This is a genomic window from Silvibacterium bohemicum (assembly GCF_001006305.1).
GTDB lineage: Bacteria > Acidobacteriota > Terriglobia > Terriglobales > Acidobacteriaceae > Silvibacterium > Silvibacterium bohemicum.
The window spans coordinates 955,738-1,006,620 of sequence record NZ_LBHJ01000003.1 but is presented as its reverse complement, the minus strand read 5'-3'; the positions used below and the strand labels follow the sequence as shown (position 1 = coordinate 1,006,620).

Below are 50,883 nucleotides of genomic sequence, written 5' to 3'. Positions count from 1 at the left end.
AACGCGAGATGTGGGGCAGGACTCGCCGTCCAGGCAATTGCGCCTTCGGCGCTTATTTCGGTTGTATCCAAGACAGCAGTGGTCTCCCACATCTCAAACGCGAGATGTGGGGCATCCGGTCTTGATGCAGTGGTTTCTGCTAGCTCAATCGTTGGCGTAAATCTACGCCCGTCATCTGTGCCGGCCCGTCGAGCTTCAGCATATTTAGAATCATCGGCGAGATATCGCGCAGCGAGCCGTCCGGCCGCAGGGTGTATTGGTCTGCATCCTCGCTCACGTAGATGAACGGCACCGGATTCGTCGTGTGCGCGGTGTGCGGGCCGCCGGTCTTGGGGTCGACCATCATCTCGGCGTTGCCGTGATCGGCGGTGATCAGCATTGAGCCGCCGTACTGGCGAATCGCCTGATAGATGCCGCCCAGGCAGGCATCGACGGTTTCGACGCCCTTGATAGTCGGAGCCAGCTTGCCGGAGTGACCGACCATGTCGGCGTTGGCGAAGTTCACGACGAGCAGATCGAAGGCCGTGTCCTGAACGGCTTTGATGACCACCTCAGCGATGCCGGCCGCAGACATCTCGGGAGCGAGATCGTAGGTCGCGACCTTCTGCGACGGGATGAGCAGACGGTCTTCTCCCGCAAACGGAGTTTCGATGCCTCCGTTGAAGAAGTAGGTCACGTGCGCATACTTCTCGGTCTCGGCGATGCGCAGGTTACGCATGTTGGCATTGGCCAGCATGTTGGCGAGCAGATTCTCCATCGACTCGGGCAGGATAATCATGGGCAGCGTGAAGGTTTTGTCGTACTGCGTCATGCAGACGTAGTGCAGGTTTTTGGGGACTTCATTGCGTGGGATTACGAGGTCCAGATCGTCGGCGCCGGGGAGATCGCGTCCCTGCTGCTTGGTAAGGCCGCTGTTGCGGACCAGCACCCGCGTAATCTGCCGCGCGCGATCGGCGCGGTAATTGAACATGATGCAAACATCTTCGTCGCGGATGACTCCGTTCGGATGTCCATGCTCATCTGTAACTACGAAAGGCACAATAAATTCGTCGGTGACGTCGTTGTTGTAGGACTCTTTCACGCGAGCGATGGGATCGGCGTAGGCTCCGCCCTCTGCTTTGCCGGTGACCATGGCGTCGAAGGCAAGCTTCTCGCGCTCCCAGCGCCGGTCGCGGTCCATCGCGTAGTACCGGCCCGAGACGGAAGCGATCTTACCGATCTGATATTCGCGCATCTTCTGTTCCAGGCTGGCAAGATATGCCGCGCCTGAGGTGGGCAGCGTGTCGCGCCCATCCATGAAGGCATGTACGAAGACCTTTTCCACGCCCTGCAGCTTGGCGGCTGCGAGCAGCGCGTAGAGATGGTTCTGATGCGAGTGAACGCCGCCGTCGGAGAGCAGGCCGAAGAGATGCAGCTGGCGTCCGCCCTGGGCGGCGCGCTTTAACGCGTCGGCAATCACAGGCTGGGTGGCGAATTCGCCCGCGGCGATCAGCGCATCGATACGCGTGATATCCATGCGCACCACGCGGCCCGCGCCGATATTCAGATGGCCGACTTCGCTATTCCCCATCTGCCCGTCGGGCAGCCCGACAAAATGATCGGAGGCGTGGAGCAGCGTGTTGGGATACTCGGCGAGCAGCTTGTCGTACGTGGGCTTGCGGGCGAGAGCGATGGCATTGTTTTCGGTCTGCGGGCGATAGCCCCAACCATCGAGAATGGTGAGGACGATGGGGCGGGTACGAACTGACATGTCTACTCCAGCGGCTGTTGGTGATTTCGATGGAAGCTCGGCGTGCTGAGATTCTTCGCGGCGCTCAGAATTGTGGTTCAAAGAATCGAAACAAATGCTACCCATCCTCTCGCAAACTCACGAGAGGATGGGTAGCCGATCGGCTGCTTCGTTCTGCTACTGCTGAGGAGCAGGTGTCGTCGTTGCGGGGCTCGCCGGCTTCGCAGCGGGAGCGGAACTCGAACCGGGGGCAGCGCTGGCACCGGGCGCATTGAGCGACGGCGCCGGCTTGGGCGCGTGCTCCTGCTGATACTGCTTGGCCGCGGCTTCGATCTCCGGACGATGACGGCTGACCACGTCCTGCGCCGTCTTCCGCGCCATCGTCATGCCCGCCTGCTGCGACTGCTGCAGAACCTCCGGCAGGGTCTCCATCATGTTCTTGCCAGCGGGGGTCTTGTAGAAGGCGATGATGCTGTCGGCGTCTTCCGTCGAGATGTGTTGCTTGTAGATGGCAATGATCGAGGCGTTCAGATCGTCCTTTTCGAGCGACTGCTGGAGATCGTCGGTCACATCCTTGGGCGCAAAGGGCAGGCTGGAGTGGAAGTAGTTCGTCATGCCATGGACCATCTGCTCTTTCATCTTGTCCGCGCCGGTTACTTCGAGCATCTTCTGGGCCTGCGCGTCGGTGAGCGGGTGGGCGGGAGCCGTGGAAACAGGCGCCTTTGCGGCGGGGGCCGCGGTGGCGGCGGGAGTGGAGGGCTTAGCGGGGGCTGCCGATTGAGCGAAGGCCGATCCCGCCAGAAGAGTACAACTCAGGGACAGGATAGCCGTCCGCATGTTTGCTCCAGTCATGGGTTGAAGGGTTGAGAGGCGCGCAGGTTGTGGATTGGCCTGCGCGCCGGTAAGAGGACTACTCGCCAAAGTTGACCGCTTCCAGGCCGAGGAACTCAGCCGTCTGTCCCAGCTCTTCTTCAATGCGCAGAAGCTGGTTGTACTTGGCGATACGGTCGGTGCGCGAAGCGGAGCCGGTCTTGATCTGCCCTGCGCCCGTGGCCACTGCAAGGTCGGCGATGAAGGTGTCTTCCGTCTCGCCGCTGCGATGGGAGATGATCGAGGTGTAGCCGTAGCGGCGCGCCAGGTCGATAGCTTCGAGCGTCTCGCTCACCGTGCCGATCTGGTTCACCTTGATCAGGATGGAGTTGGCGATGCCCTCGTCGATGCCGCGCTGCAGGCGCTCGGTGTTGGTGACGAAGAGATCGTCGCCGACCAGCTGCACGCGCTGGCCGACCAGCTCGGTCAGATAGCGCCAGCCCTGCCAGTCGTCTTCGGCCAGACCGTCTTCGATCGATACGATGGGATATTGGCGCGTCCACTCCTGCCAGTAGCGGGCCATCTCTTCGCTCGTCTTCTGGCTCTTGTCGGACTTCTTGAAGATGTAAGTGCCGCTCTCCTTGTCGTAGAACTCGCTGGCTGCGGGATCGAGCGCGATGGCGATGTCTTCGCCCACCTTGTAGCCGGCCAGCTCGATGGCCTCGAGGATTAGTTCGATGGCTTCGACATTGGACTTGAGAGAAGGTGCGAATCCGCCTTCATCGCCAACTGCCGTGCTGTATCCACGCTTCTTGAGCACGCCCTTCAGGGTGTGAAAGACTTCCGTGCCCCAGCGCAGCGCGTCGGAGAAGCGCTCCGCGCCTACCGGCATCACCATGAACTCCTGAAAATCCACATTGTTGTCGGCATGTGCGCCGCCGTTGAGGATGTTCATCATCGGCGTGGGCAGCACCGAAGCATTCACGCCGCCAAGATAGCGATAGAGCGGGATGTTGAGAGCGTTGGCGGAGGCCCGCGCCACGGCCATGGAAACGGCCAGGATGGCGTTTGCGCCGAGCTTGCTCTTGTTCGGCGTACCGTCCAACGACAGCATGGTCGCGTCGACCAGGCGCTGATTGGCAGCGTCGATGCCGGTCAACTCCGGAGCCAGAATGCTTTCTACGTTCTCGACGGCCTGCAGGACGCCTTTGCCCAGGTAGTGCGACTTGTCGCCGTCGCGTAATTCAACTGCCTCGTGTTCGCCGGTAGAGGCACCGCTGGGCACCGCGGCGCGACCCATCGCGCCTCCTTCGAGCACCACATCGGCTTCTACGGTCGGGTTTCCGCGCGAATCTAGAATCTCGCGCGCATGGATGGCAGCAATCTCCGTCATGTCACTCCTTGATATCTGGTGTTGTAAGCGGTCTTTGAGTTTCGGGCGGCGATCGACGAGGATGGATTCACCGGACGCTCCGCTGATTGTGTCGATGAAGCTCGTCATACTGTGGTTACAGGCCTTCCGCTTTCTTTCCGTGGGGTCCTCGCAATTCTAACAAAGAGCGGCGCGGCATTTCTCCGGCTGCCGCATTCGCAGAAATGTAACGTAAGCCGGTAACGGCTATGGTTCGCAGGCGCTTTGCCTACTGGTTTACAAGCCAAGCCTCGGCTACGCTTGAACCATCACAGTTCAGAAGTGATTGTCATTCCATCTCTTCATGCGATTTTGACGCGGGTTGGCAACGCTTCGAAAGATTGCGGGTTTGCAGAAAGAGCGCGCGGTTTGCGCCATCTGCTTACCGGGACTGACGGGCCACTTGAAAGCTCAATCGATTTCGATGCAAATGAGGTAGCTATGAAGCAGTTTCTCCATGGATGGACACCGGGACTCATCGTCGCAGCGGCAGTCACCCTCACCGGTGCGGCTTATGGACAGCAGGCAACCCAGCCGGCTTCAGACCCCTATCAGGGCGTGTCACAGCCGCCGCCGGACGACTCCATCGTAGCCAATCCGGATGCAGCTCCGGCCCCACCGCCAACTGCTGTTGTTTCCAAACCCGCTTATAACCCGGACGACGACATTGTGGGCTCCTCGCCAGTAGCGAGCCCGGCACAGTATTCCGATCCGGCTCCAAACAGCGCGGTCCTGGAAACACGTCCCAGTGAGACCCGCCCCAATCCAGACGCGGGCATCGTCAGCGTAATTCCCTCTTCCGGCAATGAGCTGCCTGAAGGAACCAATGTTCGGGTACGGCTCACGGAGCGGCTTTCGACCGTGGATACGACTGCCGGCTCACCCTTTCGCGGCGAAGTGACGACCGCGGTCTTCAAGGATGGCCGGATCATCATTCCTCCGGGCTCGATTCTCAAGGGGCGCGTAATCAGCGTCCGCCAGGGGCATCACTTCACTGGCGCGGCGACTCTTCATCTTCGGCCGGACATGATCCTGCTGCCCGACGGCACGGCCTATCATCTTTATGCGCAGGTCATCCAGTCCAAGGCTCCGGGCACCCGCACTGACAGTGAAGGCGGCATCCAGCCCAGCTCGCAGTGGAAGAAGGACACAGCGGAGTACGGCGTGGGCATTGGAGCCGGAGCCATTGCAGGCGCGCACTTTGCCGGACCGCACGGCGCTCTCATCGGAGCGGGCATCGGCGCCACCGTTATCACGGCGCATCTGCTCATGCAGCATCCCGCAGCCGCGGTAGTGCCTTCCGGCTCGGTGGTCACCTTCAGCCTTAGCGAACCCATGGAGCTTACTCCCACACGTAACTAACCTGCTTCATTCGATACTGACCGGGGATGCCTATGGCATCCCCCTTTTTATTTGCTCGAGTGATTGGTTGGCTCTTGTAGACTTCCGTGCTGCGGGAGGTTTCCATGTCCACAGCCAAGGTTGTTCCTGAGGGATACCACAGCGTTCAGCCCTATCTCATCTTCAAGCGCACGGGTGAGGCCATCGACTTCTACACCAAAGCCTTCGGAGCAAAGGAACGCCTGCGCATGGCGGGCAAGGATGGCAGAATCGGCCATGCCGAGATTGAGATCGGCGACTCCTGCCTGATGATGGCGGATGAAAATGCGAGCTTCGAAGCTTTTAGCGTAGAGCATTTCGGCGGGTCGCCGGTCAGCCTGATGGTCTATGTCGCCGATTGCGATGCAATGTACAAGCAGGCTCTCGCGGCGGGAGCAACATCCACGCGAGAGCCCGCCGATCAGCCTTACGGCGACCGCATGGCGGGGGTGAAGGATCCCTTCGGCTACTTCTGGTATCTCGGCACCCGAATCAAAGGCATGACGAAGGAAGAGCTGGAGCAATTGATGTAAATCTGCATGTTGCAAGGGTTTGAGAAAATCTCGGGCCGGGATCGGGGTACGGCATCGCTGAGATTTTTAGCTTCGCTTGGAATGATTGGCTCTTTTATGGCAAGATGACGCGGCTCTTTACGGGCGTTCGCAGACTACCTATTTGGAGAGCGGCCGCATCTCACCCCTTGGAGAGTTGTTCAATCCCGGTGGTGAGTGCAGACGATGAATCAGGCTCTTTTCAATGCCCAACCAAAGCTGAACACGATCGATCCGTTGTCCGGTGCAAATGGAGAAATTGGCAGCATTCCATTACAGAGCAAGCCGTTTGTCGTGCCTTCGAATGCAGAAACAAAGGCGAGCGGAAGCAGCGTGATTACTCCCGTTGTGGTTCACGTCCCGCAGCTCGACCTGCTCAACGTGCTGCGTGGGACGCATGAAGTTGTGGAGCTTCCCCGCCCCAGGAAAGAATCCAGGCATAAGAATTCCTCTGATGAAAAGGGAGCCCGGCCTTCCGAAGGCGGCGGCACGCTACGTGTAATGCGAGCGCTCAGGGCCTGTGTCGAAGCGATCTCCATGCGCGTCGCATCGTAGTCTTCCCGACTAATTATTCAATTCCGGGGAACCTGTTCGAGCAGGCGCTTCCAGTTCTTGCGGTTGCGGCGATAGGTTTTCTTCAGATCTTCAAGAATGCGCTCGAAGTCTCCGTGGCCGTGCAGGCGATTCCATGCCGGATTTTTGGAAAACCACGGATAGTTTTCATTGCCGAGATAGATCGCCCGCCGCAGCCAGTGCAGCGCTTCGCTCTCGTCGCCATCAACGGCGAAATAGGTTGCCAGACGATAGGCCATTTCGCTGTCGGCTTCCGCGGCGGCCATTGAATCTTCTTCAATCATGGATGCGGCTCGATCGCGCTCACCGACCTGCGCATAGCACATGGCCAGCGTGGGATAGGCGATCCTCATGCTGTCGTCGTCGCGAATGACCTCTTCCAGAATGGCGATAGCCTGCCGCAGATCTCCCTGCCGCATGTGCTGATAAGCGACCGAGGTGCGCAGCAGCGGATGCCTGGGCTCCAGGGTGAGTCCTTTGTCCAATTCTTCTTGCGCCAGCTCGAGCTGGTTCTGATATTGATACACACGGGCGCGGTGGTTGTAGATCATCGGCGCATTGGAGGGGTTCAGGCTGAGCGAGCGGTTGAACTGCTCGAGCGCCTGCTCATACATGCCGTCGATGCGCAGCGTCATACCCGCTACCATGTGGACGTTCCAGTCATTGGCGGCGGTGTTGAGCAGGTTTTCGATGCCGTGGCGGGCGCTCTCCTTCTCTCCGCGCGAAAGCAGCATATAGACACGGTAGAGATTGGCCTCGACGGAGCCGGGATCGATCTCGAGCGCGCGATCGAAGGCGCGGCGCGCGGCCATTACATGCAGGCGGCCGCCGAAGCCGTGACGCACATATTGCAAATGGGTGATGCCCAGGCCGGTGAAGGCAGGAGCGAAGATTGTATCGCGCTCGGTTACGCTTTCGAAGAGCTCGCGGGCGCGATCCAGATCGGAGCGGCTGCCGGTGCGCTGCATGAACGACGAAAGCATGGCACGGGCCTGCAGATATTCCTCGGACAGATCTTCGGCCAGCGGCTGCGCATGCGGATTGGCGCGCTCCGGCTGCTGGCTGAGTTGGCCAATGCCCTGCAGCGAGGCGAAGACCTCATTGCAGATCTCGGTCTGCACCGCAATGAGATCGAAAGACGGCACGCTGATCGCACCGCCGGCGCGCACGCTCTCGCCGGGAACGTTGAGCAGCTGCCAGTTGAGATCGAAGCCTTTCTCCGAACGCAGAAAATTTCCCGCCAGCACCCACTCGACGAGCAACTTGTGCCCGATGGACATGGGGTCCATCTGGGCCAGCGGAAGGTGCATGAGCGAGCTCGACGGCCGCACCACCAGGGATGACATGCGCGCCAGGCGCGCGGCAATGGCGTCGGCCAGGGCAAAGCCGTAGAGCGGAGCGACCTCGGACGGTCCGAAGTTCTGGAACGGCAGCACGAGGATGGTGTTGCGTTTCTCCTGCGTGTCCCCCGATTCGCGAAAGCGCTCGGCGAGCATGGAGAGCAGGCCGGTGGCGCGCTTCTCGGCCTCGGCTGTTGACGGCGGAAGGTTGGCGGCAGCGTCCCCGGGAATGATTCCGGTCTCGATCTGCAGCGCCTTCATGATGGTCTTCAGTCCCTCGCGCACATCCGCGGCGCTCGAATAGCGCTCGGCGGGAATCTTCTGCAGGCAGCGGAAGATCAGCGAGCTCAGCTCGGCGGGAGCGTCGAGCGATGCGGGGTCATGGAACTGGATGGCGCGGATGCTCTGGAACTCGTCCATATCAGGCCGGGCGAAGGGATGCCGGCCGGCAGTCAGCTCATAGAGGATCACGCCCAGCGCCCAGAGATCGCTCTGCACGCTGCTGTGGCCAGTGACGAACTGCTCGGGAGCCATGTAGGCGATGGTCCCGCCGCGCGCGGTGTAGGTTGCGGCGGCAGAGCCGACCTTGCGCCGGGTCGGCTTGGCCGGATCGAACTCGGCTTCTTCCGGATTGAGGCGACGGGCCAGGCCGAAGTCGAGAATCTTGACCAGGCCGCCATCGGTAAGCATGACGTTCGCTGGCTTGAGATCGCGGTGGAAGATGCCCAGCGAGTGGGCCGCGCTAAGTCCGTCGGCGATCTGAATCCCTACCGAAAGAATGAGCTGCAGGCTGGCCGGGCCGCGCGCGATGAGCTTGTCGAGCGACTGGCCGGGCACATACTGCATGACGATGAAGGAGTCTTCGCCCTCTTCGCCGACTTCATAGATGGCGCAGACGTTGGGATGCTCGATGGCCGAGGCCATGCGCGCCTCACGCAACACCGTGCTGCGCATCTGCTCGAGCGTAAGCGCGCCGCGCTTCAGCACCTTGAGCACCACCGGCCGCATCAGCAACGTGTCGTTGGCCAGATAAACGATGCCGCTTCCGCCCGCGCCCAGACGGCGGATCAGCTCATAGTGCTCGATCATGCGATGTTTCATTCTGGATTTAGTTTAACGAAGAAGCGGCTCGCGTTACGCTAACCGGCAGATGCTGGATTTCCGCTGTGACACGGAGCTTTTTGACGTGCTCTCTTGTGAAACTGGCGGCGATTGCACACGCTTGAAATTAGCCGTGGCGCTCCGAGCGAACAACAGGTCCCTTCGGCGAGCTCAGGGCACGCTGTTCGACTCCCCTTCGGGGCGCTCCGGACGACGAATTGATTGAGGTTTCTGTTCGCCGATTAAGGTTTCGGGCTTGCGGTAGGCTTCAGGTTCGCGATGATCTGTTGGAAGAGCGGCACATTGCCGCGCGTTCCAGCGTAGTTGGCCAGCCATCCCTGCTGCAGCGAGATGCAGGCCAGCGCGGCACCTGCCGGCATATCGCGGGAGACCGATCGCGGCCTCGCCTCGAGGCAATCGATTCCGGAGGGAAGGTCTGCCGGCGCAGCGACGTTGAAGTCCGAGATGGGATGCGACTGGCGGAAGAGGCTCTTCCACTCCTCGGCCTGCTGCTGCGGGGTGCTGCGAGCATCGGGCAGGAGGAGGTTAACGTAGATCAGTTCCGGTCCGCGCGCCTCGAGATTCAGGGTTTTGGGCGGCTTCTGCAGGGTGACTCCCTGGGGATTCGCCTGAAAATCGTCGCCTGCCTGGTTCATGTCCGCCGTCCAGCCTAAGGGCACCTGCACCCGCAGGCCGCGATACTTAACGGCATTGCCATGGACCACGTGCCATCCCAACGCGGTCAGCGCCGGAGCGTAGTACACCGCAACGCCAACCAGCGGGATGCAGAGCAGGGCGAAGATCTTTCCCGGCAGAGGAACCGCTTTGCGGGTTCTTCGTCCGATCTCGCTGGGCGCTGCGACGTTGAGTGCCTGAACCTTGGACATGAAGATCAGATTCTTGCATGAATAGGGTAGTCACACCAATCAGAAACTTTGCGAAACAGCTACCACTTTCCGGGGTGGTACATTTCGCATCAAAACTTCCCATAGGAGAAACGATGACGACAGAAGCAAAGAGGTGCGGCCATCAATCGTGCCGCTGCCTGGTGGAGGAAGGCAGGATATTTTGCGGCCCGTGGTGCGAGGGCGCGAAGCGCAGCGTCGAAGAGATCGTCTGTGACTGCGGGCATCCTGCGTGTAAGGAGAGTATGTCGGCGCGGGAGTAAGGGACGGAAAATGGCGGAGTCCGAGGCTGAGGCCCAGCCATGGTGAGGGCACTGACAAACTGCAGGTCCTTCGACTCGCTTTGCTCGCTCAGGATGACGAATTCTGAGCGGGTGCTGAAAGACAGCAACGGAGTCTAGTTTCTAGCCCCTTCAGTGGCCGCCGTGGCCCATGGGGCGGCTGGTGCCCTCTGCCGGTTGGGTACGCGGGCGTTTGTCGGCGCGGCGTCCCAGTGTGAACATGGTGGTTCCGAAGACCAGCATCACCACTCCCCAGATGAGATTGATGTCCATGCCGGCGGAGCGCTCGTAGATCACGCTGCCGCGGGTGAAGAATCCGTAGAGGCTCATGATGACTCCCACGATGGTGAAGAGCAGGCCCATGGGGATGCGCAGATCGAGGTTCATCGGTGTCTCCTCCGGCTATTTGAAGATCAGGTTGAGTACGACGAGCATGGCGATCAGCCCTACGGCGATGTTCTTGGGACGCGCGTACCAGGCCATGTGATGCTCGACCGGCTTGGGAGTGAGCGAATAGACCAGCCCCACCAGCTCCGGCTCGGGTCGCGGCTTGGTCAGGAAGCTGATGATGACGGTGAGCACGAAGTTGGTGGAGAAGGCCCAGATCGCGGTCCAGAAGTTTTGCGCCATCTCGCTGGGATACATGTGAACGACGGTGATCCATCCGCCGTGGATGCCGGGATGAGCGTCGGCCGGCAGCGTGAGGCCGTGGTGAATGATCGCGGCGACCGTGCCGCTCACCAGCCCGGTGAAGGCGGCGTGGCCGGTGGTCCGCTTCCAGAACATGCCCAGCAGGAAGGTGGCAAACAGCGGGGCGTTCACGAAGGAGAAGACCAGCTGCAGGGTATCCATGATGTTGTTGAAGCCCACGGCGGCGTAGGCCGTGGCCATGGAGAGTAAGATACCCCCGACCGTCGCCCACCTCCCCATTTTGAGGTAGTGTGCGTCGCCTGCGTTCTTTTTGATGTAGGACTGATAAAGATCGTAGGTCCACACTGTGTTGAAGGCGGTCACGTTCCCTGCCATGCCGGACATGAAGCTGGCCAGCAGTGCGGTGAGTCCCAGGCCGAGAATGCCGGTGGGAAAGTAGTGCAGCAGCATGTTGGGGATGGCCAGATCGTAGTCGAGCAGCGCATTTCCCTTCCCGTCCGTCATGACCTTGCCGCTGACCGGATCGACCTTGGCGGGGATCAATCCCTTGCCCAGCTTGGTTGGGTCGCTCAGGTCATTGGCCGACTGCGGCCGTGCAGGCGCATTCAGCGTCGGAGCCTGATTCATGGCATGCTGCGTGAGGGCCGGCGTGGCGATGGCGATCAATCCCGGCAGGATGACCAGGAACGGAAAGAGCATCTTGGGGATGGCGGCGATCAGCGGCACGCGGCGCGCGGATTCTTCGGAGTCCGAGGCCATGGCCGTCTGGATGACCAGGAAATCCGTACACCAGTAGCCGAAGGAGAGCACGAAGCCCAGCCCCATCGATAGCCCGAACCACTCCACACCTAAAGGATTGGTATGGGCATTGGTCATGCCTCGCCAGGAATGCGTATAGGCCGCGGGCAGAGAGGCTTTCAGTCCGTTCCATCCGCCGACATTTTTGAGGCCAACCCATACCAGCGGCAGGAATCCCGCAACGATGAGAAAGAACTGCAGGACCTCGTTATAGATGGCGCTGGTAAGTCCGCCGAGAAAGATGTAGCCGAGCACGATGATCGCGGAGAGGATGATGGCGAAGTGGAAGATCCATCCCACCGGCAGGTTGAGCTTGAGAAAGAGCGAGTCGAAGACGTGCAGCGTCTGGATGAGGCGCGCCATGGCATACATCGAGATGCCCGAAGAGAAGACGGTCATCACGGCGAAGGAGCAGGCGTTGTAGGCGCGAGTCTTCTCGTCAAATCTGAGTCTCAGAAACTCCGGCACCGAGCGCGCCTTCGATCCGTAGTAGAACGGCATCATGAAGACGCCGACGAAGATCATCGCGGGGATGGCGCCGATCCAGTAGAAGTGGCTGGTGGCGATGCCATACTTGGCGCCCGAGGCGCCCATGCCGATGACTTCCTGCGCGCCGAGGTTAGCGGAGATGAAAGCCAGGCCGCAGATCCACGCGGGAAGCGAGCGCCCGGCCTGAAAGAAATCCTTGCTGGTCTTCATGTACCGCTTCAGTGCAAAGCCGATGCCTAGCACGAAGACGAAGTACAGAAGCATGATGAGCCAGTCGATGGTCGTCAAATCCACAATGCAGCCCCACAATCGCCGTTATCTCGCGTCAATGTACACGTTTTCATCGGGATGGGCAATGATCTGAAGAACGGCTGCAGTCAAATTGAATTGCGGTGAACTTCTGAATTTTTTTTTTTGGATTTCTGTGTCTCTCACTAGCCCCTGCAATCAAGCTCAGCTGAAAGCGTCCAATATCGTTCACTGAGACGATGGCAATCGGGACAGTCTTTCGATTTCATAGCGGTATGCTCTCATGCCTAATGCGCTCGGCAGGAGTTAGGCGACTATACACTTGCCGCACAATAGCGCTAAGCATAGGCTTTCGGCATGTGGGCAAGTTTCCTCAGGTTATTGCGTCAATCGTGGCAAATTTTTCTCAACGGGCAAGGTACGACCGCGTTGGGATTCGCTTCGACCTGGATCGTTGCCGCTGTTTCAGGTCTCATTGTTACTGGTTTCATCTTCCGAATTCGCGGGAAGGCTGAGATGATGAGGCACTGGAAACAAAATGTCATCATCGTTTTCGCAGGCGCAATTGGGGGAAATATCGTCTGGTATGTCCCCATTTTTGCTTGCGGTATTGTACGAACGGTTTATACCGATCACCAGCAAAGCGTGACTACAATCGAACGCCTTCAAGGTTTTGCCGTGAACGAAAGCCGATATCGGCAATCTCTGAGAGAGTCGCAGGCCAAAGCTGAGAATTGGCGCGAAGCCTATACGGGGATTTCTAAAGGCGAAGCCGTGCCAGATAGGATAATCAGCGCGGAGAACGCAGATCGCTTGCATGACAAGTTAGCGGAATATGCGAAGCATTCTGGGGATAGCAAGTATTCCACGGTCAGAATCGCGCCGGCCTTCTATGAAGATCGCGAGTCTACTAATCTAGCTATGCACCTACTGAAGATATTCAAGGATTCTCATTGGTCTGCTAAATGGGAAGGAAGCCATGCGGAGGCATTAAGAAGCCTCATATATACATCGGCCCCAGGTGTGGCGATTTATAGCGATGACCCGCACAACCAGGCAATTTGGATCATGTGGATACTAAAGGATGCGGGGATTGATGCGTATGTTGCGGAAGACACACCTCCAGGCTTCAAGGGAACATTGGTTTGCGTGGAATATAAACAAAATCAGGAGTTGATTCAGCCGTGAAGCCTGAGTGCCACGAAGGGTCAGAAGCTAGAAAACTGACACCGTTCTTGCAGCTGCAAATCGTCCCAAAAACACACATCCACTCATCAAGGCCAAGAGGCGAGCCCCCGAAGATAATACTGACCTTCAAAGACAACTGCTGTTAAGAGGATCGATGAAGTAAATAATCGCTTGTTGAAGTGCCTCAGGCCCCCACGTAGCCATATTGCGCCTATTACTTTTGTGTGCCAAGTATGTCACTGTCGAAGTTAGGTTATGCGCAGGAGAGACAGAAATAAGATGGCCGGGCTTACCCGGCCATTCGTCTTTTGTATCTGCCGCGACTGCGGCAGATAGATTACTTCGATGGCGAGAGGATGGGGTCGAGGCGGTCTTCTGTTCCCTCCACCCGCTCCAGGTGCGGATAGCGTAGTCCGCCGTGGTAGTCGAGAGAGACGGTTTGCAGCTGGTCGTCCCGCTTCAGCAGCAGCTTGATCGGCGACTTGTCCTTCTCCGCCGACAGGATGGCGTCGCGTAGAGCGGCGACGCTGAAGGTCTGATCGTTCACGCCTACCAACTGCATGTCGGGCGTGATGCCCGCCTTGAAGGCCGGGCCGTCCCAGGCCACCGATCCCAGCTCGCCGTTGCCCATCACGCTGAAGCCAAGCGAGGTGGCGAAGCTGGTTCCGCGCGGGTTGTCGCCGTGCTTCATCCACTCCGGCTGGTGATCGTTGTAGACCAGCTTGTAGCCGCCCTGCGTGAATCCGTTCTCCGGCACTTCGGGATGCAGATCGTAGACGCGCGTCTTGAGGAAGTTCGCCCAGTCGTAGGGTTGAACGGTGTTCAATGCCGTCACCAGATCGTTGAAGGTGTAGGTTTCGGTGATGTAGCTGCCGTTGTCCACGCCGTAGAAGAGCTTGGCGAAGTCATCGAGCGACTTCTGGCCGTTGCTCAGCTCGCGGATCTTGGTATCGGCATCGAGCCAGATGAGCATTCCCTCGGTGTAGTAGTCTTCGGGGCGCTGCCAGCTCACCCAGCTTACCGGCGTGCGCTGCGAGACGGTCGGCTGATTGGTGGTGTCGACCATGGGACGCCACTTGCGTCCCGGGCTGGTCTCGAAGGTGGCCGCGACCCCAGCGAGAAGATCGCGCGCCTGTTCAGGGGTGCGCATGCCGGCGCGCGCGGTCAGCACGTTGCCGTAGTACTGGGTCATGCCTTCGTAGACCCAGAGCAGCTCATCCTGCATGGGGACATCGAAGTTGGGAGTCCAGAGACCGGCGGGGCGGCGGAATTTGCCGTCCCATGAGTGGGTGTATTCGTGGGCCAGCAGGTCGCGGCGCTGAACGCCCGCAGCCCAATCGGTGAAGTAATTGGCGACGGTGCCATCTTCGCTGGACTGGTGGTGCTCCAGGCCTTCGCCGCCGATGATGTCGCTAACCGAGAAGAGGAAGTCGTAATGATCGTAGTGGTGGGAGGCGAAGAGCTTCCTGGCTTCGAGCACCATGTTGCGGTGAAGCTGCAGCTCCTCGGGAGTGATCTCAAGCTCGGCCGGCGTGTCGGCAAAAACATCGAGATACACCTTGTTGCTGCTGTCCGTCGAGAGATCGACGCGCTTGAAGTTGACGCCCGCGTAGAGCGGCGAATCGACCAGCTTGTTCAGCGGCGTGTCGTCGAAGTGGACGAGATTGCCCTTCTGCGATTTCGTCTCGAGCGCGGTGGCGTACTTCCAGCCCTCGGGTAGCTTGATGGACGGCGAGTACTGGATGCGCCGCGAGAAATATCCGGCTGGATAAAGGACGACGGTGTTCCACGAAAGGTCGACGAAGTTCGACGAGAAGGAGATGCGGCCTTCGCCTTTTTTGACCGGCGCCAGATACTGGAAGTTCACATCCAGCGTCTTAACGCCCTGCGGCACGTCGATGTGGTAGGCGTACACGTTCACCGGATCGCGCACCCACTCGAGGCGCTTGCCATTCGCGGTTACAACCAGACCGGCCATCTTCGAGATGGGACCGGTGGGCGAGTGCGTGCCGGGAATCCACTGCGGATAAAGCAGGGTCAGCGGTCCGGCTGCGACGGGAACAGTCTCATGCACCTCCGCAACACGATGCACAACGTCGGTCAGATCGACCAGCAGGGAGAGGGTGCCGGGATAGGCCACATCCGCAGGCGTGGCGATGGGCGGCGGCAGAGGAATGGGCTGGGGGCCAGGGGAGTTTTGGGCGTGTACAGGAGTGGAAGCGGCAACGGACAGGGCAGCGAAGAGCGTCATAGCGCCCCTACGGCAGAACGATGAATATGTCACAGAAAGCTCTCCAGAGTTACAAATCCAATGTATATGTTTTGTGGATTTGCTTCCCGGGCGGACGGCGTGATTATGGAAGCCGGAGCGTCTCGAAGCTGCGCTCGAGTTCGAGGCAGAGCGCTTCGACTACCAGCTCGTGATCGGCGCGCTGGGGTAGTCCGGAGACGGTGACCGACCCGATGATGCCTGCGTTCAAGACACGCAGCGGGAAGCAGCCGCCGTGGCTGGCGTAGTCGGCCACAGCGAGGCCGTAGCGCTCGAAGAGATTGGAGCTCTTCTGCTCCATCTCCAGGCCGATGGCGTAGGAGCTGCGGTGGAAGCGGGCCGTCACGTTGCTCTTACGTCGGACCCATTCGACATTGTCGGGAGCAGTGCCGGGCAGCGCAGTATAGAAGAGCGGCTGCCCGAAGCGGCGTACGTCGATGACCAGCTTGCCTCCACGTTCGACGGCCAAGGAACGAAGGCGGGAGCCTAGTCGCCACGCGGTTTCTTCGTCGAAGCTGGTGAACTGGAGTTCGTGTTCCTGAACGGCAATGCGGGCGAGGTCTTTGGCGATAGACATGCAGTGATTCTCAAAGCCACTTTAGCATCGGCGCTACTCCCGGGCGAATCGGCATGAGAACAGTTTTCGCAGCGGGAATTCGAATTCACGGGCTACGCGTCTAAAAGCTTTCCGCGCAACCGCGGGACCGGCTAGAATCGCGCCAGGAATCAACAGAGGACCTACGCATGTTCCGACAGCTGGCGGCGTCTTATCTTGTCTGGGCGGCATCGGTTGTTTTCGGCCAGGCTACGCAGGTTACACCTGACGGTAAACTCCTGACTCTCGGCCAATACTGCTACACGATCACGGCTCCGAACCAAGGGGTTCCGAAGCCAATCGGTATTACCTTCCAGAGCATTACGCGCGAACAGGTCCTGGGAGTCGATGCGCTGGCGATCGTCGTGCATCAGCATCTGTACAGCGGGAAATTCGATATGCGGGATAGCTTCTTGCTGCGACGCGACGATCTCCGGCCCATCCGTCTTGATACCGATTTCAACGGTTCGCCTCATGTCCATCTTGATTACAGTGACCGGCACATCTCGGGCTGGAAGATGGCTGGCGCGACGAAGCAGCCGATCGACATAGCGATCAACGGGCCGGTATGGGATGGGAATCTTTGGGGAGAGACGTTCGCGGCACTGCCGCTCACCGCGGGTGCTTCAATGACGCTGCCCGTCTATCAATACAATTCCGGACTGGGCACGTTTTACGTCGATGCGCTGGGCCAGCATGAGGAACATACTCCCTGGGGAACCTTCCAGGGATGGAGGGTGAAGGCCGGCCTCAGCCACTCCGAGCAGGTGGAATACACGGTATCCACCCATCCGGGACTGGAGATTTCGTATACCGCTGGACCTTCGTCGCAACGGATCGGCGGCGATTGTGGAGCTCTTCAGTAGGCGGATGGCTATTCAGGACCGGTGTGCGAATGCGGCAGACGGACCAACAGCTGTATCTGCCTCATCGCCGAGATCCATGGCTGCGATGAGACCGTTCTTCACGGTGAACACGTGAAGAACTTCGCTGTCCGATAAAACATCCCCCTGAAGACTATTGACGAGTTGGTGCACGCGGACGCGGATCTTGCCTCCATCTTCCGCGGCGATTGCGAGCGGTTCGACATGGGGATCAAACTCGCTCCATTGCCGAGTCCAATAGGCGCGGATCTCTTCTTTTCCGATAACCTTGCCGCCTTCCGAAGCCTTGGGCCAGCTCACGTCCTGCGTCATCAGTGCTAATGCACCGTCGATGTCCCGCTTGTTGAATGCGGAGTACGCCTGCTCAATAAGGGCCGTAGTGTCTGGCATTCATCCTCCTGTAACGCTTGCCATGCGATCAACTCTCATTATCCGGCAGGCTGGGATCACGGGCCCAGCGCGGCGGCTTCTGTCCTGGCGAAGAGCAGGGGCGCGAGGTCGGGATCGGCGTCCTTCCAGTAGGTGAAGAAGGCGGCGTATTGGGCGCGGGCTTTGGCCTTGTCTCCCTGCAGCGCTTCGGCGCGCGCCAAGCCCAGCAGGCTGAGCGGATAGGCTACGTTCATTCCCGGCTGTTGGGAGAGCACGAAGATGCTGCGATGACCCAGCGCCACGTTGAAGTCGCTCTCGGCCGCTGCGCCATCTTTCAGGGCCAGATGCGCGAGTCCGCGCAGGTAGGAGCCGATGCCTAGCGTGTCGTAGTCTTCGGCGGCGCGCAGAGCGTCGAGCGCAGCCTGCGGACGCTTCTGCCCCAGCTCGATGGCCGCACCGATGTCGGGAAGATAGACGTGATTGACCAGCGTGTCCTGAGGGAAGGCTTTGGCCAGCGATTGTTCGATGTCCATGGCGCGCGCCGGCTCGCCGCACAGCCCGTAAGCGATGGCCGCGGTTCCCTGCATGGAGCGATCCTGATCCAATTGCAGGGCGCGCTGCAGCGCAGAGGTTGAATCTCCGCAATTACCGGCGAGCGCCGCATCGAGCGTGCGCTGCGCGATGGGCATCGCCGTCGCGCTTTCCATCTTTTGCTGAGTCATCCGGTCGATGGCTCGCTGCCATTCGCCGGCGGCCTTCTGCAATCGCCCCTGGTGCTCATCGAGCAGCGCCATCTGCAGATCGAGGAGAAAACCATCGGTGCGGTCGCGCGCCCAGTCTATCTGCTGCCGGACCGCGGCGCTGTCTCCGAGCAGATAAGCCGTGAAGATCCACGTCCCGCGTATCGATGCGTCGTCCGCGAGCCCCAGCGACTCGGCCTTCTGATAAATGTCCTTAGCGTCTGTGAAGCGATTGAGCGAGGTGAGCGCCAGCATCGCGTTGACGTATCCCGACCCGGCCTTGGGCTGCATGCCAATGGCCTTCTCGGCCTGCTCGTAGGCCTGTTCGTATTCGCCGAGGATGAGATAGGCGACGGAGAGATCGGTGGGAACCTTGGGCTCGTTCGGATAGCTCTGTCCATACAGCCGGAGTGCGTCGATGGCCTGGGGCAGATCCCCGGTAACGTCGAGGTTGTATTGCACGCGGATGTAAAGCCGCTCGCGGTCGGAGACCTTGCTGGCCAGATCGAAGGCGCGGGAGATGGCGGCATTTCCGCGAGACTGATTGCCGATGGCAACGTAGGCCACGCCCATGCGCGCGTAGGCCATGGCAAAGGAGGGATCGAGATCCACCGCCTGTTGATAGGAACCGACGCTCTGGGAAAAATTCGCCTGCGCCAGTTGACGCTCGCCCCGGGCATAGGCGCGAAAGGCCTGCAGCGATGAGGTCGTGGCGGGCTTCAACACAGCGTCCGGCTTGGGGACGGCGGGCAGCGAGGCGGCAAGCTGTTGCGCAAGTGCTTCCGCTGCCGTGCGCAGTGAATCGAGCACGCGGCCTTTTCCATCGGCCTGCGCGGCCTCGCGCGCCAGCACGTCTCCCGTCATCGCGTTCTGGGCTTCGAGCGCGATCAGGTATTCGTTGCCGATGTTGGACACCGTTCCGTTGACCACCGCCTTGATGCCTTCGCGTTCGGCGATCTCGCGGGAGATGGCCGGCGTCACCTTTTCGTCGGACGGCTTTTCGAGATAGGCGAGGCTGTCGCGCAGATGCTCGTCGCTCACCACATCGAGCGAGGGCGACTGCTGCAGCTGAACGCTCAACGCCTGCCGCAACGTTTCGTTAAAGGCGGGGTCGCCGGTGCGATTGATGAATTCGGAGACGATGATGGGATCGGTCTGCGCCAGCTTGGGGCGAGGCCGCGCCTTCCACCAGGAGAGGGCGGCATACGCGACGCCCGCCAAAACCAGAATGGCCACTGCGGCGATGATCCACTTCCCTGCCGAAGATCCTCCGATACGTTGAGGAGTGGGGGGATGGTATCCGCTGGCGACGCGGAGTCTGGAAGAAGTTGTGCCTCCGCCGGTGCGGCCCAGCTGGGTCTCCTGAATCTGCGTGAGATCGGCAGCCAGTTCCGCGGCCGAGGCATAGCGCTTGTCCCGATCCTTGGCTAGAGCCTTGAAGATGACGCGCTCCAGATCGCGCGGAAATTGCGGATTGCGCTTGCGGATGGATTCCGGCTCGTGGGTGAGCAGCGAAGCGAAGATTTCCGGAATGGACGCGCCAAAGAACGGAGAGGAGCCGGTGGCCATCTCGTAGAGCACGACGCCGGTCGCAAAGACGTCCGCGCGGGCATCGACCGGTTCTCCGCGCGCCTGCTCGGGAGCCATGTAGGCCGCGGTTCCGGGAGTGAGGCCGTAGCTGCTGAAGGTGTTCTCCGCCATGGACATGGTGGCATCGCCGGGCAGACTGGGCGCGCTGTACTTGGCGATGCCAAAATCGAGGACCTTCAGGATGCCGTGGCCCTGGCTACGGCGGGTGACGAAGAGATTCGTGGGCTTGATATCGCGATGCAGGATGCCGCGGCCATGCGCCTCCGACAAGGCGCAACACAGCTGGATGCCGTAATCGAGAAGCTGATCGAGGGGCAGGGAGTGCCCGTGGATGACGCGCTTGAGGGTGTCGCCTTCGAGCAGTTCCATGACCAGGTACGGTTGGCCATCCTGCTCGCCGACATCGTAGATGGTGCAGATATTGGGATGGTTGAGCGCCGACGAGGCACGGGCTTCGCGCATGAATCGCTCGTGAGAGCTGAGGCTCGGGGTGATGGGAGTGGGAGTATTGTTGTCGAGATAGCTTTCGGCGACGACCTTCAGGGCCACGTCACGATTGAGACGGGCATCCCGCGCGCGATAGACCTTCCCCATCCCGCCGTGACCGATCTCTTCGACGATTTCATAAGGTCCGAATCTGGCGTGCATCTGCATACGGAGTACGGAGCGGGGTGAGCCAAGTGTAACCGTTCGCGGTGCTATATCAAATTCTCATTCGGTAAACTTCCTCGTATGCCGGATGCGAAGACAATGGCGGTGACGCCAATTACCCTCGAAGGCCAGCACGTCGTGCTCGAACCGATGCGGATGGAGCATCTCGATGAGCTCGCGGCGGTAGGACTCGAGCCCAGCATCTGGAAATGGATGCCGATGCGCGTGGAGAGCCGAGCTGATCTTCAACGTTGGATGGAACAGGCGCTGAAGCAGGCCGCGCAGGGATGGGCGCTTCCCTTCGTGACCCGGGCGGTTGCGGACAAGCGCGTCGTGGGCTCGACACGCTACATGGATATCGACGCGCGCAATCGCGGACTGGAGATCGGCGGCACCTGGCTGGCTCCGGCATGGCGGAGGACGGGCATCAATGTGGAGGCTAAATATCTCCTGATGCAGCACGCCTTCGAAGAGCTGGGCGCGATCCGGGTCGCGCTCAAAACCCACCACGAGAATCTGCAATCGCAGACGGCCATCGCGGCCCTGGGAGCGAAGCAGGAAGGAATCTTTCGCAATCACATGATCATGCCCGATGGCAGCTTTCGGCACTCGGTGTGGTTCAGCGTGACCGCCGAGGAATGGCCCGGAGTGAAGGCGCGACTGCGGGAGCGGATGGCGCGATACAGCTAAAATTTGTGGCTGCGCAAAGCTGACCGGGTTCATTACCGCTGCAGACGATCCTATATACTCGGCTATCCGGCCTAAGTTTAGTTATCAACTCCAATCAATAGGAGAATTTCCATTCCTTCGCGTCGAAATCATCTTCTTGCCTTCTGCGTACTGTTGCCTGCGGGGTCGTTTGCCCTCGCTCAAAGCACGCCCCCGCACGACATCGTTATCGCCAATGCCACGGTCATGACCGTGACCCACGGCACGGTCGAGCACGGCAGCGTGTGGATTCATGACGGGAAGATCGCCGGCTACGGAGCCACGGTCAACGCTCCCGCGGATGCCGTCAAGATCGATGCCTCGGGAAAATATCTGACGCCGGGCATCATCGATCCCCACTCGCACTCGGCTCTGAACAATGACGTGAACGAGGCCACCAGCCCGGTCACTCCGAGCATGATGATGATCGACGCCTTCGACAATCGCGACAAGGCTCTCTACCAGGCGCTGGCCGGGGGCGTGACGACAGAGCTGCTGCTGCACGGCTCGGCAAACATGATCGGTGGCCAAGCCGTGGTCATCAAAAACAAGTTTGGGCTCTCGCGCGACGCGATGCTCTTTCCCAACGCGCCCCGCTCCATCAAGTTCGCCAGCGGCGAGAATCCCAAGCGGGTGTATGGAAGCCGCGGTCAGCTGCCTTCGACGCGCATGGGCAACTTCGAGGTGATGCGCCAGGCTTTTGAAGATGCCAAGGTCTACATGGCCAAGTGGGACGACTACAACGCCAAGGTGGCGAAGGGCGAGAAGGACGCGGTCAAGCCGGCTGTCGACCTGAAGCTCGAAGCGCTCGCGGACGTGCTGCGCGGCAAGCTCTATGTGCAGATCCACTGCTATCGCGCCGATGAGTTTCTCACCGAAGAGGCCATCGCCAAAGAGTACGGGTACAAGATTCGCGCCTTCCATCATGCGCTGGAGATGTACAAGGTGGGCGACAAGATCGCTCCGACGGGCACGGCCATCGCCACTTTCGCGGACTGGTGGGGCTACAAGGACGAAGCCTGGGATGCGATCCCATGGAACGCAGTGATGTCCATGCATCAGGGCATACGCGTTGCTCTCAAGAGCGATTCGAACGACTACATCCGCCGCTTAAACCAGGAGGCGGGCAAGATGGTGCGCTACGGCGGCGCCACCGAGGAAGAAGCCCTGCGCATGATCACGCTGAACCCGGCGTGGATCATCGGCGTCGATGACCATGTGGGCTCGATCGATACCGGAAAGGACGCCGACCTGGTGATCTGGAATATGGACCCGCTTTCCACCTACGCGCGCGCCGAGAAGGTCTATATCGATGGCGATCTCTTCTTCGACAGCAGCCTCTCCGGCTTTGGAACGACGCACTTCAGCGGCGTGATGCACGACGCGAGCGGCAACGGCAATGACGATGCCGACGGCGAAGGAGGCAACTGAAAATGAATCCTTCCAAGCCTTTTGTAACTGCTGCGATTGCTTTCTCTTTAGGTCTCTGCCCCGCTCTGTCGTCCGCACAAAGCGCTCCGGTTGTGGACATGAGCGCAGCGGCTCCGACGGTCGCCATTACCGGCGGCAAGCTGTTGACCATCACCCATGGGGTAATCGAGAACGGGACCATCGTTCTCTCCGGCGGCAAGATCGCCGCGGTGGGCACGGCTGACTCCGTCAAGATCCCCGATGGAGCGCAGATTGTCGATGCCAAGGGGATGACTGTCTATCCTGGGCTGATCGATTCCGAGACGAATCTCGGGCTGAGCGAGATCGAGGCCGACGACGCCAGCAACGACCTGGTCGAAACCAGCGACGAAATCTTTCCCAACATGCACGTCTACGATGCCTTTCACGCGGAGACGGAGCACATTCCCATCACCCGGCTCAACGGCATCACCAACGCCATCGTCGCGCCGGCCTCGGACGATTCCCTTCCCGGGCAGGACATCTTTATCCAGCTTGCCGGGCGCGATCGCGACCAGATGATCCTGGGTAAGGATGTGGCGCTGCCCATGAACTTCTCCGGAGAGCAGCGGCGGCGCGGCAATGGAGGCGTCAAGTTTCCCAGCACCCGGATGGGCCTGGCATCACAGCTGCGCCAGACCTTCATCGACGCGCAGGCTTACGCCGCAGCCAAGGCCGAGTACCAGACGAAGCTGGCGAAGTGGCAGAAGGGCGACAAGAAGGAGCCTGCTCCCACCGAGCCGAAGATCGATTTGAAGTCAGAGGCGCTGCTGCCTTATCTGAGAGGCGAAAAGCCAGTGGTGCTGGCCGCCTACGAAGGCTATGAGATCGAAGTCGACATGCAGATCGCGCAGGAGTTTCACCTGAAGGTGATCCTCAACCATGTGACTCACAGCCAGGAGATCCTGGACAAGATCGCCGCGTACAAAGTGCCGGTGATCGTGGGACCGATCTACGACTTCCCTGCCGCCAACGAGCGCTACGATTCGGTGTTTACCCTGCCTGCGGAGCTTTCCAAGCGCGGCGTGAAGATCGCGTTCTCCTCCGCCGGAGGAAGCAGCGGAAACCCTGGAGGCTTCGAGCGCAACCTGCCTTATGCTGCGGGCTATGCCGTTGCGTATGGACTTCCTTATGACGAGGCACTGAAGGCGATCACGCTGAACCCCGCCGAGATGTGGGGCGTGGCCGACAAACTGGGCTCGCTCGACGCAGGCAAGCTCGCGAACGTGGTCATCGCGAACGGCGACCCTCTGGATGTGCGGACGGATGTGAAGCAGGTCTACATCGAGGGCCACGCGATCCCGATGGTGTCACGCCAGACACGGTTGCGGGATGAGTACAGCAAGTAGGACTGGCCGTCCAGGCGCTCTAAGCGCTTCGACTCTTCCGTACCATCTCCACAGGACGTCATTTTGACGACCAACGGGAGGAATAATCTCAGGGATGTGCGCGACCAGTATCGCTGAGATTCTTCGCTGCGCTCAGAATGACCCTTCTTTTTTGCTCAGGGAAGCGGGTGCTCCACGTCTCGATTTTGAGATGTAGAGCACCGCAGGAAATCCACCCGAATGCGACGAGGATCATGGAAAGCAGGAGAATGCGGCGTAGCCGCCAATGCCTGGACGGCCAGTCCCTACTTCGCGACCTTGTCCTGCAGACCGCTGCTGAGCGCTAGCTCGATCAGTGTCTTCTGTTCGAGATCATGAGCCTTGGCTGAGCCGGTTGCTGGGCTGGCTGCCTCGGAGCGCTTGACGCTGAGGACCTGGCGGTCGCGGGCCACGCGGCGGAGCCGGGGCATCACGTACCACTGCGCGCCCATGTTCACCGGCTCTTCCTGCACCCAGACCACTTCGTGCGCGTTGGGATGCGCCTCGATGGCGGCGGTCAGCTCGGCCTCGGGCCATGGATAGAGCTGGTCGAGGAAGATGATGCCGGTGGTGGTGTCCTTGCGCTTCTGGCGCTCGACGCGCAGCTCGTGGCCGATCTTTCCGGTGCACAGCAGCAGGCGCTTGGCGTTCTGAATTTCGGTCTCCGGAATCACGTTCTGGAAGTTCGGGCGGCTGAAGTCTGCGATGGGTGAAATCGCATCGGGATGGCGCAGCATGCTCTTGGGCGTGAAGACGATCAGGGGCTTGCGCCACTTGCGCAGCGCCTGCCGCCGCAGCAGATGGAAGTACTGCGCGGCCGTCGAGGGCTGGCAGATCTGGATGTTGTCATGCGCCGCGAGCTGCAGGTAACGCTCGATGCGTGCGCTGGAGTGCTCCGGCCCCTGGCCTTCGTAGCCGTGCGGCAGCAGCAGCGTGAGGCCGCTCAGCAGCCCCCACTTGTCTTCGCCCGCGGAGATGAATTGATCGATGACGATCTGGCCGCCGTTGGCGAAGTCGCCGAACTGCGCCTCCCACAGCACCAGCGTCTCTGGATAGTCGCGACTGTATCCATACTCGAAGCCGAGCACGCCGGCTTCCGAAAGGATGGAGTTGTAAACATCGAAGGGCGCCTGTTCCTTGGCCAGATGGTTGAGAGGAATATAGGGCTGCTCGTTCTCGATGTCGATGAGCACGGAGTGGCGCTGATTGAAGGTGCCGCGCTGCGAATCCTGCCCGCTGAGGCGCACCGGAACCCCGGCCTTCACCAGCGATCCGAAGGCCAGCGCCTCGGCCATGCCGTAATCGAAGGGGCGATCTCCGCGACCCATCTCGGCGCGCTGTTCCAACAGTTTTTTGATCTTGGGATGAACGTGGAAGCTCTCCGGATAGGAGCTCAGGCCCTGCGAGAGCGTGGCAACCGTCTCACGGTCCAGACCAGTCTCGACTTCATACTCGGCCTTGTGCGGACCACCTTTGTAGGGCGACCAATACTCGGGAAGCTGCGCGAGCGTGGGGATCTTCTGCATGGTGGTCGCGCGCTTCTGGGCGTCGGTAAACTCCGCCTGCAGCTCTTTTACGCGGCCGGAGATGTCGGCGCCGGTCTGCTTGGCGTAGATCTCGTACAGCGGAGCGTGTTTCTTGATGCGGTTGTAGCGCAGCGGCTGGGTGATGGTGGGGTCGTCGACCTCGGAGTGGCCGTGACGGCGATAACCGATCAGATCGACCACCACGTCGCTGTGGAAGGTATGCCGGTACTCGGCAGCCAGCGCGGCGATGCGAATCACCGCCTCCGCATCTTCGGCGTTCACGTGGAAGATGGGCACCGGCAGGCGCTTGGCGAGATCGGAGGCAAAGCGTGTGGAGTTCGACTCGTCCGGCTCGGCGGTGAAGCCGATCAGGTTGTTGACGATGATCTGGATAGTGCCGCCGACGGAGAAGCCGTCGATGGAGGCGAGGTTCATGGTCTCGGCCCAGATGCCCTGGCCAGCGAAGGCCGCGTCGCCGTGGATGATGACGGGCAGCACGCGGTTGACACCGTCGGCTCCATAACGAGTCTGCTTAGCGCGCGCACGACCCACTACCACCGGATCGACCGCCTCGAGATGGCTGGGGTTCGATACGAGGTGCAGCGAGATCGATTCACCGTTGCGGGTCAGAAATGTTCCCGTGGCACCGACGTGATACTTCACGTCGCCGCCGCCCAGGATGCTGCGCGGGTCGACGTCTTCAAACTTGGAGAAGATGTCAGCAGCCGATTTGCCGAAGGTGTTGACCATTACGCTCAGGCGTCCGCGATGGCTCATGGCCATCACCGACTTCTGCACGCCGTGTTCGGCGGCGCGATGCAGCAGCTCGTCGAGAAATGGGATCAGCGCGGTCACGCCTTCAAGCGAAAAGCGCTTGGTTCCGAGATAGCGTGATTGAATCACCTGCTCGAAGATGTCGGCGCGGGTGAGCAGCTCCAGAATGCGGTGCTGGACGGCTTCGTCCGCCGCCAGAGGATTGGTCTCCAGCCGCTCGGCGATCCACTTCCGGCGCTCGGCCGAGGGAATGTGCATGAACTCCGCGCCGACTGTCGAGCAATAATAGCCGCGCGCCTCGTCCGCATCCGGACCGGAAAGGTTCAGCTCCGGGATGCGCTCCGGAGAGAGATACTGCTCCAGCGGATCGAGCTGAGCCTGAAGATAGCCCCAGCGCCGAAAAGCTTCAAATATCTGTTCACGTTGAGCCAAAGATTGAGCGTCGGTCGGTCGGGAAGCCAGCTTAGTCGCGGTCATATAGGGTATGTCTGCAGGTATATAACGGCACAAGAGCCGCATAAATTCCACTAATAATTATTTCGCCCTGCGTCCTGAATATTATTTTACCCCTTTCATTATTATCCCCCCTTCGTCCGGAGCATCTCCAGTAATAAGGCGGATACGTTATTAACGCGGGTACTGTTTTATTACGGAGTAGGGGTCAGTTCGAAACCGGTCTGGAGATACGTGCCGGCTTCAATGCTGCTGCGATGATCGCAGCTATGAGCAGCAACGCGCTGCACACCAGCAAGGCCGCGCGGAAGCTGTGCGTGAGGTCGCTGACCCGGCCCATGAGATACGGCCCGCAGAAGCCGCCCAGCGCCCCAATGGAGTTGATGAGGGCGATGCCGCCGGCGGCGGCTGCTCCGCGCAACATGCCGGTGGGCAACGCCCAGAAGGGGCCGAAGCCGCCCCAGATTCCGGCAGCGGCAACGAACAGCGCGGTAATGGCCAGCAGCGGATTCACGAGAACGGCGCTGAGCAGGAAGGCGATCGCGCCTCCGGCGAGGCAGGCGCAGAGATGCCACTTGCGCTCGCCCGAGCGGTCCGAGCTGCGCGCGACCAAAAGCATGGCAACGGCGGCCAGCAGGTACGGAATCGCGGTGAGCGCGATCACATGCAGATCGGCGGCGTGGGAGAGATTCTTCACCACCACCGGCAGCCACAGGCTAAGCCCGTAAAGCCCGACGGAGATGGCAAAGTAGATCGAAGCCAGCAGCCAGACGGTACCGTTTCGAAAGGCATGCAGCAGATGTGTACCGGCCGTAGTTGCAGATTGCGTCTCATGCGCCTTCACCTCGGCGAGCAGCCATTGCCGCTCGGGAAGCGAGAGCCACGCTGCATCCTCGGGCCGATCGGTCAGCACGAAGAGCACGCAGCAGCCAAGAACGATGGAGGGCAATCCCTCGCCGACAAAGAGCCACTTCCATCCAGCGATATGAGCCACGCCATTGAGACGCAGAAGAAGGGTCGAGAATGGCGCGCCGATGATTCCGGCGACTGCCGTCGCGGTCATAAAGCGGGCAATCGCGCGCGCCCGCTGCGCCAGGGGAAACCAGTAGGTGAGATAAAGAACGATGCCGGGAAAGAATCCCGCCTCGGCTGCGCCCAGAAGAAAGCGGATCAGATAGAAGCTGTGCGGGGTGTGGACCAACGCCATGCAGGTCGAGAGCACGCCCCACGCGGTCATGATGATGGCGATCCACCGCCGCGGCCCGAGGCGCAGCAGCACCAGGTTGCTGGGCACCTCGAAGAGCGCGTAGCTGATGAAGAAGAGTCCCGCGCCCGCGCCGTACACGGTGTCAGAGAAGCCCAGCTCGCGGCGAATGGAGAGCGCGGCATAGCTCAAGTTCACGCGGTCCAGATAGGCGAAGACGTAGAGCGCGAAGAGAAACGGCATCAGCCGCCAGGAGACCCGGCGCAGAACCGCCGCTCGATCGAGTGTGTCCAGGGCCGCTGCGGGCGGAGCTGCGGATTCGCTCATGACTCAGTCTATCGGGACGGCGAATGGTGTCGAGGCGGATGGCGGATGGTCGCTGTTGAACGCCTCCCCATCGGCGCCGCTGTTAATGTGGAGTCCCACATCTCAAAATCGAGATGTGGGGACCTGGTTTTCGTTTTAGTACGTCATTCTGGCGGCCATCGGGAGGAAAAATCTCGGCGATGTAGCTGGACCAAGCTTCGCTGAGATTCTTCGCTCCGCGCAGAATGACGTCTTTATTTATTGGACGTTGAACTGCTGAAGCTGCCCTGTGGCGAGCCCATTATTCCGGCAAGGCAGACCAAGGTGTTCGCTCATTGGGCGGTCGCAGTCCTGGCCGGCTCGCATGGATTCGGCGCTGGTCTTGAGCAGCACTGCTCCGTGGCCGGGAACGGTCACCGTGTATTTTCCGCCGCTGACTTCGACATCGCTTCCCTTCCAGAGATCGCGCAGCTTCGCTGTGTCACTCAGGCCGATCTCGCGAAGATTGAGCGTGATGGATGCGGGCTCTTTATCGCGATTGAAGAGGCCGATTGCGGTCGCTCCGCCGCTGAGCGGCTTGGTCCAGATCTCCGAATAGCCTTTGGCCCAGGCGCGATCGCCCTGCTTGCCCAGCGAATCCTGATCCACGGCGATCACCTCTTTGTTGGTCAGGATGGCCAGGGTCGCGGGAGTCATCTTGCTGAGGTCGTTGCCTGCCAGCAGCGGCGCGGCCAGGATCACCCACAGCGTCATGTGCTGGCGATATTCGTCTTCCGACATTCCGCCGTTGCCGACCTCCAGCATGTCGGGGTCGTTCCAATGCCCTGGCCCGGCGAACTTCGACAGCCCCACCTGCGAGAAGCCGATCTCGACCATACGGCTGTAGGTGTCATTGATGTCGCCGGTGGTACGCCACAGATTGCCGCCGACCTCCGGGCCCCACTCCCACACGTCATTCCATCCGTACTGGCAAAGGCTGTAAACGATGGGCCGGCCCGCGGCGACCAGCGCGTCGCGCATCTTCAGATAAGCAGCCTTCTGCATCGCAAAAGCTTTTTGCTTGTCGTTGCCGGCCTCTTTGCGCATCACATCGCGGAAGCCGCAGAGATCGTATTTGAGGAAATCGATCCCCCAGCCCGCATAGGTCTTCGCATCCTGCACCTCGTGGCCGTAGCTGCCCTCGTAGCGGGCGCAGGTGGTCGGTCCAGGCGAGGAGTAGATGCCCAGCTTGAGCCCCTTGGAGTGAACGTAGTCGGCGAGAGCTTTCATGTCAGGGAATTTGCTGTTGGGGTGGATCACGCCGCTCGCGTCGCGCTTGCCCTGCCAGGTGTCGTCGATGTTCACGTAGACATAGCCGGCGTCGCGCATCCCGCTCGAAACCAGCGCATCGGCCGACGCACGCACATCGGCGTCAGTTACTTTTTCGGCGAAGTGGTTCCAGCTGTTCCAGCCCATGGGCGGGGTGGGTGATGTTCCCTGGGCGAGTGCAGAGAGTGAAAAGTAAGCGGTTACAAAAAGCAGCGGGAGAACACGCGAAAACTTCCTGGCCATAGCAAACAAACTCCTTCCTGTTTCAAGTGCGGCAAGCAGCTAATCAGAGGACGAAGCGCAGTGTACACCAATCGGTTAAAGGGCGAACAATCATATCTGTACGAAGAATCACCGGCCCAAAAGGCTAGCGCAGCGAATCCAGGACCTGATCCGCGGCGCGCAGTCCGGCGCCTAGCGCCGCATGCACCGTGCCCCAATGCCCCGTCGTATCGGTGTGCTCGCCGGCGAAAAAGAGCGTGTTCTCGGCATGCCGCGTCATCTCCTCGGAGGCGTGCAGCGCTCCCTTCGGTGCGTAGCTGTATGCGCCGAGGCTGAAGGGGTCAGTCTGCCAGTCGTGGGTGTGGCCGCTGATCAGGAGCGAGCGAAGATCGTCTCGCTCGAAGATCCGGGACAACATTGCGAGCGTTGCCTGCTGCAGCGGAAGGCCTGCAGGAGCGGCCGCTGCACGAGGGCCTCCAGCCCAACCGGTCAACGCCGATGCGTTGTTGGGGAAGCTGCTCCACCAGGTGGGGAGCGGCCGTTCCTGTGTCAGCAGAAAGCTTAACTCCGGCGTGACGCATTCCCAGAAGTGCTCGCGAAAGAGCAGAGTGATGCGCGTGGCCGCGCCCATCGCCAACTTTCCCGCCGCGGTCATCGCATCCGCTTGCGGACGAATGGCCACGCTTCCGGCCTGAAGCACGCCCAGCGGCAGCGTAATCACCACGCGCCGAGCGGATAACTCGGGAAGCTCCGCGTTTGCGGTCTGGACGCGCACTTGATCGGGTTTCCAATCGATGGAAGTGACCGGCGTGTTGCGATGAAGCTCTCCACCGGCGGCGAGAAACCGCTGCAGCACGTGTTCGGGCAGCCGGTCATAACCCTCCAGCACGCGAAACAGGCGGTCGCCCTCGATGGCCTCTTCGGCTTCCTGCTGCTTGCGCAGCGCGGCGGTGCCGATGCGGTTGGCGTCGGCCGCGTTGAAGCCTTCGACGTAATTCTTCGTGCGCTCCGCGACGCGTGGAGGGAGTTTGGCCTGGGCAAGGAATTCCGTGAAGGATAGATCGGGCTCTGCCGGGAGGTCGTCGAGCACACCGAAGAAATCTCCGAAGCTACAGTCGCCCACCTTTCCGTTCTCGTAGCAGAATGGCCGTCCCTCCCGCTCGAAGAGCGTGAGTCCCGCCTCTTCAATGAGCGCGAGCAGTTGCGGATGGCGGCCATGTACGAACTCCGCGCCCAGCTCGATGGGAAGATCCTCCTGCGGAGCACGCACGGTCAGGATGCGGCCGCCGACACGTTCGCGCGCCTCAAGCACGGTGACACTGCAGCCCGCCTCCGCAAGCCTGCGAGCGGCGGCGAGCCCAGCGATGCCGGCTCCAATCACGATGACATCGGAAATATTCAAAGCATCTTCCTAATCTGGTGGAGACCTATAAACCATTGGTTGAGAAATTGACTGCAAAACTCAAACCTCAAAGGGATAAGCGCCACCATCTTCTAACCATTCATAGCTGCGACCCTGCCCCGCTCCGGCTTGCCAGTTCTGCGGCGTTCGCGAGTCAAGCCAGTCTTTGGGGCGGGCCTCCAATCCCTGGGATGCTGCAATTGCAAATGCCGCGCGGACGGCGTCGCGACGATCACCGTTCAAGACACCGGGGCTTGGGGAAACGACCAAGGAAGCGCCGCTGGCGGTGACGGCGTCCAGCCAGTTTTTGGTTAGCGTCCATGGAATTGCGTCCGTGATGGGCACGCAATCGGGGTCCATCACGAAGAACGTGTTGTGCTGCGGGAGCCGAAAGGCGAGCGTGTTTACGCCCATGCGCCGCGTGCGCTCCCAGAGCCTGCCGCTCACGTCGTCGCCGGTGCGCTGCAGCTCGAAGAGCCCAGCGCTCAGATGCCCGACGACGTTGCAGCCGACGAGAATTGTCTCCTCACCCGCTGCTTGCCGGATCTCCTGATAGAGACCGCGGACGATCTCGGCATTGGTGAGCGAGCGGTCGTGAAAGCTCCAGCCTGCAAGTGTTGGCGACGGGCCCATCTCGAATCCCCACTGGCCCAGCATATCGAAGGTGCTGAAGTCGTGCTTCACCAGATCGTATTTCCACGCGACTGGATTGCGGATCGAAGCCAAGGCCTTCTCTCTGGCTTCGGGGATGGTCGGATCGTAGGCGAGGTTTTCGGCGTGCCGCTCGGTGCGAGCGCCGAAGCGCTCTGCCGACAGCAAGAGGGACTGATTGGTTTCACCGCGGGCGCGCAACGGACGGACCCATATTCCCGGCCGCACGCCCTTGCGGCGAATCTGCGCGGCCATCTCGTCCATCTGCGGAAAGCGCGGGTTGTGCTCCCAACCTTCATCCATCACGGTGAAGGGCCGCGGCCCGGTGGAGGGAGCCAGCTCCGCCATCAGGTCGGCGTCGCGCAGAATGTCCTCGGCCGAGCTCTTTCCGTAGGCGTAGTACCAGTCGTTGCTGCCGTAGACGGGTGTCTTCGGCAGCCGCGGCGAGGGTGAGAGCTCGCGGCAGAAGGCACGCGCAGATGCGAACGGGTCTGCACCCGGCTGCCCCTTGCGCGTGAGCACGGTCGCCAGTTCCAGGGACCGCTGATTGAGCAGCACTCCACGGCCTCCGTTTCGCACATCGAGCCACAACGAAACACCCTCGCGATCGCACTGCCAGAAGGCGAACGCGGCTGCTCCGGTCTTGACGCCGTAGCCGTGCGTGGAGCTGCCGTCGAAGGCCAGGAAGTACCAGGGCATGGGGCGCTCGGGGAGGATGGATCGCCAGCTCAGCTCTCCGTAGCTGCGCTCCCAGGCGTCACCAAGCAGGCGGAGATCCGGGCGCACCGCAAAGTTCCAGCGCAGATGGAGGCGCGAGAGCGCAGTCGCTGGCGCGCTCAACGTGAGCTGCAGGCTATCGCTGCTCTCTTTGCAGGTGAAACGCAGGCTCTCTTGTGTCCAGTCCGAGCCGCTTCGGCGTAGAGAGATTGCGTTGGGATCTTCGGCGTAGGCCCGGACTGCATCCGGCTGGCGGAGAATCGGAAAGAAGCTGGCCGATGGCTTGGTTTCAACCGCTGCAACAGTCGGCTGCGCGTTGGCGGCAATGCCCGCGCAGGTTACAGCGCCAATACCGCGTAAGACAGATCGCCGCGTAGGCAGAGAAATCGCTTCGTCGTTCAACAGGCCGCTCCTGTATTCACTGGCGATGGTATCGAATTTCGGAGCGCGAGGTGGAGGCGATCTCTCGTCGCCGACGACGAAACTTTTTCTTCGAGAGGTCAAAGCAAGAGCAGGCAGAACTTCAGCAAATTGCCTGTACGATCTTTCGTGAGCGAAAAAGCATCGCTCCAGTCTGCACTCACCAAAGTCAAGACGGGAGGAAATATGCCGGGCGAAGGACATGCAACAGAATCGAGAGTCACCCTGCACGCGGTTTCAAGCCTTGACGGGTTCATCGCAAGGAAAGACAACAGCCTCTCCTGGCTGGAGGGCAATGGAAGCGTCTACGAAGCCGGCATTTCCGTTTCGGAGGACGAGGCCGCAGCCTTCGTCAAGGCCATCGACTGTTATGTCCTCGGTTCGCGCACCTATGAACACGCGCTGGAACTGGGCTGGCCCTATGGCGACACTCCGACAGTAGTGGTGAGCGGCAGAGAATGGCCACCGGCGAGGGAGAGCGTCGAGTTCTATTCGGGCGATCTCGAAATGCTGGTTCACACCAAACTCGCGCCGCGATTTCGAAACATCTGGCTGGTGGGTGGCGCGATGCTATGCCAGCGCTTTCTCGAACTCGGCCTGGTGGATGAGATCCGATTAACCGTCGCACCTGTCCTGTTGGGTGACGGACTTCGTCTCTTCGGTGAATCGCAGACGGAGAAGACGTGGAACTTGAAAAACGTGACCGCTTACAAGAATGGCTTCGTTGAGCTGTGCTACGCCGCCTCCCTCAGGTAAGGGGACCGGAAGAGATCCCCTTATACAGACGCGTTGCGTGATGGCCGTCGACGTCTAAGCAGGCCGGCGAAGGAAATCATTCAACGTGGCAAAGAATTTTTCCGGCTCCTCCAGCCATGGAAAATGTCCGCTTTCCTCGAAGATGGCGAGCTGGGATGGCGGTATTCTCTTGTGCAAATGCTCTGACAGCGCCACGGGGCAGATGAAATCGTGTCGGCCCACCAGGATAAGGGTCTTGGCTGCGATCTGATTCAGAGCCTGCGTAAGGTCAGTACGGTCGGCCGCGTCGGCGGCAAACTGTGCGTTGAAGGCATACGAGGAGATCGGTCCCGCGAGCTGCTGCTGCAGAAGCGAGAGCGTTTTCTCCGGCTGATAAAGATAGAGCGGCAAGACCCGAGCGATGAATGCCCCCAGAGCTTCGTCGTCTTTCGGAGGGCTGGCCTGACCGCCAAAGAATGCGGAGACCGCCTGCACGGCTGCCTCGAAACGCGGATCGGTGGCTCTCTCCTGGAGAATTCTTTGCGTATCGGCGGAGGCGCTCAAGCCAAGCACCTGACTGCCGGAGACGATCAGCTTGTCCAGATGCTCGGGAAAGCGTTCCGCGTAGGACAAGGCAATCGCCCCTGAGTTGGAGTGGCCCAACACGCTGACCTTGGAGAAACCGAGATGAATGCGGAGCGCCTCCAGATCATCGGCCATATCGATACTGCGCATCTGGGAGGGATCGGCGGGGCGGCTCGAACGGCCGCTGGCTCTGGTATCGACGAAGATAAGCTTGTGGCGCTCGGCCAGAGAAATAAATCCCCGCTGCAAATAGTGGGAACCCACGCCCCAGCCCGGAGGTACAAGAAAGAGCACGGGGCCGTCGCCGGCCACACGATAGTGAAGATCGATCCCATTGACTGCGGCCGAGTGGTCCTCGACGGGAAACGCTGTTGCGATTTGTTCGTTCGACATGCTTTCAGCATAACTACAGGCCGCGGTTTCTGAAGGCCGTCGCGCCTCATCCCTTTCGATGACTTCGATTCCCTGTAGAAAACTCCTCTCAGACGCCTCGTGAAGGACGGTCTGCGGAGGGATAGAGAGCATTGCCATAGGCGAGCATTTGCCACTAAACTGAGAGAGGCCGGAATCGAGATTCAAACCGTGCGCAAAATCCCAGGGTCAAGGTCAGGAGCGATGAAGAGAGTGTCTCTTCATCATGACAAACGTCCCGGTGGAGCGATTGGCGCATGCCGTGAGAATCGGGAATGGCTTGAAAAGGACAGCGACACGCTTCGGTACAATCGCTGAAGCGCCCAGTCGCCGGCCATGGTACGGAGAGGTGGCAGAGCCCGGTTGAATGCACCTGACTCGAAATCAGACGTAGTCGAAAGGCTACCGGGGGTTCGAATCCCTCCCTCTCCGCCATTAACCCATCTAGGCTGTTCAATTTAAAAAGATATAGATAATAGTGCAGTTGGAGATACCACGCAGTGTCGCTTCAGTCGCGCTAAACCGCTCCAAACCTGCGTCTATCCTGCCCTTGCACCCAATTCCTTCGAATGGATTCGGCCTCTAATGCTGCTTCCGGTGCCACCCAGTCTGCTGCGTTCCCTTGGTCCAGTCTGGCGTCGATAGCAAGGTATTGAGCGAGAGCTTTGTAGCTTATCGCGTGATACTCGGTTGGCGTCGTGAGACCCGCCGAGACTGAATTCATAGCGTTGCACAAGTTGTTCAACGGCTCGGAATATCCAGTCGCGCCAGATTTGGCTCACACCACATCCTGAAAGGGAAATCGGCCACTTTGACGATTAACTGTTTGGGCCTCCCCAGCCGGTTTTGCCTCGTTCTGTTCTTCAGCTGAAAGGCATCCCAATGATCGTCACTGTTCTGCTTTCCGTCTTCCTAAGCGTCCTGGTTGTCTGTGGTCTCGCGTTCGGCTTCTATCTGTACATCGACGGTCAAAGCCATAGGCGTTGACGGGTTCTTCATCTTCTCCGAGGCAGGAGAATATGAGCCCATTGACGAGCAGCCCGGCGAACGTCGGTCGAGAGTGAGACGAACCATCGACCAAATTCTTGCCCGGGGAGGTCGTCGAAATGGAAGCCGCCGTCTCCCCGAAGCAGGTCATCACTTCTCAAAGCAGAGAGCTGAAAGGGGTATCCGGAGTGATGCGTTTTGCCGTCAGTGTGCCGGAAACCTCGAGTGAGGGATTTCCGTTGATGTCGTAGGCCTGAAAGGTGAATTTGCCCGTGTAGGAATTTCCGTCCGGGCTCAAGGTGACTTTCTCGAGCATTTGAGCTCCACCTGTAGGGGTTCCCGTTGGGTCGTTGCCCTGCCAGGGAATGTGATTGAGGAAGTATTGGCGCTTCCCTGTTTGCTGCCACACACCGAGGCAGAAGTTTCCGTCTTGCGCGGGACGCGAGGAGTTCATAATCTCCGTTCCATCTCCGTGCCAGACGACGACCGAGTTGTCGAAGGGTTCCGGCAGACTGTACGATCCGCCGTTCATGGTTTGACCTGTGAAGACGACGTGCCACAATCCCACGATGGACGGTTCGTGATCGTCGTAGTCAACAAGGCCCGCTTTGACGAACTGCGGACTGGCAATGCCATACTGCGGGGACCAGGCTGAAGGTTTGATTAGTTTGTTGGACGGACCGCACAGCGCCGCGGCCCCAGGAACCAGGGAAAAGGCCAGCGCAAATGCGCTCACCACTGACATCCACTTCCAATATGTTGCCCTCATCGTTTCTCCTCCTCGGGCCAAGATGGCCGATTGAGGAGCAAGCTAACTGGAGCGGGCCCGGAGCAGGCAATGAAGCAGGGGTAAAGCCGGAGGTAAAGATTTGGTGAACCTCTAAACCCTTTCCAAGCGGGCCTTTTCCCTGATACACATGGGGTGCTTACCGAGGCACAAGAGACGTGTCGAATCGCGTACCCAGTCCGGAGATCAGTTCCGCGGCCAACAGGGGACAGGGTGCGGTGTATGAATTTTGCGAATTCCGGCTGGATTGCGGACGCTTCGAGCTGCTGCGCAAGAGCCAGCCGCTGCGCTTAGAGCGCAAGCCGATGGAGTTGCTGATCCTTCTGGTTTCCCGGGAGGGGCAGCTGGTCAGCCGGGCGGAGATTGCCGAGCGGCTCTGGTCGAGCGAAATATTCGTCGATACCGAACATGGGATCAATACGGCGATCCGGAAGCTTCGGCACCTGCTCCACGACGATCCCAGCGAACCACGCTTCATCCAGACGGTGACCGGGGCAGGGTATAGGTTTGTCGCATCGGTTTCGACGGTTGTGCCAGCCTTGCCGTTCCCGGTCTCCTCGCCTCCGAACATACCCAAAGCGATTGCCGTCATTTCGCGGCATCCGCGAAGAAAACAGGTGGCCTGGTATGTGGGAGTTGGGAGCTGCATCTTCCTTGCGCTCGGCGGCATGGCTCTCTATCGATGGCGGCATCGTCCGCCGGAGGTCCGGTATACGCAGCTCACCGACTTCACGGATTCGGCGGTTGCGCCGGCATTGTCACCGGATGGACGAATGCTGGCATTTGTTCGAGGGGGCAACCCATTTCTCAGCTCCGATCAAATCTATATCAAGATGCTGCCGAACGGAGAGGCGAGGCGCGTCACCGACGACGATCGGGCAAAGTACGGGCTTACATTCTCTCCGGATGGGTCGCAGATCGCGTACACGGTATTCGATAGTTCCGGATTTTCCACCTATCAGGTATCGGCGTTGGGAGGCGAACCTCATCTTCTACTGAAGAATGCGGCGGGACTGGTGTGGTTGGACTCCCAGCGGCTGCTTTTTTCCGAGATCCCCTCGGGAATCCATATGGGAGTGGTCACGGCGACAGCAACCCGCGCGGACCTGCGCGAAATTTATTTCCCGCCGCATGAACGCGGCATGGCACATTACTCGTATCCATCACCGGATCGCCACTGGGCGTTAATAGTAGAGATGAACGGCGAAGGCTGGATATCGTGCAAGTTGGTTTCTCTGGACGGCGGGCGCGCGGCCCGACAGGCGGGACCGGCAGGTGCATGCACATCTGCGGGGTGGTCGCCGGACGGGGCTTGGATGTATTTCACCGCTGTGGTCGAAGGACGGAGCCACCTGTGGCGGCAGCGTTTTCCGGAAGGGACGCCGGAGCAAATCACCTCCGGACCTACCGAGGAGGAAGGAATTGCGGTGGAACAAACGGGGCGGGCGCTGATCACATCGGTTGGCGTGCATGAAAGCGCTCTCTGGATTCACGATGGGAACAACGAGCGGCCGCTCTCTTCAGAGGGTGAGGTGATCGGCGGGATATCTCCTTCTTTCAGCCCGGACTCCAAGAACATCTACTATCTGCTGCGGCATGGAGAAGCTTCGGGTGCGGAGCTATGGCGCACGGAGATCGACTCGGGGAAAAGCGAGGCGGTGTTCCCAGGAACTTCGATGAGCTCCTACGATGTGTCGACAGATGGCAAGCAGGCGGTGTACACAACCCTGGCGCCTGGGGGAACGACGCAGCTGTGGTTGGCTCCTTTAGACCGAAGCGCAGCGGCGCGTAAAGTGGGCAATCCTGGCGGAAGATGGCCGCGTTTCGGGGTGCATGGACAGATTCTCTTCGTGGAGACGGAGGGAAACAAGAACTACCTGGAGCGGATGAATCCAGACGGCTCGAACCGTTCGAAGGTGTTCCCGTATCCCATCGCCGAGTTCCAGGGGGTATCGCCAGGGCGGCGATGGGCGATGGCAGTGGTTTCCCGAACAACGGACAGGGACTTTCCCTCGGTAATGGCGATTCCGCTGGATGGCGGGCGCGCGCGGCACATATGCACAAGCTACTGTCTCCCGAAGTGGTCGACGGACGGTAGATTTCTATTCATTCCGGTAGAGGATCCGTCGCGGACCAGCGCAGGGCGGAGTTTGGCGATTCCAGTGGGGCCGGGAGAAAGCCTGTCCAATCTTCCCGTGGGTGGGATTGCACCGCTGGCCGAACCAAGCGTGGTTCCGGGAGCGAAATCCGTGAGGCGCGCAGATCTGGTGCCGGGCAAGGACCCCGAACACTATGCCTGGGTGAACACCACCGTTCACCGGAACCTGTACCGTATTTCGCTTCCCTGAGCTCGCGAAAGTGCGCCTGCTGTAGCTCCGCGCTCCAGGCCACGGCAGGCGATTTAAACGATCACATCAAAGATGGCCAACAGGCTCGACCGCTGTTGGAGCGCAGAAAAACTCTTCCCCATGCGCTGATGGCAACAGAAGTTGCCCCGGCTCTAACCCTTTATTCGGCGCGGGCGTGCTGGCTACGAGCCTGTTGCGGGTGTGGGGTCATGCCTAGTAGTCCACTTCTCGTAGTGCATTTTCTAATAGCGCACTTGTTCGAGATCCGCGATCAGGCTGGGACCGGTTGGGAGCCATCCCAGCCGCTGCCGAGTTTGCGCGTTGGAAGCGGGCATGTCGAAACCCATAAACGGTGCGAGCCATCCGAAATGAGCTGGCGCTTCCTCCGGTGAGAGGCTGACTACCGGAAGCTTCAGGCCGCGGCCAATAACTTCAGCGATGTCCCGAACGGACACTCCTTCTTCCGCAACCGCGTGATATCTGCTGCCAGCTTCATGCTTTTCTATCGCCAGCCTGTAGAGACGGGCAACATCGAGGACATGCGCTGCGGGAAAGCGGTTGAGTCCGTCACCGACATACGCCACACTTCCCTTCTCGCGAGCTATCTGGACGTAGGGAGTGATGAGGCCCTGCTTCACCGGGTCGTGGACCTGCGGAAGCCGCACCACCGACACGTTGACACCACGGCCAGCTACCGAAACGCCTGCCAATTCCGAAGCTTTACGGGGATTCGGATGGTCGGGATTGAAGTGGTCTTCGGTCGCTGGCTGCCCTGGCGCGGCGTTCCCCATTCCGGTTCCGGAGGTGATGACCAGCGGGCGATCAGATCCGGTGAGTGCGTCGCCCAGAGCCTCGATTGCGCGCCTGTCTTTCTCGCAGTTCTCTACGAATCTCGAGAAGTCATGGTCGAAGGCACAGTGAATGACACCGTCCGACTTGGCTGCCCCACCCCGCAAACTTGCCGGATCTTCCAGAGTGCCTCGATGCGCCTCTGCGCCAGCGGCTTCGAGGGATTGTGCGCCCGCATCCGATCGTGTCAGCCCGATCACCTGATGGCCGGCGTTGATGAGTTCGGGAACAATGGCTGAACCGATGAAACCGGTCGCGCCGGTAACAAAAATACGCATGATGAATTCTCCTTCGCTTCAATTGAGGACTGAATCGTCTTCCCGCCACAGATGAGAGGCCGCGCTTGCACCTCGTCATGAACTAGATGGGACGGTAGCTCAGACGATCCAGGCTGATAGTCCGCATTCCTGGCTCAATCGTCCGGAAGCTTTGTGGATCTTCTTAGATGCATCGCCGCTGCTAACGCTGAGTAGTTCCCCGCAGGGATGCTTCGGCATGGGTTACCTTCGGTGGTTTCCTCAGAGGAAAGGAGCACCATCTTTCTGTTAGCCTCATCCGCGAGGTGAAAGTATGCGCAAATTCAGGTTTCTAAGCTCATTGACCCTAGGTGCTGGGATGTTCTTCGCCAGCAGTGCAGTCGTACCCGCTCAGGTATCCGTCAACATTGGGGTCGCGCCTGTCTGCCCTTACGGCTACTTCGACTATGCCCCGTACCCATGCGCTCCTTACGGCTACTACGGGCCTGATTGGTTTACTGGCGGCATTTTCATTGGAGCCGGTCCCTGGTTCCACGGTCCGCATGGCTTCTATGGCCATGTCGATAACCGTTACGATCCTCATCACGGGTATGCGGGACCGATGCCGGATCGTGGGGAGAGCGCGTTCAATCACTTTCATGCGAATGAGGCCAGGGACGGTCAGGGCCACATAGGAAATGCCGGCCATGACGGAGGCGGGGAGCACGCAGCCGGATTCTCGCATGGTGGTGGCGGCGGTCATCGCTAGAGTGATTTGATTTTGCGGAGTAAACAGCATAGGGGCAACGCCGAAACCGGCGTTGCCCTTTTGCTTCTCGGCTCTCACGCTGCAGTTTTCTAGTTGGCAGGCTGATAGCGCTTGATGTTTGCCGGATCGAAGGTGGTCGGTATGTGGCCGGTGACGCGCAGCTCGAAATGATCTTGCGAGCTCAGCCCGTCGAGCCCCGTGGCCGTCAGATGTACGCTATATTCTCCCGGTTCGGTATAGGCATGATTCACTTCCCTCCCCTCCGAGGTCACGCCGTCTCCGAAATCCCAACGATAGGTGACCACGGGATCGTCTCCCTTGCCTTGTGCGGAGAAGACCAGCGAATCTCCAGCCTTACCCTCCGAAGGATGATCCATCGTCACACTCGGAGGAGTTGCCGGAATTTGTGTATCGACAATCTTGATCAGGCGCACCGAGTGAGCCGGCTGTTGCAATGCGAGCGTGCCGCCATTCAATGCCAGGATATCTTTCGCATCGAGAGCATCGGTGACTTCATAGTGTCCGCCTGAAGGCAGTCCCGCAGCGGCGAGATCGATCGAATGATCGCGCGACTTCTCGCTCCAGTTGAAGACGGTCAGAATGCTTTGCCGCCGATCCTCTTTCAGAAAGAAGACGCTCGGCTGCCCGTCTTCGGCCGAATAGGTCATGAGGTCCAGTGGCAACGATGCCTTGCCGAGTCGAATCATGTTGATCAGCTCTGGGTTTTCGATCAGTGCGAGACGCTCGGGGTCTTTCGTTAACGATGGGAGGTCATCGCCTATCTCGAACATCCCTCCTGAGACGGCGGCGAGCGAAATGGAAACGCTGGCTTCGTCGAGGGTCGCGGGCTTTTTACTTTCGTGCCAGGATTGGTCTTTGATGGTCTGCGTCGACACGGTAAAAGCATCCGGATCGGCCACAAAATAATTCCTATTCATATAGTAGCGAGCCGCTATTCCGGTTGCTGCTTCCTTGCTGGCGCTGAAGGTATGACCGGTATCTTGCGAGATGCGTCCGTAGTCTACCAATCCCACCGGATTCAACATGGGGCTGCCATCCTTGTCGAGAAGGACGCCGTCGCCGACGGTGTCGCGAATCGTCTTCAGCCCGATGCGCTGCGCCTCCAGAGCCGTTGTATTCGGCTTGTAGTAGTAGCCTTCGATCGCGCTGTCATCCATGAAGTCCATCTTGATGTAGCGGATGCCCCAGAGATTTACGAGCGTGGAGTAGGTTTTGCGCAGGTAATCCTGGGCGCCGGGGTTCGTGTTGTCCAATACGTAGAGCTGATCTTTGCGGTGCTCGACCGTGCCTGCATGGATCGGCTTGCCTGACGCATTCTTTACCAACCAGTCGGGGCGATTCTGATACACCCAGGAGCGCTCGGAAACTTCAAAAGGAGCTGTCCATATCCCGGGGACGAGGCCGAGACCTTGCACCTTGTAGTACACCGGGGCGAGACCATCGGGAAAGAGAGTCGCATTCGGCGTACTGTATTCTCCACGCGCGTACTGATAGCCTTCATCAATGTGGAAGATGTTATAGCCGAGCGATTTGAGATGCTCCGCCTCCCACTTGGCGTTCGTAAAGGCCGCTCCATCGTTCAAGCCAAAGTAGTATGCCGTCCAGCTCCACCAACCCATCAACGGCGGTGCTGAAGTCTTCGCATGGTGGATCTGCTTGATGAGCGAACCATAGGTATCAAGCTGATGGTGATAATCCTTCGACAGACTGAAGAGCACGCGTTCGGAAGAGAGTTCAGCGCCGGGATTCACGGGCAGACTTAGCGGTATACGATCCTCGGCAGGAGAATGCTCAAGCGAATTCTCGATCTCCAACTCAGTAGTTCCAGTCGAATCGACTTCATAGGAAGCCAGATGAGGTTCGGTAGCTGACTTGTCTGCGAGGCGGAGCCGCAGAACGGTGAGGAACTGGTCCGAGGAGAGCGCGCCAAGAAACAAGCTCTCATGGCTGGCGAGGTTATAGATCAATTGGCTGCCAACCGCGCGATGCATCTGCTGCTTGGTATCGGCCAGATTGTGGATGGTCATGCCGGGGCGGTCTTCGCTCCAGCTATCGGAGAGCACGCGATCCTCGGCGGCCGGTCCTCCCAGATCGATGACCGCTCCTTCGCTGGCATCCACGGAACGAATGCCTTCGATGTGAACGAGCTTCCCGGTCGTATTGCGAACCGTCACCTGGATATCGCCGAAGGGCTCTCCAGAATAGGCGCGGAGATGATAGACCAGGTCTGGCGCTCCACTTACTCCGGAGTAAGTCACCTGCCAGTCTGTTAATTGCCCAAGATATCCCTGACCCTGCGACTGCGATAATTCATGCCGCGGGTAATCGGATGCACGGAGCCAGCGGCCATCTACTTCGACTCCGATCCCGGCACGCAAAGCAGACGATTCGGAGCCGGGCATGGCAATGGTGTACCTGCCGTCTGCCGGATTTACCTTGATTTGCAAAGCCTGCTCTTCACCAGATGACCGAGCGCAGAGCGCGGTCATAGCGAAGCCAGAGAGCAGCACAGCCGTAGTTAAATTCGCAACAGACACCCTGCCGTTTTTCCCGATCCCGATCCTGCTCACCAACTCCTCCGCCTTCTGTTTTTGTTCTGGATCAGCGCTTCTTGTTAGAACTTAACCTTCAGCGCCATCTGAAGAATCCGAGGATCCCCCGCGGAAGAGATTTGTCCGAAATTGCTGTCTTGCAGTCCCGCATCCGGAGCGCCGAAGTTGACATTGTTGAAGACATTGTAGAACTCAGCGCGGAACTCGTATCCGACCCGCTCGCCGAATTGCCCGGTCTTCAATAAAGCGACGTCGGTAGTGAAGAGCCGCGGTCCACGCAGAGAGTTCTTTCCGATATCTCCATAGGTTCCTATTTGATTTGCGGCAAACGCTGTGGTGTCGAACCATTCATTGACTAAGTCCGGATGGGACCGTCCGTTGCTTAACACTGCGTCCTTGATACTGGCCACCGTAAGAGCCGGACGATCGGCCCCTATCGCTGAGAAGGAGTTATCGTCTTCCGCAAAGACCGTAAAGGGGAAACCCGATTGCCAGTTCAGAATCGAACTTAGATTCCATCCGTTGACCGCCTTGTCTGCGACGCCTTTGAATGGCACATGGGGAAACGCATAGTTTCCCGACAGCCTGAAGACCTTGTTGTCGTCGCCAGAATCGGGACCATAGTCGAAGTAACGACCGCAGGCGCATGTGTTCGTGGCCAGGCCGCCGGGCTCTCCGGAGGGGCCGAAGTCATTCAATGCTCGCGACCACGCGAAGTTTGATTGAAAATCGAGGCCGTGTCCGAGACGTTTCTCCACCTGCAACTGACCGGCGTTGTAACTGCTGTTCACCCCGGAGTTGATCGAATCGATAAACCCAAAGTTCGGGTAGATACGCCGGGACTGGATGTTATCTTCCGTCGATTGCCCCGGAATATATATCGATGGGTTCAGCTGCAGCAGACCTGCCTCCTGGTCCCCTGTTCCACCCAGATGGGATCCCCTGTTTCCAACATACTGAGCGCGCATCAGCCAGCCCGCGCCGAGCTCTCGCTCCAGGGTCAAGTTGTAAGACAGGATCTGAGGGAGGCGGAAATGGCGGTCAAAGATCTGGGTGAAGGAGATGTTCTGCGGAAAGACAGCATTGGGGCCGGGATTGCTGGGACCAAACTGCGCGGGAAATGGATTAGCGACTCCCGCAGCTCCATAAGGATCAGAAAAGTTAGTATCCGTAATGTTGACGATCGGAGCGAATGGCGGAACTCCTACGACGTCCTCGAACGCTACGGTATTGGGTGATTGATAATAGTAGCCCGCGCCGCCGCGGATGCTGGTCTTGCCGTCCTGCGTCAGCTGATACGCAAAGCCCAAACGCGGACCAACGTTGCCGAGATTGTTGTAGATAGAAGACTGAGGACATCCAGAATCATGATTGCTTCCGCCGAAGATCAGGTCCTGAGGAGCATTGGGGAAACGAGCTGATTGGGCTCCGGGAACGAAGCAAGCCACTCGGCCTTCGCTATCCGTGTATGGGAAAAATGGATCCCAGCGTATACCTGCGGTGATAGTGAGTCTCGGAGTTGCGTGCCAGTTATCCTGAACGAAGAAGCTCCAGAGATTTCCGGTGAAGTGGAGATACAATCCGCCGCCCTGAGTAAAGCTCGACACATCTCCCAACATGAAGTCCGAAAGGTTGTTACCCGTAAGGCCATTATCGAAGGTGAAGTTGCCGTCGGCCTGATAGGAATTTCCCATGGGAGCGCGAATACGCTTGTATTCGCCACCCAGTTGAACTTCATTCGTTCCTTTGATGAAGGTAGCGATTTCGCGATCCGATACATCGCCGCGATCCCAGGTTCCGGTGGCGGGCTGGTCTCCCACAGTGAAGTTTCCGGATACATCCACGTTGAGGGTGGCAGGAAAGTTGGTAGGCTGAGCGATGTTCGAGCCGGCCTGGGCGATATTGTAGGGTGCAGAGGATTGCGTCACACCTGTTTGGCTGGTCCACCCGAAATAGCTGTTCAGAAGAATGTGCGGAGAGATGGTATAGATGTCGACGACGCTGACGTTCTTTAGACCAAGATGCTGCGGAGTTTCCGGCGTGCCTTCGAGGATATTGCTGGCCGGCGGTAAGATGACCGGGACGTCATATTGCAGCTGAAAATAACGAGCACTTAAATGGTGCTTGCCGAGGTTGTAGTCTACCTTCGCGAGATACTCATTCGTATTCTGGACAGACGGCGCGGCGTTGTATAGCAGCTGATGAGAGCCGCCCGAGGGATCGTTCGGAAGAGGAATGCCTTTCAGAATAAACAACGCAGTAGGATCGAAGGCCAACGGGCTGATGACGTTGTTGTTGAACTGGTAGGGCGACTGCGGGTTCGGATTTGCCAATACGGTTGGCAATAAGTCCGTAAAGTCGCCGCCTCGTTCCGCAGCAGTTGGCACCTGGGCTATTTCGCCGTTGACCGCGGTGCTCTGTCGAGTGCCCTGATAAGACCCGAAGTAGAAAAGCTTGCCCTTCAGGATCGGGCCTCCGATGGTGCCTCCAAACTGATTTTGCTTCAGCGGATTGGGCGAAGTGGCGAAGTAGTTCTTGGCATCCATCGCGTAGTTGCGAAGATATTCGAAGACATCGCCATGAATTTGATCGGTGCCAGATTTGCTTACAACATTTACGACTCCGCCCGTTGCGTTGCCATAAGTCGCGCTCATGTTGTCGGTCTGCACGTTGAATTCTTGCAGCGCGTCCGGACTGGGGAACGGTAGATTTGTATTGATGTAGGTATCGTTATAGTCCACGCCGTCAAGCAGGTAATAAACTCCGTTGGAGCCTCCGCCATTGACTTTGGCATATTGCTCACCGGGAAGAACTCCGCCTTCACAGTCGGCTCCGCAGTTCTGCGCTGTAACGTCGACCGCGCCGGGAACGAGGAAGACCAATTGCTGCGCCTCGCGTCCGTTCAGCGGCAGGCTCTGCATACTTTTGGCGTCGATCAGTTGTCCGATCGACGGATCGTCGGTGGTCACAAGAGACGCGTTCGCATTGACGGTGACTTGCTGGCTCACCGATCCCACATGTAGTGCGACGTTCTGGGTAGCAGCCTGGCCAACGTTGAGGGTGATCCCATTTTGCACGTATGTGGTGAAGCCGTTCATCTCGACAGTCAATCGATAGTTGCCAATCGGCAGGCTTGGAAAAAGGTAGTCTCCGGATGACCCGGTCTTGGTTTCCTGCTTATATCCGGTTCCAATCTGCTCGACAGTCACGGTTGCCCCGGGAATCGCGGCGGCGGTGTTGTCGGCTACCGCACCACTGAGCCGTGCGGTGGTGTATTGAGCGAGCGACGAACTGACGAATAGGAACAATAGCGAACAGGCGAAAACTGCTTTACCGCACGTACGCCCAAAAATCTGGCAGGCCATAACCATGTTTTTATTTGCTGGTTTCATTTGCACTTTTTCCTACTCTGTCGACAGGTGCCGGGCGTATTCAATTTTTTGTTTTGCTTGAGCTCTCTTCCGAAGGTTCCAACTTGTTACGTTTTATATCGTATTTGAAGTTTTATGAGCATCTACTTTACTGTGTCAAGCGAAAAGTAAGGGTCGCCGAGAGTTTAGAACTTTTCGTTATGTCGAGTATCAGCATCTCCACATGGCTTCCCTTTTGTTCCCTTGAACCCGAACCGGGGAGTGGTCCGAAAAACGCTGCGAATAGCTTGTACATGAACGGGTGATGCTGCGGGAAGAGTCGAATTGGTACCTGGAATGGAAGATGCCGGGCTTCGGATCGCTTCGATTTTGGGGATGCGTTGGAGACGCGCTGGAAAAGCGTCTGACGCGCCGCTTGCGCCTTATGATTCCGACTGAGGAGCGACATCTTATTTCTTGATTCGCAATCGTCGCCAGCCGAACCGGGAAGCAGATCGAAAGGGGATTTCGATCTGCTTCGATCTCAGTCAGCTGTTAACTGGTGGCCGGCGTATTCACCGGCTGATCGACGATCTCTTCGCGCGCGTTGTCCCAGTACACTCTTTTCCCGCTCCAGTAGGACTCTGCGGCCATGATGCATACGATCGAGTGGGAAAAGCCATGATCTACCGTGGCGCTGGGCTGCTTGCGCGTCTGCATGGCTTCGAGCCAATCGACCAGGTGACGCACATCGTCGTCGTCCGGTCCAAGAGAAGTGGGCGGCATTGCTCCGGGAACCTGGACAACATCCTCACCATCAGTGGAAGGCCCGTGCAAGGGCGTCTGCTTATAGACAGGACCGGACTCCCAGGGATCGAATTCTTTTCTCCCGCCTTCCTTCGTCGTCACGAAGAGCGATGCGCCCTCGCCGCCGTAGTTTTCGATAGTCCCGTCCCGTCCCTGAATGCGTGAAAAGCTTCGGTAGCTGTTTCCGAAAGTAGTTTTGTAGGTGTAGAGAAATCCCTTGGGATAGGTGATCGCCGCCACGCAGGTGTCGGCGTTTTCGCGGCCATCCTTCCAGACGAAAACACCGCCGTTCGCCACAACGCTCGCGGGATGGCTCTCGTCAGACCATAGATGAACCAGATCACAGCCGTGGCTGAGCCACTGGTCGAAGATGCCCGAGGAAAATTCTTTGTATAACCGGAACTCAAGATACACATGGGGATCGAATGGCCTCTCGGGCTTGCCGAGCAGCCAGTGTTTCCAATCGGTGTCCTCTTCGCGGAGCTTGGATTTCCGGCCATAGAGCCAGCTCTTCCATTCCAACTTTTCGTCCTTCAGCATCTCCGAAGAAATGCCGGTATCTGTAGGCACAAAACGCCAGCGCTCTTCATTGACATTCCATTCCTGCTCGATCTGGACGATGCTTCCGATCTGGCCTGAGCGGATGATATTTCGCACTGCGAGCGGATAAGCCTGGCTGCGGTGCTGAGTGCCCATCTGGACAATCTGCTTCGAAGCTTTCACCGTGTCACGCGCCTCTTTCGCCTCAGCGAGCACGTTGGCGAAAGGCTTCTCTACATAGCAATCCTTGCCTGCTTGGACTACCGCGCTGCATAGCTTGGCGTGCTGAAAATCCCCGGTCGCAATCATCACGCCATCGATGTCCTTCCGGGCCAGCATGTCTTCCGAATACTTATATTTTTGCGGCTCGAGATTGAAGGCTTTTTTCACCTGAATTGCACGCCGTTCCTGGGCGAGGCTCCACAGATCGCAGACGGCAACCACTTCCACCGGTGTCTGTTTTGCAGCCAGCTGCGCCATGTGCACATGCCCCTCGCTGCGGTCTCCGCACCCCAATTGCGCCAACCGAATCCGGTCATTGGCCCCGAGAATACGGGCATAAGAACGCGCTTCCATGCTGGTAGCCATCAACACTCCACCAGCACCTTTCAGGAATGCTCTCCGGTCGATCCCATCGCTTTCTTTCATCGCGTCCTCTCCAGCCTCTTCCTACCGCCCACATTGAATTGCGTATGTCTCTTTTTCGATAAAGCCCCGGATGGGACCACAGAAGTCTCCACGCTTATGTCGCGAAGAAGATCTATTTATTTCGTTTATTTATCCTATCCTTCGCTTCTGGTACAAAAACATACTTCCCGATCGTTCCACTGTCAAGAAAACACTGGTTTCTCTCGACCCAAAACTATTGGGGCATGGCCATGCGTTCGGTGGGAGCTTCAGTGATGGTCACAGCAGCCGGCGAAGAGCGCGTGCTCTGCCCGTTGGCACTCACAGCTACAACGGTGTACTCAATCTTTCCTTTGTCTACAATCCCGTCAGTGAACTTTGGCAGAGTCAGGCCGGATGCGACGATCTGAGTGGCACCCTTTTGCGTTCTCTCTACCGTATAAGTCCTGGCCTCCGGCACGGGATTCCAGGTTACCGAAACGAACTGATGTTGAATCGACGCGTGTACGCCGGCAGGTGCTTCCGGAGGAGCTCCGGCGGGCAGCAAGCCGTAGACGCACAACTGTCCGGTGCCAATATTTTTCGTACCGAAGCTGGCAAGATATACCTTTCCATTGGCCACGGTCGGAGGCGCCATCTTCGAGTAATTGTTGCAATCGTCTCTTCCGTAATTTTCGAGCGAGTTCCAGAGCTCGTGATTGATGTCGTCTGCATCATAGGCATGAAGAATGCCGGGCCGGGTCTCTTCCCATGAGTCGCCGGTCGCATGGATCGCAGCCCACAAGATCCCGTTCTTATCTCCATTCGCGGAAAGAGAAAGCATGGCTCCCGGATGCCCCTGATTCATTTCCGGCCTTGTCATCAGCGCGGTTTCACCGAGCTTTCCACCGTCGAACTTGTAGACGCGAGTCTTATCCCGTTGGCCCCAAAGGTAAAGTAGCTCCCCATTTTTGGCGCTCTTCCAGTACACAACGCTATGCAGATGCGAGCTCGTGATGTGAAAGTGCTGCACGGCATGCTCATCACCCAGATGTCCGAAATGTTCGGTGTCGATCAGGTAAAGCACGCCCTCCTTGCCGCCACCAACCACAAGGTGTTTGCCTGGAATCAGCGTGGCCCCAGAAGAGTCGAGGTCGTTATCATCTTTGTCCAATTGAAAATGGTTGGTTGGAGTGAACCAGTCCACCATGTGCATATGAGGGTCGAGCTTGATGAAGCTCTCACTGAACTGCGTTTTTCCATTCCAGCTACCATTGCCGGTTACGAAATAAATATTCCCTTCGCCATCCACAGCTGGGGCTTGACCGGATTGCCAGATGCTTGCCCCCTCGCCTCCGGGTGAAGTGTTGACGGCTCCCACCTGTTTGAGAGAGACCGCGCCGTAGCCCAGCAGAAATCCGTGATAAGGCCCCTTGTCGCAATGCGAAGAATAGCCGATGTATACCTTGCCCGCGGAGAGAAAGAGCGCCGGGCGTTGATTTTGCATCAGAGGATCGAAGCCCGGCGCTTGAATAACTACAGGACTATTCGGAAGGTCGGCGCCTGTCTCAGTATCGAGAGCATGCAGGCGCTGCACAAACTTTCCCCCGGCTTTGGTCAAAGAAACTACGTACAGCGTCTTCTTTCCGGCGTCGATTACCGGCGCGCCGACGATGCCCATGCTGCCGTTGATATCGGTGCAGCCAAAGTCTGCGTCGTGAACATTGGCGGGCGTGCCGAAATTAACGTGCCAGAGTGGCGTGCTCGCATCTGCATCGTTGGCGTCAAAAGCGTAGACGCTGTTGTTCACCGTTGTCACATACACGACATCGTGCCATCCGCCGCCTATCTTCACGTTCGTCGCGAGGAGCGGCTGGGTGTAAAGCTGATCATCGACAATTCGTTTGAAGAGCATGCCAAAACTCTTCGCGTTCACGCTTGCCGGCGTAAGAATTGTCTCGTGCAGATTTGTCCCAGTCCGCGCGAGGTCATTGTGCTGCGTCAGTACATCGACTTGGGCGTGCGCCGCAAACGGCAACAGCATTGCAGAGGAGAAAAATAAGTGCCGGATTAATTGATGAAAATAAGACGATGTATCGAATTCCGTCGATGCCATTAGCAACTAGCTCCTTCTTACTCGCGATACTCTAATTGGGAAGCCAAAAATCGAGCTGCAATTCGGGGTATCTTCTTATTTAATTATCTAAAAGCCTGTCAGATCACGACTGTCTCGGCCGGA

Annotated in this window: 35 protein-coding genes and 1 tRNA gene (1 of these 36 only partly in view); 12 read left to right on the top strand and 24 right to left on the bottom strand. The window is 59.0% G+C overall.

Annotation, left to right across the window (positions count from 1 at the left end; translation table 11 throughout):
* Positions 1 to 139: 139 nt before the first annotated feature.
* The 3 genes from gpmI to eno form a co-directional block, all read right to left on the bottom strand.
* On the bottom strand, positions 140 to 1,750 hold the full coding sequence (gene gpmI / locus XX99_RS09700; protein ID WP_050059132.1) for a 2,3-bisphosphoglycerate-independent phosphoglycerate mutase: 1,611 nt from the start codon (positions 1,748 to 1,750) through the stop codon (positions 140 to 142).
* 156 nt (positions 1,751 to 1,906) lie between these two features.
* Positions 1,907 to 2,566: a DUF2059 domain-containing protein gene (locus XX99_RS09695; RefSeq protein ID WP_050059131.1), complete on the bottom strand. Its 660-nt coding sequence runs from the start codon at positions 2,564 to 2,566 to the stop codon at positions 1,907 to 1,909.
* 73 nt (positions 2,567 to 2,639) lie between these two features.
* A complete protein-coding gene (gene eno / locus XX99_RS09690; RefSeq protein ID WP_050059370.1) occupies positions 2,640 to 3,932 on the bottom strand; it encodes a phosphopyruvate hydratase in 1,293 nt (430 codons plus the stop codon).
* Positions 3,933 to 4,391: 459 nt separating this feature from the next.
* Between eno and XX99_RS09685 the strand changes: the two genes are divergently transcribed.
* The 3 genes from XX99_RS09685 (at position 4,392) to XX99_RS09675 (ending at position 6,436) form a co-directional block, all read left to right on the top strand.
* Entirely contained in the window at positions 4,392 to 5,312 is a 921-nt protein-coding gene (locus XX99_RS09685; protein ID WP_050059130.1) for a hypothetical protein, read from the top strand.
* Between the two features lie 104 nt (positions 5,313 to 5,416).
* The gene (locus XX99_RS09680; RefSeq protein WP_050059129.1) at positions 5,417 to 5,863 is read left to right on the top strand and encodes a VOC family protein; all 447 of its coding nucleotides are present in this window, start codon (positions 5,417 to 5,419) and stop codon (positions 5,861 to 5,863) included.
* A gap of 204 nt (positions 5,864 to 6,067) precedes the next feature.
* Positions 6,068 to 6,436 carry a hypothetical protein gene (locus XX99_RS09675; protein ID WP_050059128.1) on the top strand — a complete coding sequence of 123 codons (369 nt, stop codon included), beginning with the start codon at positions 6,068 to 6,070 and terminating at the stop codon, positions 6,434 to 6,436.
* A 17-nt stretch (positions 6,437 to 6,453) separates the two neighbouring features.
* Here XX99_RS09675 and XX99_RS09670 read toward each other — a convergent pair whose 3' ends face one another.
* The 4 genes from XX99_RS09670 to XX99_RS09655 form a co-directional block, all read right to left on the bottom strand.
* On the bottom strand, positions 6,454 to 8,895 hold the full coding sequence (locus XX99_RS09670; protein ID WP_050059127.1) for a serine/threonine-protein kinase: 2,442 nt from the start codon (positions 8,893 to 8,895) through the stop codon (positions 6,454 to 6,456).
* A 242-nt stretch (positions 8,896 to 9,137) separates the two neighbouring features.
* Positions 9,138 to 9,782, bottom strand: a complete 645-nt coding sequence (locus XX99_RS09665) for a hypothetical protein (RefSeq protein WP_050059126.1) — start codon at positions 9,780 to 9,782, stop codon at positions 9,138 to 9,140.
* Between the two features lie 431 nt (positions 9,783 to 10,213).
* Complete coding sequence (locus XX99_RS09660) at positions 10,214 to 10,468, bottom strand: hypothetical protein (RefSeq protein WP_050059125.1); 255 nt, start codon at positions 10,466 to 10,468, stop codon at positions 10,214 to 10,216.
* A gap of 15 nt (positions 10,469 to 10,483) precedes the next feature.
* Positions 10,484 to 12,283, bottom strand: a complete 1,800-nt coding sequence (locus XX99_RS09655) for a sodium:solute symporter family protein (RefSeq protein ID WP_082125468.1) — start codon at positions 12,281 to 12,283, stop codon at positions 10,484 to 10,486.
* Positions 12,284 to 12,625: 342 nt separating this feature from the next.
* On the opposite strand from XX99_RS09655, the gene XX99_RS09650 reads away from it, so the two are divergent.
* On the top strand, positions 12,626 to 13,456 hold the full coding sequence (locus XX99_RS09650) for a hypothetical protein (RefSeq protein ID WP_050059124.1): 831 nt from the start codon (positions 12,626 to 12,628) through the stop codon (positions 13,454 to 13,456).
* 337 nt (positions 13,457 to 13,793) lie between these two features.
* Here XX99_RS09650 and XX99_RS09645 read toward each other — a convergent pair whose 3' ends face one another.
* The gene (locus XX99_RS09645) at positions 13,794 to 15,707 is read right to left on the bottom strand and encodes a M61 family metallopeptidase (protein WP_050059123.1); all 1,914 of its coding nucleotides are present in this window, start codon (positions 15,705 to 15,707) and stop codon (positions 13,794 to 13,796) included.
* A gap of 103 nt (positions 15,708 to 15,810) precedes the next feature.
* Positions 15,811 to 16,302 (bottom strand): heme-degrading domain-containing protein, encoded by a 492-nt coding sequence (locus XX99_RS09640; protein WP_050059122.1) that lies wholly within the window; start codon positions 16,300 to 16,302, stop codon positions 15,811 to 15,813.
* Between the two features lie 167 nt (positions 16,303 to 16,469).
* On the opposite strand from XX99_RS09640, the gene XX99_RS09635 reads away from it, so the two are divergent.
* Positions 16,470 to 17,186, top strand: coding sequence for a DUF3108 domain-containing protein (locus XX99_RS09635; RefSeq protein WP_050059121.1), 717 nt, complete (start codon positions 16,470 to 16,472; stop codon positions 17,184 to 17,186).
* Between the two features lie 12 nt (positions 17,187 to 17,198).
* On the opposite strand, the gene XX99_RS09630 is transcribed toward XX99_RS09635, so the two are convergent.
* Entirely contained in the window at positions 17,199 to 17,594 is a 396-nt protein-coding gene (locus XX99_RS09630; RefSeq protein WP_050059120.1) for a nuclear transport factor 2 family protein, read from the bottom strand.
* A 56-nt stretch (positions 17,595 to 17,650) separates the two neighbouring features.
* Positions 17,651 to 20,551: a serine/threonine-protein kinase gene (locus tag XX99_RS09625; protein ID WP_184084778.1), complete on the bottom strand. Its 2,901-nt coding sequence runs from the start codon at positions 20,549 to 20,551 to the stop codon at positions 17,651 to 17,653.
* A 102-nt stretch (positions 20,552 to 20,653) separates the two neighbouring features.
* Between XX99_RS09625 and XX99_RS09620 the strand changes: the two genes are divergently transcribed.
* The 3 genes from XX99_RS09620 to XX99_RS09610 all read left to right on the top strand — a co-directional run bounded on the left by XX99_RS09620 (position 20,654) and on the right by XX99_RS09610 (position 24,060).
* Complete coding sequence (locus XX99_RS09620) at positions 20,654 to 21,244, top strand: GNAT family N-acetyltransferase (protein ID WP_050059118.1); 591 nt, start codon at positions 20,654 to 20,656, stop codon at positions 21,242 to 21,244.
* 153 nt (positions 21,245 to 21,397) lie between these two features.
* The gene (locus tag XX99_RS09615) at positions 21,398 to 22,693 is read left to right on the top strand and encodes an amidohydrolase (protein WP_231581224.1); all 1,296 of its coding nucleotides are present in this window, start codon (positions 21,398 to 21,400) and stop codon (positions 22,691 to 22,693) included.
* Positions 22,694 to 22,695: 2 nt separating this feature from the next.
* On the top strand, positions 22,696 to 24,060 hold the full coding sequence (locus XX99_RS09610; protein ID WP_050059117.1) for an amidohydrolase family protein: 1,365 nt from the start codon (positions 22,696 to 22,698) through the stop codon (positions 24,058 to 24,060).
* 284 nt (positions 24,061 to 24,344) lie between these two features.
* On the opposite strand, the gene XX99_RS09605 is transcribed toward XX99_RS09610, so the two are convergent.
* From XX99_RS09605 to XX99_RS09585, 5 genes are all read right to left on the bottom strand, one after another.
* Positions 24,345 to 26,855: a 2-oxoglutarate dehydrogenase E1 component gene (locus XX99_RS09605; protein WP_050059116.1), complete on the bottom strand. Its 2,511-nt coding sequence runs from the start codon at positions 26,853 to 26,855 to the stop codon at positions 24,345 to 24,347.
* A 184-nt stretch (positions 26,856 to 27,039) separates the two neighbouring features.
* Positions 27,040 to 28,362, bottom strand: coding sequence for an MFS transporter (locus tag XX99_RS09600; RefSeq protein ID WP_050059115.1), 1,323 nt, complete (start codon positions 28,360 to 28,362; stop codon positions 27,040 to 27,042).
* A gap of 237 nt (positions 28,363 to 28,599) precedes the next feature.
* Complete coding sequence (locus tag XX99_RS09595; protein WP_082125418.1) at positions 28,600 to 29,892, bottom strand: glycoside hydrolase family 27 protein; 1,293 nt, start codon at positions 29,890 to 29,892, stop codon at positions 28,600 to 28,602.
* 124 nt (positions 29,893 to 30,016) lie between these two features.
* A complete protein-coding gene (locus XX99_RS09590) occupies positions 30,017 to 31,273 on the bottom strand; it encodes a flavin monoamine oxidase family protein (RefSeq protein ID WP_050059114.1) in 1,257 nt (418 codons plus the stop codon).
* Between the two features lie 60 nt (positions 31,274 to 31,333).
* Positions 31,334 to 33,043: an alpha-amylase family protein gene (locus XX99_RS09585; protein WP_156185896.1), complete on the bottom strand. Its 1,710-nt coding sequence runs from the start codon at positions 33,041 to 33,043 to the stop codon at positions 31,334 to 31,336.
* 147 nt (positions 33,044 to 33,190) lie between these two features.
* Here XX99_RS09585 and XX99_RS09580 point away from each other — a divergent pair, with 147 nt between their 5' ends.
* Positions 33,191 to 33,817: a dihydrofolate reductase family protein gene (locus XX99_RS09580; protein ID WP_231581223.1), complete on the top strand. Its 627-nt coding sequence runs from the start codon at positions 33,191 to 33,193 to the stop codon at positions 33,815 to 33,817.
* Positions 33,818 to 33,871: 54 nt separating this feature from the next.
* Here the strand turns inward: XX99_RS09580 and XX99_RS09575 are convergent, their stop codons facing one another.
* Positions 33,872 to 34,774 carry an alpha/beta fold hydrolase gene (locus tag XX99_RS09575; protein WP_050059111.1) on the bottom strand — a complete coding sequence of 301 codons (903 nt, stop codon included), beginning with the start codon at positions 34,772 to 34,774 and terminating at the stop codon, positions 33,872 to 33,874.
* Positions 34,775 to 35,135: 361 nt separating this feature from the next.
* Between XX99_RS09575 and XX99_RS09570 the strand changes: the two genes are divergently transcribed.
* Positions 35,136 to 35,227: transfer RNA gene (locus tag XX99_RS09570), tRNA-Ser, on the top strand.
* Between the two features lie 709 nt (positions 35,228 to 35,936).
* Here XX99_RS09570 and XX99_RS09565 read toward each other — a convergent pair.
* Positions 35,937 to 36,548, bottom strand: a complete 612-nt coding sequence (locus XX99_RS09565; RefSeq protein ID WP_156185895.1) for a hypothetical protein — start codon at positions 36,546 to 36,548, stop codon at positions 35,937 to 35,939.
* 176 nt (positions 36,549 to 36,724) lie between these two features.
* Here XX99_RS09565 and XX99_RS09560 point away from each other — a divergent pair, with 176 nt between their 5' ends.
* Complete coding sequence (locus tag XX99_RS09560) at positions 36,725 to 38,914, top strand: winged helix-turn-helix domain-containing protein (RefSeq protein WP_156185894.1); 2,190 nt, start codon at positions 36,725 to 36,727, stop codon at positions 38,912 to 38,914.
* 242 nt (positions 38,915 to 39,156) lie between these two features.
* On the opposite strand, the gene XX99_RS09555 is transcribed toward XX99_RS09560, so the two are convergent.
* Positions 39,157 to 40,041, bottom strand: a complete 885-nt coding sequence (locus XX99_RS09555; RefSeq protein ID WP_050059108.1) for an SDR family oxidoreductase — start codon at positions 40,039 to 40,041, stop codon at positions 39,157 to 39,159.
* 292 nt (positions 40,042 to 40,333) lie between these two features.
* Between XX99_RS09555 and XX99_RS26695 the strand changes: the two genes are divergently transcribed.
* Positions 40,334 to 40,768, top strand: a complete 435-nt coding sequence (locus XX99_RS26695) for a hypothetical protein (protein ID WP_082125417.1) — start codon at positions 40,334 to 40,336, stop codon at positions 40,766 to 40,768.
* A gap of 89 nt (positions 40,769 to 40,857) precedes the next feature.
* On the opposite strand, the gene XX99_RS09545 is transcribed toward XX99_RS26695, so the two are convergent.
* The 5 genes from XX99_RS09545 to XX99_RS09525 all read right to left on the bottom strand — a co-directional run.
* On the bottom strand, positions 40,858 to 43,236 hold the full coding sequence (locus tag XX99_RS09545) for a PKD domain-containing protein (protein WP_231581222.1): 2,379 nt from the start codon (positions 43,234 to 43,236) through the stop codon (positions 40,858 to 40,860).
* A gap of 167 nt (positions 43,237 to 43,403) precedes the next feature.
* Positions 43,404 to 46,733: a TonB-dependent receptor gene (locus tag XX99_RS09540; protein WP_082125416.1), complete on the bottom strand. Its 3,330-nt coding sequence runs from the start codon at positions 46,731 to 46,733 to the stop codon at positions 43,404 to 43,406.
* A 513-nt stretch (positions 46,734 to 47,246) separates the two neighbouring features.
* Positions 47,247 to 48,686 (bottom strand): Gfo/Idh/MocA family protein, encoded by a 1,440-nt coding sequence (locus XX99_RS09535; protein WP_050059105.1) that lies wholly within the window; start codon positions 48,684 to 48,686, stop codon positions 47,247 to 47,249.
* Between the two features lie 214 nt (positions 48,687 to 48,900).
* A complete protein-coding gene (locus XX99_RS09530; RefSeq protein WP_050059104.1) occupies positions 48,901 to 50,760 on the bottom strand; it encodes a PQQ-binding-like beta-propeller repeat protein in 1,860 nt (619 codons plus the stop codon).
* A 103-nt stretch (positions 50,761 to 50,863) separates the two neighbouring features.
* A protein-coding gene (locus XX99_RS09525) for an MFS transporter (RefSeq protein WP_050059103.1) crosses the window boundary here: on the bottom strand, positions 50,864 to 50,883 show its final stretch. The gene runs 1,279 nt beyond the window's last position; the window shows 20 of its 1,299 coding nt (coding positions 1,280-1,299); the start codon falls outside the window, past its right edge; the stop codon is at positions 50,864 to 50,866.

Excerpts from the sequence above, each read along its gene's own strand:
- gpmI (WP_050059132.1), bottom strand. The coding sequence starts at position 1,750 with ATGTCAGTTCGTACCCGCCCCATCGTCCTCACCATTCTCGATGGTTGG.
- XX99_RS09695 (WP_050059131.1), bottom strand. The coding sequence starts at position 2,566 with ATGCGGACGGCTATCCTGTCCCTGAGTTGTACTCTTCTGGCGGGATCG.
- eno (WP_050059370.1), bottom strand. The coding sequence starts at position 3,932 with ATGACGGAGATTGCTGCCATCCATGCGCGCGAGATTCTAGATTCGCGC.
- XX99_RS09685 (WP_050059130.1), top strand. The coding sequence starts at position 4,392 with ATGAAGCAGTTTCTCCATGGATGGACACCGGGACTCATCGTCGCAGCG.
- XX99_RS09680 (WP_050059129.1), top strand. The coding sequence starts at position 5,417 with ATGTCCACAGCCAAGGTTGTTCCTGAGGGATACCACAGCGTTCAGCCC.
- XX99_RS09675 (WP_050059128.1), top strand. The coding sequence starts at position 6,068 with ATGAATCAGGCTCTTTTCAATGCCCAACCAAAGCTGAACACGATCGAT.
- XX99_RS09670 (WP_050059127.1), bottom strand. The coding sequence starts at position 8,895 with ATGAAACATCGCATGATCGAGCACTATGAGCTGATCCGCCGTCTGGGC.
- XX99_RS09665 (WP_050059126.1), bottom strand. The coding sequence starts at position 9,782 with ATGTCCAAGGTTCAGGCACTCAACGTCGCAGCGCCCAGCGAGATCGGA.
- XX99_RS09660 (WP_050059125.1), bottom strand. The coding sequence starts at position 10,468 with ATGAACCTCGATCTGCGCATCCCCATGGGCCTGCTCTTCACCATCGTG.
- XX99_RS09655 (WP_082125468.1), bottom strand. The coding sequence starts at position 12,283 with ATGCTTCTGTACTTCGTCTTCGTGCTAGGCATCGGCTTTGCACTGAAG.
- XX99_RS09650 (WP_050059124.1), top strand. The coding sequence starts at position 12,626 with ATGTGGGCAAGTTTCCTCAGGTTATTGCGTCAATCGTGGCAAATTTTT.
- XX99_RS09645 (WP_050059123.1), bottom strand. The coding sequence starts at position 15,707 with ATGACGCTCTTCGCTGCCCTGTCCGTTGCCGCTTCCACTCCTGTACAC.
- XX99_RS09640 (WP_050059122.1), bottom strand. The coding sequence starts at position 16,302 with ATGTCTATCGCCAAAGACCTCGCCCGCATTGCCGTTCAGGAACACGAA.
- XX99_RS09635 (WP_050059121.1), top strand. The coding sequence starts at position 16,470 with ATGTTCCGACAGCTGGCGGCGTCTTATCTTGTCTGGGCGGCATCGGTT.
- XX99_RS09630 (WP_050059120.1), bottom strand. The coding sequence starts at position 17,594 with ATGCCAGACACTACGGCCCTTATTGAGCAGGCGTACTCCGCATTCAAC.
- XX99_RS09625 (WP_184084778.1), bottom strand. The coding sequence starts at position 20,551 with ATGCACGCCAGATTCGGACCTTATGAAATCGTCGAAGAGATCGGTCAC.
- XX99_RS09620 (WP_050059118.1), top strand. The coding sequence starts at position 20,654 with ATGGCGGTGACGCCAATTACCCTCGAAGGCCAGCACGTCGTGCTCGAA.
- XX99_RS09610 (WP_050059117.1), top strand. The coding sequence starts at position 22,696 with ATGAATCCTTCCAAGCCTTTTGTAACTGCTGCGATTGCTTTCTCTTTA.
- XX99_RS09605 (WP_050059116.1), bottom strand. The coding sequence starts at position 26,855 with ATGACCGCGACTAAGCTGGCTTCCCGACCGACCGACGCTCAATCTTTG.
- XX99_RS09600 (WP_050059115.1), bottom strand. The coding sequence starts at position 28,362 with ATGAGCGAATCCGCAGCTCCGCCCGCAGCGGCCCTGGACACACTCGAT.
- XX99_RS09595 (WP_082125418.1), bottom strand. The coding sequence starts at position 29,892 with ATGGCCAGGAAGTTTTCGCGTGTTCTCCCGCTGCTTTTTGTAACCGCT.
- XX99_RS09575 (WP_050059111.1), bottom strand. The coding sequence starts at position 34,774 with ATGTCGAACGAACAAATCGCAACAGCGTTTCCCGTCGAGGACCACTCG.
- XX99_RS09565 (WP_156185895.1), bottom strand. The coding sequence starts at position 36,548 with ATGAGGGCAACATATTGGAAGTGGATGTCAGTGGTGAGCGCATTTGCG.
- XX99_RS09555 (WP_050059108.1), bottom strand. The coding sequence starts at position 40,041 with ATGCGTATTTTTGTTACCGGCGCGACCGGTTTCATCGGTTCAGCCATT.
- XX99_RS26695 (WP_082125417.1), top strand. The coding sequence starts at position 40,334 with ATGCGCAAATTCAGGTTTCTAAGCTCATTGACCCTAGGTGCTGGGATG.
- XX99_RS09540 (WP_082125416.1), bottom strand. The coding sequence starts at position 46,733 with ATGAAACCAGCAAATAAAAACATGGTTATGGCCTGCCAGATTTTTGGG.
- XX99_RS09535 (WP_050059105.1), bottom strand. The coding sequence starts at position 48,686 with ATGAAAGAAAGCGATGGGATCGACCGGAGAGCATTCCTGAAAGGTGCT.
- XX99_RS09530 (WP_050059104.1), bottom strand. The coding sequence starts at position 50,760 with ATGGCATCGACGGAATTCGATACATCGTCTTATTTTCATCAATTAATC.